The following is a 57,431-nucleotide window of genomic DNA, read 5'->3' as shown; positions in this document are numbered from 1 at the left end:
AGTTTTAACCTTTGCATTTGTTTCACGCAGCAGTGCAGCATCTATTCCACTAGCTATTTCCGCACAAGAAAAATTTGGCGTGCAAAACACCATTGCCAATATTGCGGCTTCATTCGGCTCCAGCATGGGTCAAAATGGCTGTGCCGGGATCTATCCGGCTATTATGGTGGCGATGATTGCTCCAACAATTGGGATTGATCCGCTATCAGTACATTTTTTGCTCGCCATGCTACCTGCGATTGCGCTGGGTTCTATTGGGGTGGCGGGTGTAGGCGGTGGCGGAACATTTGCTGCGCTGATCGTCCTTTCAACACTGAACTTCCCGGTCGCGCTGGTGGGGATTTTCATTGCTATCGAGCCTGTCGTCGATATGGCCAGAACGGCATTAAACGTGAACGGTTCGATGATGTCTGGCGTGCTGGCTAACAGGCTCCTGAAAAAGAGTGCTGAAAAACCACAACCCGTGAACGCGAATTAGTCAGTCCTAAAAAGATCAAAGCCTTCCTGTTGCTGGAAGGCTTTCTTTTGTGTCAACTAAACGTCAGCCCGTCGTATTTTTTCCAACGGTAATTTACGGCAGAGATAATCCAGCAGCCGATAAAGACGCCAATAATCGCAAAACCGACATTCCCCATATGGTCACTTAAATTGCTGACGGTATCCCACAAACCACCCTGGAGCGAAAACGCGTCAGAGAGAAGCCCCAGCGCCTCCAGTCCGCCAATAAATAGCGCTACAATCACGGAAGTCCCGGTAATGGTCATATTGTAATAGAGCTTGCGTTGCGGCTTATTGAACGCCCATCCGTAGGCCTCAACCATCAGAATACTGTCGAGACAATCAATTAACGCCATACCGCAGGTAAACAGCGCCGGGAACACGAGAATTGACCAAACCGACATGCCACTGGACGCGCTTGAAGCAGAAATTCCCAGCAAAGAAATTTCAGTGGCGGTATCAAAACCCAGACCAAAAAGAAAACCGACAAAATACATATGCCAGTCTTTGCCTACCAACCGAAACGCTGAGCGGAAAAGCCAGTTCAGAGGACCTGAAACTGTAATATCTTCCGTGGTGCCATCGTAAGTACCGGTGCGTTTAAGATGGCGGAATGCCTTCCAGACCTGGCAGAAAATAATGAGATTAATGGTAGCCAGTATCAGCAAAAACGCGGCAGAAACCGAAGTTCCTATCAGACCGCCGACATTCTGAAACCATGCCATATGTTGCTTAAACACGCTGGTGGTCAGTGCAATGCCTATGCTTGCCAGTACCACAATGGTGGAGTGTCCCAATGAAAACCAGGCTCCCGTCGTCAGGGCGCGTTTTTTCTGCTGCATGAGTTTACGTGTAGCGCTGTCTATCGCGGCGATATGATCGGCATCGACAGCATGGCGCAAACCGTAGCACCACGCAATCAGACTCAGTGCAAGCAATGACGTGTTGTTGCTAAACGCGGTGAAAGCCCACAGCCACGCCACGATGTTTGCCCCAATGAGTAAGACCATCAACAAAAGAATATTCGGGCGTTTTTTAAATAATGAAAACAATGCGTTCATTGTTTCCCACCAATTAAATTTGAGCTAAACAACACACCACCACTCACTGATTAATTAATATAACGTTGATCAGGCTAATGATAACTCTTAAGAATTACTAACCCAGTGTCGTAGATCAAAGTTGATTATCACCTGAAGCAAGTTCCGCCATCGCTAGCTCCGCGATACGCAGAGGTACCGTTGCGCTGTCCCCCTCTTGCAGAAACCAGACGGACGACAACCCACACCAGGCAACAATCCACATCAGCAAACGTTGCCGTTCAATTCTTGCGATTTCAGACACAATGTTGACTCGTTGTGTGAATGTTTCCGGCTCAATGGCAACAGGTCTGGTGGGTTCGGCAAGATCAGGGTTAGTAAAAATATTGGCGTAATCAAAGCCACGCTCGCCTAGCAGCCCTTTGGGATCGATAGCCAGCCATCCTCTCGTTCCGAAATCAAGAATATTGCCGTGGTGTAGGTCGCCGTGTAATACGACTTCATCTTGGGGTGAAGATAGCAGTACATTTGCCACCGCTGCACAACGCGTCAGGATACCGCCATGCTTTTTCGCAGCAGGAGCCAGGTCGCTAAACCAATGGTGCAGAGGTGTTAACGCTGGCGTAGACGCATTCCGGGAGAAATGGAGTCTACTGGCAGCATGGCAAATAATGCGACAAGCCTGCGCATCGTTACCAGTCCAGGACATGTCCGCTAAAGACCCTGTCCCTGTCGCACGTTCCAGCAGAATCGCCCCTGCTGCATGAGCAAGTACTTTCGCTGCGCCATTTCCGTTCCACCAGACCATGAGTTCACAGCCGATCCGTTCACTGTCATCGTCGGTGATTTTAAGTATGGCTTTCTGACCGTCCCTGATGACCACTACAGGCAAAAGCTGTGATGTGTGTGTTTCAACCGGTTCACCATCTGGAGTGAGTCCCCAACGGTTGAGCCAGGTGTTGAACAGGCGATTTTCCAAACAATATCCTCATTTTTCTCTGGAAGATGGTAACCAAAAGGATCCGTGTCGGCATTATTCCTGTTTTCTTTTGGTTGAGCTACAACCTCCCACAGCCGTCATCACTGACTTAACGGGTTGAGCACTAACAGGCACATCCTTGTGTATCTGTGTGCCATGCTGACTGTGTTCGGTAAATAAGGAGGACACGATGATCACGTTATGCAAAACCTGTGGAACATCCTATGAGGTAACTGGTGCCCATCCGGAACAGTGCGATATCTGCCAGGATGAACGCCAGTATGTCCCTGCGAGCGGACAGGAATGGGTCGATTTTACCGCCCTGTGTGCATCGCATACAAATAAGTGGAAGCAACACGACAGTACTCTCCTCAGCATCCGCACCGTTCCTGATTTTGCAATTGATCAGCGCGCGTTTATTCTGCGTACCTCTGAAGGCAATATTTTATGGGACTGCATTGCCTCGCTCGACGATGCCACAAAAACGCTAATAACGTCCCTTGGCGGGCTTAAGGCTATCGCGATATCGCATCCTCATTACTACACCACCATGCAGGACTGGGCTGCAGAATTTAACGCACCGATTTACCTTCATGCCAGCGACAGAAGGTGGGTAATGCGCGACAGCCCGTGGATTAGATTCTGGGATGGCGACACCATTGAGTTAACCCGTGACGTCACGGTGATACGTCTCGGCGGACACTTTGCTGGCGGCTGCGTCCTGCACTGGGCGCGTGGCGAAGGCGTGGTGCTTTCCGGCGACATCGTCCAGGTTACGCCAGGTGCGCATGCCGTCTCCTTTATGTGGAGCTACCCTAATATGCTACCGTTGCCAGCTGCAACGGTCAGCAACATTACCCAGAGACTGAGTACAGTGAAATTTAAGCAACTTTACGGCGCATTTGCAGGAAAAGATATTACGCAAAATGCCGATGAAATTGTGCGACGTTCAGGTGAAAAGTATATTTCCTGCCTCAGATAAACCGGCAGTTTATTCACCAACCATACTCAAGAAGGTAAAAATGGATAGAACTGATAAACCACGCCCATCACAGAAATACTCACTATCACACTGATAATGAAGTAGGTTTTGAAAGGCTGCTTTTGTGTTTTATGGCGAAAGATTTGTTGACCCGCTATCGCGCCACCCCATCCGCCCACAACGCCAAACACCAGCAATGTGGATTCCGGCACTCTACGCCAGTCCTTGCGTGCCGCCATTTTGTCCACGCCGTATAACAGCAACGTCAGTATGTTGGCGAGTAGAAACCATATAACAAGAGGGTGAGCGGTGAAAATGCAGCCGATCGCTGCAAAAATGAGTAGCGAATAATAACAGCGATTGAGATTCATATTTTCAGTCACAGCAGTTTTCAGGAAGTTTCGTGACCCATTATACGCAAGGTCAGTCATACCTGCCATGGGTGAGAATACCCCTTTTGTTTTTATGCCTATACCCCCAGAAATAGCGGAAATTCTCTGGTCTGCGGCGTACCTAACAATTCAAACAAGAGAACCGTTTTCATTATTCAGAACAAATGGTAATTTATTAAATCCAAATGGAGAAATTGTTCTGGAGTCGCAGGGATGAGAAAATACTCATATCCATATTTGTTTTTTGTCACCGTCTTATCTCTCGGCGCAATTTTTCTTTTTTACTGGTGGAAGGTAACGATATACAGAGCGACTTTTCTCTACCCGCTCACATCCAAATACCTCATACTTATTTCTCTGGCAGTGTCATTTTTAATTACCTTATTTCTGGTAGGTAATGGGATAATGAAAAAAAGTCCCTTCCAAACTTATATGAAATTATTTGGTAGCATCAGCATTGTCATGGTGCTGTTTTCAGTGATCACAGTTATGGCGATAACCTGGTTCATTCCAGGTGTCCCCTCGTCCTATACCGCTCCATACACCTACTCTACAGGAAGTTCTAAAAGCTGTTCGGGGGCTGATGTTGACGATCCGGATCTCGGGACTAACATCAGAATTTGCTATCCCGAAGGTAACTACGAATATAACAACACAATCTACGTTGAGAAACGAAGTAACCTTTTAGGTGCGGTCGTAACATACGCCAGAACAACCCCATCCCGATTTTGAATAACTTGCCGCGTACAAAGCAATGCGTTATCAAGCGAAAGGTCATTTCGCCCCCGTAGGGGCCATAAGAATGCAGAAAAGAGTTATACAGTGTACTCTGCCTGGATAAACACGCCAGATGGTGATCAGATAACCTTTCTGCTCCCACGCATCGGCGGATATTGCTGTGCCCCTTTTCCCCTGAGGGACACGAGAACTCGCTAACTTATTGAGCGTTCGGTGATTTTTATGAAGAAACTGTTTGTGCAGTTTTACCTCCTGCTGTTTGTCTGCTTTTTGGTGATGACCCTGTTGGTCGGCCTGGTATACAAATTCACCGCAGAACGCGCAGGCAGACAGTCGCTCGACGATTTGATGAAAAGCTCGTTGTACCTGATGCGCAGTGAACTACGCGAAATCCCGCCACGCGATTGGGGTAAGACGCTGAAGGAAATGGACTTAAACCTCTCATTTGACCTGCGTGTTGAACCGCTGAATAAGTACACACTGGATGCCCCAACCATGCAGCGTTTGCGCGAAGGCGATATTGTGGCTCTTGACGATCAATACACCTTTATTCAACGCATTCCTCGCAGCCATTATGTGCTGGCAGTCGGCCCGGTTCCTTACCTCTATTTTCTTCATCAAATGCGCCTGCTGGACATCGCGCTGATGGCTTTTATTGCTATCTCACTGGCCTTCCCGGTACTGATCTGGATGCGTCCACACTGGCAAGAAATGCTAAGACTCGAATCCGCCGCACAACGTTTTGGTGAAGGACATCTGAGTGAACGCCTTCATTTTGACAACGGTTCCAGCTTTGAGCGCCTGGGCGTAGCGTTTAACCAAATGGCCGACAATATCAATGCGCTGATAGCCAGTAAAAAACAGCTCATCGATGGTATTGCCCATGAGCTTCGTACTCCGCTGGTACGTTTACGTTACCGGCTGGAAATGAGTGATAACCTCACCGGGCAGGAATCTCAGGCGCTTAATCGTGATATCGGCCAACTGGAAGCGTTGATCGAAGAGTTACTGACCTACGCCCGCCTGGATCGCCCGCAAAATGAACTGAAGCTCAGTGTACCTGACCTGCCTGTTTGGTTGACAACCCATCTGGAGGATGTGCAAAGCGTGAATCCTGGCCGTACGGTGCACTTACGTCATCTCGAAACTGGCGACTACGGCGCGTTGGATATGCGCCTGATGGAGCGGGTCCTGGATAATTTGCTGAACAATGCCCTGCGCTATTGCCAATCTACAGTGCAAGCCAGTCTGCTGCTGAACGGCAATCAAGCCACGCTGGTAGTGGAAGACGACGGTCCCGGTATTGCACCAGACGCTCGCGAACAGGTTTTTGAACCGTTTGTACGCCTTGACCCCAGCCGTGACCGGGCAACCGGGGGTTGTGGGCTTGGGTTAGCCATCGTCCACTCAATTGCTTTGGCTATGGGGGGGACGGTCGTCTGTGATGAAAGTGAACTTGGCGGCGCCCGGTTTACTTTCCGTTGGCCCGTCTGGCATAACATTCCCGAAATCTCAGCTGCCTGACCTATTCTGCTCGGTGGTCAGGCGGCGGAGGTTGTGCTATAAAAAAGTATGTTGTAACTAAAATGGTAAACCTATGGCCCGTTACGATCTTGTTGACCGCCTGAACGGCACCTTTCGCCAGATGGAACAAGAACTGGCACTTTTGAACGAAAACCTGTTGCAGCAGACGCTGCTGATTGCGCGCGTATTCTCGTTACCGGAAGTGGTTAAAGAGGCAGAGCATGCCCCTCTGCAGAGCATTAATGTTAAGCAGCATTTAGGCAAAGAGGCTGAAGCGCTGGCACTGCTCCATTACCGTCACCTGTTTATTCAGCAGCAGTCCGAAAACCGCAGCAGCAAAGCAGCCGTCCGCCTACCGGGTGTATTGTGCTATCAGGTTGATAACGCGACGCAATGTACTCTGGAAGAACAAATCCAGCGTATAAACCAGTTGAAAACCACCTTCGAGCGCATTGTTACAGTGGAATCAGGGCTGGCGCCGGCAGCACGTTTCGAATGGGTGCATCGTCATCTGCCAGGGCTGATTACTCTGAATGCCTATCGCACGCTAACCGTAGTCCGCGATCCGGCCACCCTACGATTTGGCTGGGCTAATAAGCACATCATTAAAAACCTGAAACGCGATGAAGTACTGCAGCAACTGGAAAAAAGCCTGACGTCACCGCGCAGCGTACATCCATGGACACGTGAAGAATGGCAGGCGAAGCTTGAACGCGAATATCAGGATATCGCTGCCTTACCACAGCAGGCCCGCCTGAAGATCAAAAGACCGGTAAAAGTGCAGCCTATTGCCCGCGTCTGGTACAAAGGAGAGCAAAAACAGGTGCAATATGCCTGCCCGACGCCGCTGATTGCTTTGCTTAATAACGACAACGGTATGACCGTACCGGATATCGGTGAGTTACTGAATTACGATGCCGAAAACGTTCAGCATCGTTTTAAACCTCAGGCGCAGCCGTTGAGATTGATTATTCCCCGGCTGCACCTGTACGTTGCGGATTAACTGCCTGGCCGCATGCTGCCAACCATCAGCTCCGGGCGTACCCAGCTGTCGAACTCCGCTTCGGTTAGATATCCCAGCGCCAGAGCGGAGGCTTTTAAGGTCAACCCTTCTTTATGGGCTTTTTTGGCAATTTCAGCCGCTTTATCGTAACCGATATGGGTATTGAGCGCGGTCACCAGCATTAGCGACTCGTTGAGCAGTTGATCGATTCGTTCACGATTAGGCTCAATCCCCGTTGCGCAGTGTTCGTTAAAGCTTTCCATACCGTCCGCCAGCAGGCGTACCGACTGCAGGAAGTTGTGGATGACCATCGGTCGATAGACGTTGAGCTCAAAGTTACCTGACGCCCCGCCCATGTTGATGGCGACATCGTTGCCCATCACCTGGCAGCAAAGCATAGTCAGCGCTTCACACTGGGTTGGATTGACCTTGCCCGGCATGATCGAGCTGCCCGGTTCGTTTTCCGGAATTGAAATTTCGCCAATACCACACCGGGGACCGGATGCCAGCCAGCGTACATCGTTGGCGATTTTCATCAGCGACGCTGCCAGTCCTTTTAGCGCGCCGTGAGCATGAACCAGGGCATCGCAGGTGGCGAGCGCTTCAAATTTATTCGGTGCGGTAACGAACGGCGCACAGGTGATGACCCGCAGTTCATCCGCAACCCGGCGGGCGTATTCGGGATGAGTGTTCAGTCCGGTACCTACCGCAGTTCCCCCCAACGCCAGCTCCGCCACGTGCGGTAAGCTGTTTTCAATGTGTCTGAGGTTATGTTCTAGCATTGCAACCCAGCCGGAAATCTCCTGGCCAAGCGTAAGTGGAGTTGCATCTTGCAGATGTGTACGACCAATTTTAACGATATCGGCGAAAGCGTGGGACTTATCACTGAGCGTTTTGGTCAATACATTTAATTGAGGGATCAGTGATTTACGCAGCGCCAGCAGTGCGGCAACGTGCATTGCAGTCGGGAAGACATCGTTCGAGCTTTGGCTTTTATTGACATCATCGTTGGGATGTACTTTTCGCTCCATCCCCCGCACGCCGCCCAGCAACTCGCTGGCCCGGTTTGCCAACACCTCGTTCATGTTCATATTGCTTTGCGTGCCGGACCCAGTTTGCCAGATGGCTAGCGGGAACTCATCGCGGTGTTTATCTGCCAACACCTCATCTGCAGCCTGCATAATAGCCCTGGCTTTATCCTCCGCCAGCAGCCCAAGATCCTGGTTAACCTTTGCCGCGGCGCGTTTAGTCAGCGCCAGCGCATGGATCAACGAGACCGGCATTTTCTCCGTAGAGATACGAAAATGCTCCAGTGAACGTTGGGTTTGCGCGCCCCAAAGCTTATCGGCAGGAACATCAATCGCCCCCATTGAATCATTCTCGCGGCGTACCGTTACCATTACCTGCTCCTTACATTAACAGTTGATTAGGTTATGTTTCGACATTGCCCACTTGCGTTGGTCTTATGAGTATTAACGAGGATAAAACTGTCGTTTGGTGGTTCGTGCGGTAAAAAAAAACCGCCCCGAAGGGCGGTTGACGTTACTTAACGCAGCGTGCGCACTGCGACGTCTGAATTTGCTGGAAGAAATCATTGCCTTTGTCATCCACCAGGATAAACGCCGGGAAATCTTCCACTTCAATTTTCCAGATGGCTTCCATCCCGAGTTCCGGGTATTCCACGCACTCCAGACTCTTGATACTGCCCTGGGCCAGCACCGCGGCAGGGCCGCCAATACTGCCTAAATAGAAGCCGCCATGTTTATGGCAAGCATCGGTCACCTGCTGGCTACGGTTGCCTTTCGCCAGCATAATCATGCTCCCACCAGCGGCCTGAAGCTGGTCAACATACGAGTCCATACGCCCGGCCGTGGTTGGGCCAAGCGAACCAGAGGCGTAGCCTTCCGGCGTTTTTGCCGGACCGGCGTAATAGATCGGGTGATCTTTAACATACTGCGGCAAACTTTCACCGTTATCCAGACGTTCTTTCAGTTTCGCATGCGCAATATCACGGCCAACAATAATTGTACCGTTGAGTGACAAACGCGTAGAGACCGGATACTGCGACAGCTGGGCCAGGATCTCTTTCATCGGACGATTGAGATCAACGCGCACCGCTTCGCCCTCTCCCGCCTGACGCAACTCTTCTGGAATATACTTACCTGGATTATGTTCCAGTTTTTCGATCCAGATACCTTCACGGTTGATTTTGGCTTTGATATTACGGTCAGCAGAACAAGAGACGCCCATACCAACCGGACACGACGCGCCGTGACGCGGCAGGCGGATCACGCGGATATCATGCGCGAAGTACTTCCCGCCAAACTGCGCGCCCAGCCCCAAATTCTGCGCTTCAATCAGCAGCTCTTTTTCCAGCTCCACATCACGGAATGCCTGCCCATGTTCGTTACCTTCGGTCGGCAGCTCATCGTAGTATTTAGCCGAAGCCAGTTTCACCGTTTTCAGCGTAGCTTCCGCTGACGTTCCGCCGATCACAAACGCAATGTGATACGGCGGACAAGCCGCAGTACCCAGCGTACGCATCTTTTCAACCAGGTAATTTTTTAATTTGCCCGGCGTGAGCAGCGCTTTGGTTTCCTGGTACAGATAGGTTTTGTTCGCCGAACCGCCACCTTTGGCAATACACAGGAATTTGTATTCATCGCCGTCGACGGTATACAAATCAATCTGTGCTGGCAGGTTGGTGCCGGTGTTCACCTCTTTATACATATCCAGCGCTGCGTTTTGTGAATAGCGCAGGTTGTCTTCGATGTAGGTGTTATAGACGCCTCGAGCCAGCGCCTCCTCATCGCCACCACCGGTCCAGACACGCTGACCTTTTTTACCCACGATAATCGCGGTTCCGGTGTCCTGACAGGTCGGCAAAATGCCTTTTGCCGCGATGTCAGAGTTACGCAGAAATTGCAGGGCCACATACTTGTCGTTTTCGCTGGCCTCTGGGTCGCGCAGAATATCGGCTACCTGCTGTTGATGTGCGGGACGAAGCATAAACGACGCATCATGAAAGGCCTGACGAGCCAGCAGGGTTAAAGCTTGTGGCGCGACTTTAACAATCTCCTGCCCTTCAAATTCGGCAACAGAGACATAGTCGCTGGTCAGCAGATAGTATTCGGTATCATCCTTTTTGAGGGGGAAAGGATGCTGATAATGAAAGGGTTTGTTTGACATTGTGCTCTCACTTACTGCTCGGTCTGGTTATTCTCTGGGCAGATGTTCCGTTGCCCTGCTTCCCTGCCGCAGATCCGGTTGTAGAAGGAAGGGCTGTCTGCAACCGGAATCTCTCAGGGTATTAAAAGCGAGTCTCCATATCCTACACATTTTTTTAACAAAAACTGAGACAAGTACGACTTTTTACATGTGCAGGTTACTTCCCTCAGGGTTTCTTGGTTTAATAGCCGTAGAAAATTCCACATTGAAACAGGGCTTGATAATGCAAAAACTCATCAACTCAGTGCAAAACTACGCCTGGGGAAGTAAAACGGCGTTAACGGAACTCTATGGCATTGCCAACCCCACTCAGCAACCGATGGCTGAGTTGTGGATGGGTGCGCATCCGAAAAGCAGTTCGCAGGTTCTGGGCGCTGACGGCCAGACGGTTGCTCTGCGCGACGTTATCGAGCACGATAAATCCGCACTGCTGGGCGATGCCGTTGCGCAGCGTTTTGGTGAGCTGCCCTTCCTGTTTAAAGTGCTCTGCGCTGCACAACCGCTTTCGATTCAGGTTCATCCTAACAAGCACAACTCTGAAATTGGATTTGCCAAAGAAAACGCCGCAGGGATCCCGATGGATGCGGCTGAGCGCAACTACAAAGATCCTAACCACAAACCGGAACTGGTTTTTGCTTTGACGCCTTTCCTGGCGATGAACGCATTCCGCGAGTTCTCTGACATTGTTGCATTGTTACAACCCGTCTCCGCCGCACATCCGGCTATTGCGCATTTCCTGGAAGAGCCGAGTGCAGAACGTCTGAGCTATCTTTTCGCCAGCTTGCTGAATATGCAGGCTGAGGAGAAATCCCATGCGTTGGCGATCCTGAAATCAGCGCTGAACAGCCAGCAGGGTGAACCCTGGCAAACCATCCGTCTGATCGCCGACGTCTACCCGAACGACAGTGGGCTCTTCTCCCCGCTGCTGCTCAATGTGGTGAAACTCAATCCAGGCGAAGCTATGTTCTTATTTGCCGAAACCCCGCATGCTTACCTGCAAGGTGTGGCGCTTGAGGTAATGGCTAACTCGGACAACGTGCTGCGTGCCGGACTGACGCCAAAATATATTGATATCCCGGAACTGGTCGCCAACGTACAGTTTGTCGCCAAGCCAGCAAACCAGTTACTGACCACGCCGCTTAAGTCTGATGGCGAACTGGACTTCCCGATCCCGGTTGACGATTTTGCGTTCTCCCTGCATGAGCTTACTACCAGTGGCGCAGATATCAGCCAGCAAAGTGCGGCCATTTTGTTCTGCATAGAAGGTGAAGCTGTACTGAGCAAAGGCGAGCAACGTCTGGTTCTGCGACCGGGTGAATCGGCCTTTATTGGCGCGAATGAATCGCCGGTTAACATCAGTGGCGCAGGTCGTTTAGCCCGGGTTTATAACAAGCTTTAGCAAGATACTGATATTTTTAACAACTCTTGCTAAGCTGTAGTGAGTTAAAGACATGTCACTCCTCCAGGCGTCTTAAAACGCCTGGTTTTATTTTATGGATATCGAAATGAAAAAATCGCTGGTAGCTGCGGGTGTGGTGGTTGCGCTGGGTATCGTCTGGACGGGCGGCGCCTGGTACACAGGTAAGAAACTTGAAACGCATCTCGCCGAGATGGTGACGCAGGCAAACGATCAGTTAAAACGTTTCTCCCCTGAGGCGGGTATTGAACTGAGTTATCAAAACTACCAGCGCGGGGTGTTCAATAGCCAACTGCAATTGGTGGTGAAACCAATAGCCGGGCAGGCAGATTCCTGGCTGAAACCGGGGCAAAGTATTGTCCTGGATGAAACGGTGGATCACGGTCCCTTCCCACTGGCCCAACTGAAGTCACTGAATCTGGTTCCGGCTATGGCCTCCGTGAAAACGACGCTGGTGAATAACGACGTTACCAAACCGCTGTTTGATATTGCCAAGGGTGAGTCGCCATTTGTCATTAACTCCCGTATCAGCTACAGCGGCGATACCCGTTCCGATCTTTCCCTTAAACCACTGAACTACGAGAAAGGCGACGAAAAAGTAGCCTTCAGCGGCGGGGAATTCCAGTTTACAGCAGACAAAGAAGGTAACGCTGTCTCGCTGACAGGCAATGCGCAAAGCGGCGTGGTCAATGCGGTCAACGAGTATGACCAGAAAGTACAAATGACTTTCAATAATCTGAAGACTGAGGGTTCCAGCAGTATTGCCAGCTTTGGTGAGCGCATCGGCGACCAGAAATTGTCACTCGAAAAACTGTCGATCTCGGTCGAGGGTAAAGAGTTGGCGGTTCTGGAGGGCATGGGTATCGATGGCAAATCCGATCTGGTTAACGACGGTAAAACTGTCAACAGTCAGCTGGATTACACGCTGAACAGCCTTAAATTGCAGGGCCAGGATATGGGTAGCGGTAAGCTGACGCTGAAAGTTGCCCAGATTGACGGTGAAGCCCTGCATCAGTTCAGTCAGCAGTATAGCGCCCAAACCAAGGCGCTGATGGCGCAGATCGATGTGGTACAAAATCCTGAGCTTTATCAGCAAAAAGTCACCGAAGCTTTCTTCAATGCGCTGCCGATACTGATGAAAGGCGAGCCGGTTATCACCATTGCCCCGCTGAGCTGGAAAAATGCGAAAGGTGAAACTGCATTTAATCTGTCACTGCTGCTAAAAGATCCGACAGCAAATACTGAGGAACCACAAACGCTGGCTCAGGAAGTGGATCGTTCGGTCAAATCACTGGATGCCAAGCTGACGATTCCGGTCGATATGGCGACTGAGTTCATGACGCAGATCGCCAAAATTGAAGGCTATCAGCAGGAGCAAGCGGCCGATCTTGCGAAGCAACAAGTGAATGGCTTGGCGGCAATGGGTCAGATGTTCCGTATTACAACGATGCAGGACAACGTCATCGGCTCCAGCCTGCAATACGCAAACGGACAGGTTACGTTAAACGGACAAAAAATGCCGCTGGATGAGTTTGTTGGCATGTTCGGTATGCCTTCTCTCGGCGAACCGGATGCCCCGGCTATCCCGCAACAGTAAATACGCGTGACAACAGGCCCGATAACCGTGTGTTTATCGGGCCTTTTTTATTTGGCCACCACCAGACGGGCGGAAAGCGTCAGGTTACGCGAATGACCATCATCGTGCCCAATGCGCTGCAGCATGCGCTCAGCAAGGGTATATCCCATTTCACGCGCAGGCGTGCAGGCCCAAATAATGGGGATATCGTCCAGTGCATTTTCCGCTACATCGGCAAATCCCGCTAAGGAGATCTGCTGTTCGAAATAGCGATCTACGCCAATTTCACCACTCTGACGCCCCGCTCTCATCAGGCCAAACCAGGCGCCAACGGCAATGGTTTCGTTGTAGCACACCACTGCGCTGATCGTTGGGTTACGACGTAACAGCGCGGTTACCTCCTCTGCGGCCTGCTTCTGGCTGGATGAACACTCCAGCACCCAGTCGCTATGAAACGGTAAACCATACTTTAGCAACGTCGTACAATAGCCGCCGACACGCTCTGCGCGAGTCAATGAGGAACTCTGCCCCCCCAACCACGCTATTCGCTGATGTCCGTGGCGGATAAGATGTTCAACCAGCAATTGCGAAGCCTGCATGTTGTCAGGTCTGACGGTGTCGGCATCATCCAGGTAGCTTGCCCGAGAAGCAAACACCACCGGTATCCCCTTATCGGCGGCCAGTTGTTGTAGGTCGTCGCTACTGCCGGCAGCCCCGGCGATCACCACACCATCAACCCCTTGATTTAGCAACATAGCGAAACGCTGCGCGAGCTGTTCGCCATCTTTGCCACCATGTAATAAAAAGACCATGCGCCCCTGCGTTTCTAATGCTTCCGTCAGACCCGCCGTCAACTCGGCGTAAAACGGCGTAGAAAGATCGCGCACAATCAAACCAATTACCCCGCTCTGCCCGCCACGCAGCGCCGATGCCTGGCGATTACGCACAAACCCGAGTTGCTCAATAGCGGCATTCACGCGTTCGCCTGTCGCGGATGAAATACGACCTTTTCCACTAAGCACCAATGAGACAGTACTGACCGAAACGCCCGCGGCCAGCGCAACATCATGGATGGTTATTTTTTTGGCTATAGCCATAAAAACGGAAAACTCCCTGATAACGTGACGGATAAAACGTTTTATCAATCACTTATATTTATACGCCCTATTATCGTTCGATAATGTGATTTATACCGCACTAAAATTAGGTAAAACGTTTTATCTTCTCGCCATCATTAGTCAGCTAGCTTTTACGAGGAGTCGTTTGATGACGACGAGAACCACACCAAAAATAACGTTATGGGAATTTTTCCAGCAGTTGGGCAAAACCTTTATGCTCCCCGTAGCGCTGCTCTCATTTTGCGGGATCATGTTAGGAATCGGCAGCTCGTTAAGCAGCCATGATGTCCTGACGTTGATCCCGGCATTGGGGAATCCGGTACTGCAGGCCATCTTTACCTGGATGAGCAAAGTAGGCTCATTTGCGTTTAGTTTCTTACCGGTGATGTTCTGTATTGCCATACCTCTCGGCCTTGCTCGCGAGAACAAAGGTGTAGCGGCATTTGCCGGTTTTGTTGGTTATGCGGTCATGAACCTTGCCGTCAACTTCTGGTTAACCGCGAAAGGTATCTTACCTACCACGGATGCCGCGATCCTGAAGGCCAACAACGTGCAGAATATCCTGGGGATCCAGTCGATCGATACTGGGATCCTCGGTGCTGTTATTGCCGGGATCATCGTCTGGATGCTGCATGAACGTTTCCACAACATTCGTCTGCCGGATGCGCTGGCTTTCTTCGGCGGCACCCGCTTTGTGCCTATCATCTCCTCGGTGGTGATGGGGCTGGTCGGGCTGGTTATTCCCCTGATCTGGCCGGTTTTCGCCATGGGCATTACCGGGCTCGGCCACATCATCAACAGCGCGGGAGAATTTGGCCCAATGCTGTTTGGTACCGGTGAACGTCTGCTGCTGCCGTTTGGTCTGCATCATATTCTGGTGGCGCTCATTCGCTTCACCGAGGCTGGCGGCACGCAAGAAGTCTGCGGTCACAGCGTGAGCGGCGCACTGACTATTTTCCAGGCCCAACTGAGCTGCCCGACAACACAAGGTTTCTCTGAAAGCGCAACCCGCTTCCTGTCGCAGGGCAAAATGCCTGCGTTCCTCGGTGGTTTACCGGGGGCAGCGCTCGCTATGTACCACTGTGCTCGCCCTGAAAATCGTCATAAAATTAAAGGGTTATTAATTTCCGGTCTTATTGCCTGTGTGATCGGCGGTACCACCGAGCCCCTTGAGTTCTTATTCCTGTTCGTTGCCCCAGTTCTGTATGTGATCCACGCCCTGCTGACCGGTCTTGGCTTCACTGTGATGGCAGTGCTTGGCGTCACCATCGGTAACACCGACGGTAACCTGATTGACTTCGTGGTGTTCGGCATCCTGCATGGACTCTCTACCAAGTGGTATCTGGTCCCTGTTGTGGCGGCGATCTGGTTCGCGGTGTACTACGTCATCTTCCGTTTCGCCATCACACGCTTCAATTTGAAGACACCAGGTCGAGACGTCGAAATTGCCAGCAATATCGAAAAAGTAATGGCTGGAGCGCCGGGTAAATCCGGTTACAACGTCCCTGCCATTCTGTCGGCGCTTGGCGGTGCGGAAAACATCGTTAGCCTGGATAACTGTATTACCCGTCTGCGTTTGTCAGTGAAGGATATGTCTCTTGTGAATGTACAGGCACTGAAGGACAATCGCGCCATTGGCGTAGTGCAACTCAATCAGCATAATCTTCAGGTCGTTATTGGCCCACAGGTCCAGTCAGTGAAAGACGAGATCGCAGTTCTGATGAACACCGTACAAGCTTAAGGACAATGACATGTTTGATTTTTCAAAGGTTGTGGACAGGCATGGTACCTGGTGTACTCAGTGGGATTACGTTGCCGACCGTTTTGGTTCAGCCGACCTGCTGCCATTCACCATCTCCGATATGGATTTTGCCACCGCACCCTGTATTCTGGAGGCGCTGACTCAGCGCCTGTCACATGGCGTGTTGGGTTACAGTCGCTGGAAAAATGATGAATTTCTTGCGGCGATTAGTCACTGGTTTCTATCGCGTCATGATACCCAAATCGATCCTCAGTCGCTGGTTTATGGCCCCTCGGTCATCTATATGGTATCGGAGCTGATCCGCCAGTGGTCTTCTGCGGGTGATGCGGTGGTGATTCATACGCCGGCGTACGACGCGTTTTACAAAGCAATTGAAGGTAATCAACGCGTGGTGCGCGCTGTCGAACTGGAAAAACGCACTGACGGTTGGTACTGCGACATGGCCGCGCTCGAGAATGCCCTGTCTCGTCCAGAGAGCAAAATTCTTCTGCTCTGTAGCCCACAAAATCCGACGGGCAAAGTGTGGACGCGTGATGAGCTGGAAACCATGGCAGAACTGTGTCAGCGCCATGGTGTAAAAGTTATTTCCGATGAGATCCATATGGATATGGTATGGGGGGATCACCCACATATCCCCTGGAGTAATGTCGCGCGCGACAGCTGGGCGCTGCTCACTTCCGGTTCAAAAAGTTTTAATATTCCGGCACTGACCGGGGCTTACGGAATTATTGAAGACGCTCAAAGCCGTAACGATTATCTCTGCGCATTAAAAGGTCGCGATGGTCTTTCCTCACCAGCAGTGCTCGCGCTGAGCGCACATATTGCCGCCTATCATCAGGGAGCAAGCTGGCTTGATGCGCTGCGGGATTACCTTACCAGCAATTTGCATTACGTCGCCCGCGAGCTTAATGCCGCATTCCCCGAACTGAACTGGCAGGTTCCGCAATCCACCTATCTGGCATGGATTGACCTGCGTCCGCTCAACATTGATGACCACGCATTGCAGGAAGCGCTCATCCACCAGCAGAAAGTCGCCATCATGCCCGGATACACATACGGCGAAGAAGGACGCGGTTTTGTGCGCCTGAATGCCGGATGTCCACGATCCAAACTTGAAAAAGGCGTTCAGGGGTTGATTAACGGCATACGTTCTGTACGCTAATAAAGTTTGCGCAATGAAATTATTCATTGCGCAACATAGATTTTTATCCCGATTTTTTCTTATAATACGACGCACTTTACCTAAATACACGAGTGCGACCATGATTGATACTTCCCTCCCCTTGACCGACGTCCATCGCCACCTTGATGGTAACATCCGTGCCCAAACGATTCTGGATCTGGGTCGTCAGTTCAATTTAACGCTCCCGGCACAAACGTTGGAAACGCTGATCCCTCATGTGCAAGTGACATCCACTGAGCCAGATTTAGTGAGTTTTCTATCCAAGCTCGACTGGGGCGTGAAGGTACTGGCCTCGCTGGATGCCTGTCGCCGCGTGGCATTTGAAAATATTGAGGATGCAGCACGTAACGGTCTGCACTATGTAGAATTACGTTTTTCACCAGGCTATATGGCGATGGCGCATCAACTCCCGGTGGCAGGTGTGGTTGAAGCCGTCATCGCAGGCGTGCGCGAGGGCTGCAAGACCTTTGGCGTCGAAGCACGCTTAATTGGCATTATGAGCCGTACTTTTGGCGAAGCCGCCTGTCTGCAGGAACTGGATGCGCTGTTAGCCCACCGAGATCATATTACGGCACTGGATCTAGCCGGTGACGAACTGGGATTCCCTGGCAGTCTGTTCCTGTCCCATTTCAACCAGGCACGCGACGCCGGCTGGCATATTACCGTGCATGCGGGCGAAGCCGCGGGACCAGAAAGCATCTGGCAGGCCATTAAAGAGCTGGGCGCTGAGCGTATTGGTCACGGCGTTAAAGCCGTTGAAGATCGTGCGTTGATGGATTACCTCGCCGAGCATCGTATCGGCATCGAATCCTGCCTGACATCAAACATTCAGACCAGCACCGTTGCCTCACTAGCGAACCATCCGCTGAAAACGTTCCTTGAGCATGGCGTTATTGCCAGTTTGAATACGGACGACCCGGCTGTTCAGGGTGTGGATATTATTCACGAGTACACCATTGCCGCACCAGCTGCAGGCCTAACGCGCGAACAGATCCGCCAGGCGCAAATCAACGGTCTGGAAATGGCATTCCTGAGTAACGAAGAAAAACGAGCCTTGCGCGAGAAAGTCGGCGCAGCGTAACGGGTAAAGTGCTGAATGGCGCTAACGCTTATCCGGCCTACGTTGGTTTTCATTGTAGGCCGGATAAAATGCCTGAGCATCTCCATCCGGCATTAGTCCAATCAAGCAAGGCACAGCGTCGAACGATGTTTCGCAGATTCGATACCCAGCTCAATCAGCTCCATAATTTGGATAGCCTGTCTCGCCGGTACCGGGTTTTCACCGTTACCGTTTAACGCATCACGAATGCCAGCATAGTACGCCGGATAGTTGCCTGGTACAGTAAGCCAGGTTTCTTCAACCTGCTCTTCGCCTTCTACTCGCGTCAAAACGCCATCGCGCATATCATAACCCCAGTCTTCCTGTGGTAGTCGCTCGCCATTTTTAAGACGCTCTTCCTGCGGGTCAAGACCATACTTCACATAGCTGCCACGCGATCCGTGCACAATATAACGGGCCGATTCTGCGGCAGCGAGCATGGTGCCATGCAGGATCACACGACGCTGCGGATACGTCAGGATGGCATGGAAGTAATCCGTCGCCTGCGCGCCTGGACGCAACTGGGCCAGGTCTACCGTCAGGCTGACGGGCAAACCAAACAGATTAATCGCCTGATCCAAAAGATGCGGTGCTAAATCGTACCAGATACCGCTTCCCGGACCGCCCTGTTCACGCCAACGGTCACGAACCTGCGGGCGGAAACGATCGAAATGGGATTCGAAATACGCCACCTCTCCCAAAACACCATCCGCCAGCAGAGCTTTCAGCGTCAGAAAATCACTGTCCCAGCGACGGTTATGGAACACAGACAGCACGCGCCCGAGGCTGCGCGCCAGCGTATCCAGCTCACGAGCTTGTGACAGTGTCACAGTAAAAGGCTTATCAACAACCACATGTTTGCCCGCTTCCAGCGCAGCTTTCGCTAATGGAAAGTGTGTGTCATTAGGCGTGGGGATCACAATCAGGTCGATATTTGGATCGTTAAAAAGATGCTTAGGCTCAGCAACAACCGCCACCGTAGGCCAGTCTGCCTTCACTTTTGCTTCATCACTACTGGAAACTGCAGCCAGTTCCAGGCCCGGCGTGCCCACAATCAGGGGGGCATGGAAGGTTTTACTGGCATAACCATAGCCAATTAGCCCAACGCGGATGTTGTCACTCATGTTATTGCCTCTCAATTCAGGACTGACCTATTTCACACCATACCTTGCAACGTCTCAATAGTTTAATAACCTTCGCGCTACAAAGGTTGTTTTTAACTTAAGTCAAACATATGCCACTTATGCTTAACTTGCAGCGAAAAAGAGGGAGAAATCGTTCCCAACCATCTTGCTGTATTAATGAGAGATTAGTAACATTTGCAGCCTGTGTTTATGGATAAATCAAAGCAAATGTCATCAGTAATGAATCGTCTTATTGAATTAACAGGTTGGATTGTTCTCGCCGTCTCCGTGATCCTGCTGGGTGTTGCCAATCATATTGACAATTACCAGCCACCAGAGCCCGTTGCGGCAGTGCAGAAGAAATAAGCATCCGCAACCTTTTATTGCCCGGCAATTAACATTGGTAGTTGCAGGGTTTGCCGGTAAAAGATCGCTTTCTGTCAAAAAAAGCGAATTATGCCGCATCCCGCTCCGCTGCATATTGCCAGCGATCGCTAAGCGCGTTACCCTTGCCGAAGACGCGCATAGCGCCTGCTTTTTCACAGGTATGAACACTCTTCTTACATTTGCACGTAAATCCGCTTTTACCTGTGCACGTTGTTTATTTTTATATTTTCTACTCCGTTGGTATTATTTTATTAATATGGATCTGCATTTATGACTGTTCAGGATTACTTATTAAAATTCCGCAAAATCAGTTCACTCGAAAGTCTGGAAAAACTTTTCGACCATTTAAACTACACGCTCACCGACGATAGCGACATGATCAATATGTACCGTGCCGCAGACCATCGCCGTGCGGAGCTTATATCCGGAGGCCGTCTGTTTGATGTTGGTCAGGTACCTAAATCAGTCTGGCATTACGTGCAATAGAGAAGAAAGTAGCGCTCAACGTTAAAAGCTTTATAATAATCGCCCCAAAATGAATGGCATGATTGATTGCGCGCGTAAAACTGGAGAAGAGATGACTACCACACCGGCACAACGTATCGGAGGCTGGCTACTTGGGCCACTGGCCTGGCTGTTAGTCGCGTTGTTGAGCGCTTCGCTGGCGTTATTACTTTATGTCACTGCGCTGGCAACACCGCAAACCTTCAAAACGCTGGGTGAGCAAAGTACAGCAAATTTGCTGTTATGGGGCGTCTCCTTTGTTACCGCGATCGCCATGTGGTATTACACACTGTGGCTGACAATTGCGTTTTTCAAACGCAGAGCCTGTGTGCCCAAGCATTACATTCTGTGGCTGCTGATCTCCGTGTTGCTGGCGATTAAAGCGTTTGCGTTTTCACCCGTCCCAGACGCTTTTGCGGTGCGCCAACTGCTGTTCCCATTATTGGCCGCAGCACTGTTGGTGCCCTACTTCAAGCGATCGCAGCGCGTTAAATCGACGTTTGTGAACCCGTAATAACCCTACAGTTAACCTGTTGTCGCCTGTTGTAGATTGTCAGATAATAGGCGGCTTTTTTATTTCAGGCCGAAAAATGACTGATTACCTGCTGCTGTTTGTCGGAACTGTACTGGTCAATAACTTTGTACTGGTCAAGTTTCTGGGCCTCTGCCCGTTTATGGGCGTTTCCAAAAAACTGGAAACCGCAATGGGTATGGGCCTTGCCACGACGTTTGTCATGACACTGGCATCCATCTGCGCATGGCTGATTGATACCTGGATCCTAATCCCGCTCAATCTCATCTATCTGCGCACGCTGGCTTTTATTCTGGTTATCGCCGTCGTCGTGCAGTTTACCGAAATGGTTGTGCGCAAAACCAGCCCTGCGCTGTACCGCCTGCTGGGGATCTTCCTACCGCTGATCACGACTAACTGCGCAGTGTTAGGTGTGGCGCTGCTGAACATCAACCTCGGCCATAACTTTTTACAGTCGGCGCTATACGGTTTTTCCGCCGCCGTCGGCTTCTCGCTGGTGATGGTACTGTTCGCCGCGATCCGCGAACGCCTCGCCGTGGCGGACGTCCCGGCGCCGTTTCGCGGGAATGCGATTGCGCTGATTACCGCTGGTTTAATGTCATTGGCCTTTATGGGCTTTAGTGGTTTGGTGAAGTTGTAATGAATGCTATCTGGATTGCCGTTGCCGCAGTGAGTGTACTGGGTCTGGCGTTCGGCGCTATTTTGGGGTACGCCTCACGACGTTTTGCCGTTGAAGATGATCCGGTCGTGGAGAAAATTGATGAAATTCTCCCGCAAAGCCAGTGTGGGCAGTGCGGCTATCCGGGCTGTCATCCTTACGCTGAAGCGATCGGCTCTCAGGGTGAAAAAATTAACCGTTGCGCCCCCGGTGGCGAAGCGGTGATGTTAAAAATTGCCGCCCTGCTAAACGTCGATCCGCAGCCTATTGATGGTGATGAACAAGACGTTACGCCGGTGCGTATGCTGGCGGTCATTGATGAAAATAACTGTATCGGGTGCACTAAGTGTATTCAGGCCTGCCCGGTCGATGCGATCGTGGGCGCGACCCGCGCCATGCACACGGTAATGAGCGATCTCTGCACTGGGTGCAACCTGTGTGTTGACCCGTGCCCGACGCAATGCATTGAATTACGCCCGGTAGCCGAGACACCCGATAGCTGGAAATGGGATTTAAACACCATCCCTGTGCGCATCATTCCCGTGGAACAACATGTTTAAGTTATTCTCTGCATTCAGAAAAAATAAAATCTGGGACTTTGATGGTGGCATTCATCCACCAGAAATGAAAACCCAGTCAAACGGAACACCGTTGCGACAGGTTCCGCTGGCACCGCGTTTTGTTATTCCGCTGAAACAACATATTGGTGCGGAGGGTGAACTGTGCGTAAACGTGGGTGACACCGTGCTGCGTGGTCAGGCATTAACCCGCGGGCGTGGCAAAATGCTTCCAGTCCATGCGCCAACATCAGGTACCGTGGTTGCCATTGCCCCGCACTCCACCGCACATCCTTCGGCACTGGCTGAGTTGAGCGTTATCATAGACGCCGATGGCGAAGACCGCTGGATTGAGCGAGACGGCTGGACCGATTACCGCTCCCACAGCCGGGAAGAGCTGATTGCGCGTATTCATCAGTTCGGCGTAGCCGGGCTGGGTGGCGCAGGTTTTCCCACCGGCGTTAAACTGCAGGGCGGCGGAGATAAAATTGAAACGCTGATCATTAACGCCGCTGAATGCGAGCCGTACATTACAGCAGATGACCGCCTGATGCAGGACTGTGCGGCGCAGGTCGTTGAAGGGATCCGCATCCTGGCGCACATTCTTCAGCCACGCGAGATCCTCCTCGGCATAGAAGATAACAAGCCGCAGGCAATATCTATGCTGCGCGCGGTGCTGGCTGATTCACACGACATCAGTTTGCGCGTGATCCCCACCAAGTACCCTTCCGGCGGGGCTAAACAGTTAACACAAATCCTGACTGGCAAGCAGGTTCCCCACGGTGGACGCTCCTCAGATATCGGCGTATTGATGCAAAACGTCGGAACCGCCTATGCAATTAAACGTGCAGTAATTGACGGTGAGCCGATCACCGAACGTGTCGTGACGCTTACCGGTGAAGCCGTCAGCCGCCCGGGCAACGTCTGGGCGCGTTTGGGCACGCCGGTTCGTCATCTGCTCAACGACGCGGGCTTTTGCCCTTCCGCCGACCAGATGGTGATTATGGGCGGACCGCTGATGGGGTTTACGCTGCCATGGCTGGATGTCCCGGTGGTGAAGATTACCAACTGTCTTCTGGCCCCCTCTGCCAGTGAAATGGGTGAAACGCCGGAAGAGAAAGGCTGCATTCGCTGTAGCGCATGCGCCGATGCCTGTCCGGCGGATCTCCTGCCACAACAGCTTTATTGGTTCAGTAAAGGGCAACAGCACGACAAAGCAACGGCCCACAATATCGCCGACTGCATTGAATGCGGTGCCTGCGCCTGGGTATGCCCAAGCAATATTCCGTTGGTGCAGTATTTCCGCCAGGAAAAAGCCGAGATTTACGCCATTAGCCAGGAAGAAAAACGAGCCGCTGAAGCGAAAGCACGGTTTGAAGCCCGACAGGCGCGCCTTGAACGTGAAAAAGCAGCGCGTCTTGAACGCCATAAGAGCGCCGCTGCTCAACCGGCGGCCAAAGACCATGATGCCATTGCCGCCGCGCTGGCTCGCGTAAAAGAAAAACAGGCTCAGGCGCTGCAGCCGGTAGTAATTCAGGCAGGTGAAAAACCTGACAATAGCGCAGTGATTGCCGCACGCGAGGCGCGTAAGGCGCAAGCTCGTGCTTCCCGTAAGGAAAATTCGCCGCAAAGTGAAGGCAGCAGCACGGGTACAGATCCGCGTAAAGCTGCCGTCGAAGCGGCAATTGCTCGCGCCAAAGCCCGCAAGCTCGAACAGCAGGCTGTACCGGAAACAGCCGAGCCGGTTGATCCACGCAAAGCCGCCGTGGAAGCGGCCATCACCCGCGCCAAAGCCCGCAAGCTCGAGCAGCAGGCGGTACCGGAAACAGCCGAATCGGTTGATCCGCGTAAAGCCGCCGTGGAAGCGGCCATTGCCCGCGCCAAGGCCCGCAAGCTCGAGCAGCAAGTGGTAACGGAAACAGCCGAGCCGGTTGATCCACGTAAAGCCGCCGTCGCGGCCGCTATCGCACGCGCTCAGGCAAAGAAAGCCGCACAGCAGCAGGTTGTTAACGAGGAATAAATGGTATTCAGAATAGCAAGCTCCCCTTATACCCATAACCAGCGCCAGACATCACGTATCATGATGTTGGTGTTACTTGCGGCATTGCCGGGGATCGCCGCACAGCTGTGGTTCTTCGGCTGGGGTACGTTGTTCCAGATAGTTCTGGCCGCCATCAGCGCTATCGCCGCCGAAGCGGGCGTGCTTAAACTGCGTAAACAACCCATTGTGCCGATTTTAAAAGACAACTCTGCGTTACTCACCGGGTTGCTGCTGGCCGTGAGTATTCCCCCGCTCGCCCCCTGGTGGATGGTGGTATTGGGCACGGTATTCGCGGTTATCATTGCGAAACAGCTGTATGGCGGTCTCGGTCAGAACCCGTTTAACCCTGCCATGATTGGTTACGTCGTGCTGCTAATCTCATTTCCAGTACAGATGACCAGTTGGCTGCCGCCGCACGAAATTGCGGCTACAGTGCCTGGGTTCTTTGACGCGCTGAACGTTATCCTTAGCGGCCATACCGTCAGCGGTGGGGATATGAATACACTGCGTATGGGCATTGATGGTATCAGCCAGGCAACGCCTCTCGATACCTTTAAGACATCACTGCATGCCGGGCATACCGTTGAACAGGTGATGCAATACCCGATTTACAGCGGTGTGCTGGCAGGCGCGGGCTGGCAGTGGGTTAATCTTGCCTGGCTGGCGGGTGGTATCGTTCTGTTATGGCAGGGGGCGATTCGCTGGCATATCCCGGTTAGCTTCCTGCTGTCGCTCGCCGTTTGCGCCACTCTGGGATGGTTGTTCTCACCTGAGTCACTCGCGTCTCCTCAGTTACACCTGCTTTCCGGCGCAACCATGCTGGGTGCATTTTTTATTCTTACCGACCCCGTTACGGCCTCGACAACTAACCGCGGCCGCCTGATTTTTGGCGCACTTGCGGGGTTGTTAGTATGGTTGATTCGCAGTTTTGGCGGTTATCCTGACGGTGTAGCCTTTGCTGTATTACTGGCAAATATCACGGTTCCCCTGATTGATTATTATACCCGCCCTCGCGTGTACGGACATCGCTAAGGACTCCCAATGCTGAAAACGATTCGTAAACACGGTATTACGCTGGCACTGTTTGCTGCTGGTTCAACGGGATTAACCGCGGCAATCAATCAATTAACCAAGTCCACCATTGATGAACAGGCCGCGCTGCAGCAAAAAGCACTGTTCGATCAGGTGCTACCTGGCGATCGCTACAATAATAACTTGTCTGAGAGCTGTTATCTGGTCAATGCGCAGGCATTGGGCAAAGGTACTCACCGCGTGTATATTGCCCGCCAGGACGACCGTCCCGTTGCAGCAATTCTTGAAGCTACGGCGCCAGATGGGTATTCCGGGGCGATTCAACTGCTGGTCGGTGTCGATTTTACGGGTACCGTGTTGGGTACGCGGGTAACCGAGCATCATGAAACCCCGGGACTGGGCGATAAAATCGAACTGCGACTGTCCGACTGGATCACCCACTTTAGCGGCAAAACGATCGCTACGGGTAACGATGCCCACTGGGCTGTGAAAAAAGACGGCGGCGACTTTGACCAGTTTACTGGCGCAACCATTACGCCGCGGGCGGTAGTGAACGCAGTAAAACGCGCCGGTTTGTATGCGCAGACGCTACCCGCGCAGCTTCCTCAACTTAGCGCCTGTGGAGAATAAACCATGAGCGAAATTAAAGACGTTATTGTCCAGGGGTTATGGAAAAATAACTCCGCGCTTGTGCAGCTACTCGGGATGTGTCCGCTGTTGGCCGTTACCTCTACCGCCACTAACGCGCTGGGGCTGGGGCTCGCGACGACGCTCGTTCTGACGCTGACCAACCTGACGATTTCGGCCCTTCGTCGCTGGACTCCACCTGAAATCCGTATTCCAATTTATGTCATGATCATCGCCTCCGTGGTGAGTGCGGTGCAGATGCTGATCAATGCCTATGCCTTTGGCCTGTATCAGTCTCTGGGCATCTTTATCCCGCTGATTGTGACCAACTGTATTGTTGTTGGCCGCGCAGAGGCCTTCGCCGCCAAAAAAGGCCCTGCATTATCCGCACTCGATGGTTTTTCCATCGGTATGGGGGCGACCGGCGCCATGTTTGTTCTGGGCTCGCTGCGCGAAATAATTGGTAACGGTACACTGTTTGATGGCGCAGACGGTTTATTGGGTAGCTGGGCCAAAGTATTGCGCGTTGAGATCTTCCATACTGATACGCCGTTTCTGCTGGCCATGCTGCCACCAGGCGCGTTTATTGGTCTGGGCTTGATGCTGGCAGTTAAGTACCTGATTGATGAGAGAATGAAGAAACGTCGTGCCGAAGCGGCTGTCGCGGACAGTCCAACTGGTGAAACAGGGAATGTCTCATGAACAAAGCAAAACGTCTGGAAATACTGACTCGCCTGCGGGATAACAACCCGCATCCGACAACCGAGCTTAATTTTACATCGCCGTTTGAACTGCTGATTTCGGTCTTGCTTTCCGCTCAGGCCACCGATGTCAGCGTCAATAAAGCGACGGCTAAACTATACCCCGTCGCCAATACGCCTGCTGCGATGCTGGAGCTCGGAGTTGAAGGTGTTAAGTCCTACATCAAGACAATCGGTTTGTTTAACAGCAAAGCGGAAAACGTAATTAAAACCTGCCGCATTCTGCTGGAACAACATAATGGTGAAGTGCCTGAAGACCGTGCTGCGTTAGAAGCTCTCCCCGGCGTTGGGCGCAAGACGGCTAATGTGGTGTTAAATACCGCCTTTGGCTGGCCCACTATTGCCGTAGATACCCACATTTTCCGGGTATGTAACCGGACACAATTCGCCCCAGGTAAAAACGTCGAGCAGGTAGAAGAAAAGCTACTGAAAGTTGTACCCAGTGAATTTAAAGTCGATTGCCACCACTGGTTAATTCTTCATGGCCGCTACACCTGTATAGCCAGAAAGCCACGTTGTGGTGCCTGTATCATCGAAGATCTCTGCGAATTCAAAGAGAAAGTCGATATCTAATGCTGCCGGGGCATCCTCTTTGCCCCATACATACATAACGTTTAGTTATGCACTCCCTAAAGTTTCTTTTCCCGACAATGATGCCATTCAATTGCTCAAATCTAATGCAATATTCTTGTTAATTAACACCTGAACAGGTTAATCGTTTTTTTAGCAAAAGAAATTTCTATCTATACGTGATCCAGATCATCCAGCTAACACAATGTTAATAATTTTTTATTTTTTAGTTAAGGTGACAATTGGATGACCTAACTGCACAGTTTATAAACAAAACATTACACTGCCTATTTTTCAGATAATGGCCTATATCACTGGATTCAACCTTAAATAGCAGAACATATCGCCACGTTGCGGTTTTAGCGGTGATTAAACAGTGTAAAAATCTGCCATTTTACAAATGAAGAAATTTAACGCTAGATAACATTTCTCAGCCCCGACGATTTCACCAGCCATGATATATGTAACAGATTATTACAAACCACTTGTCTGAATGGTCAAGATAGTGAACATTACTTGCCGTTTCCCCTCCCACTATAACAATCGGACGGATGAACTTGACTCATCACGTACCTGAACACCCCCGTTGATATGGGATGTAAAAAAAGAGGTAAAAGTGTCTACTGCAAACAATAAACCAACAGAAAGCGTAAGTTTAAACGCCTTCAAACAACCAAAAGCGTTCTATCTCATTTTCTCTATTGAGCTGTGGGAACGTTTTGGTTATTACGGCCTGCAAGGGATCATGGCCGTCTACCTGGTTAAACAACTGGGCATGTCAGAAGCGGATTCCATCACCCTTTTCTCCTCCTTTAGCGCCCTGGTATATGGCCTGGTTGCGATTGGCGGCTGGTTAGGTGATAAAGTTCTGGGTACAAAACGCGTCATTATGCTGGGTGCCGTTGTCCTGGCCATTGGTTATGCGCTGGTAGCATGGTCCGGTCACGATGCGGGTATCGTTTATATGGGCATGGCGGCTATCGCGGTCGGTAACGGCCTGTTTAAAGCAAACCCATCCTCCCTGCTCTCTACCTGCTATGCCAAAGATGACCCGCGTCTTGATGGTGCATTTACCATGTACTACATGTCCGTCAACATCGGTTCATTCTTCTCTATGCTGGCAACGCCATGGTTAGCTGCGCGTTACGGCTGGAGCACCGCGTTTGCGCTGAGCGTCGTGGGTATGCTGATTACCGTTGTTAACTTCGCATTCTGTCAGCGCTGGGTTAAACAATACGGTTCTAAACCTGACTTTGAACCAATCAACTTCCGTAACCTGCTGCTGACTATCGTTGGCGTTGTGGTTCTGATCGCGATTGCGACCTGGCTGCTGCACAACCAGCAGATCGCACGTATGGTTCTGGGTGTAATTGCTATCGGTATCGTGTTTATCTTCGGTAAAGAAGCCTTCACCATGAAAGGCGCTGCACGTCGTAAAATGATCGTCGCCTTCATTCTGATGCTGGAAGCGATTATCTTCTTCGTGCTGTACAGCCAGATGCCGACCTCACTGAACTTCTTTGCGATTCGTAACGTTGAGCACTCTATTCTTGGCATTGCTTTCGAACCTGAACAGTACCAGGCGCTGAACCCCTTCTGGATCATCATTGGTAGCCCAATCCTCGCCGCTATCTATAACAAGATGGGCGATACCCTGCCGATGCCGACCAAGTTTGCGATTGGTATGGTGCTGTGTTCCGGTGCATTCCTGATCCTGCCGCTGGGCGCGAAATTCGCTACCGATGCGGGCATCGTTTCCGTTAACTGGCTGATTATCTGCTATGGCCTGCAAAGTATCGGTGAGCTGATGATCTCCGGTCTGGGTCTGGCAATGGTGGCACAGCTGGTTCCGCAACGCCTGATGGGCTTCATCATGGGTAGCTGGTTCCTGACCACTGCCGGTGCAAACATCATCGGTGGCTACGTCGCTAACATGATGGCTGTACCAGAGAACGTGACTGACCCGCTGATGTCCCTTGAAGTCTACGGTCGTGTGTTCCTGCAGATTGGTGTTGCGACGGCTGTTATCGCTGTTCTGATGCTGCTGACGGCTCCGAAACTGAACCGTATGACTCAGGATGACGAAGCCGATGAGAAAGCCGCTAAGGCCGCGACAGCGTAATTCTCAGGGAAACTCATTTTCAGGCCGCTAACTGTTGTTAGCGGCTTTTTTTTTGCATGAGGTAGCACTACCATACGATATACCTCAGCCAAAAGGAGTTACCGATGAAACTGTTCTACAAACCGGGCGCTTGTTCTCTCGCTTCCCACATCACACTTCGTGAGAGCGGTAAAGATTTCACGCTGGATGGTGTTGATCTGATGAAGAAACGTCTGGAAAATGGCGATGATTTTTTCGCGGTAAACCCAAAAGGGCAAGTTCCCGCACTGCTGCTGGATGACGGTACGCTACTTACCGAAGGTGTCGCCATCATGCAATACCTGGCGGACAGCGTGCCAGACCGTCAGCTCCTTGCCCCTACCAGCAGCCTCTCCCGTTACAAAACCATCGAATGGCTTAACTACATTGCGACAGAACTGCATAAAGGCTTTACGCCACTGTTCCGTCCCGATACGCCGGAAGACTTCAAGCCAACCGTTCGCGCGCTGCTGGAGAAAAAAATGCAGTATGTGAACGACTCGCTAAAAGATAACCAATGGATCTGCGGCCCGCGCTTCAGCATCGCCGATGCCTACCTGTTTACCGTACTGCGTTGGGCCTATGCTGTTAAGCTGAATATGGCAGGATTAAGCCATATCGACGCGTATATGGCGCGTATGGCTGAACGCCCGGCGGTTGCCGCGGCGCTTAAAGCAGAAGGGTTAAATTAATTGTTGTTGCCGGGTGGTGCTTGCGCTTGCCCGGCCTACAGCTAAAAATATGCCCGATAAGCGCGAACGCCATCGGGCATTGATTACAGCTGCGTTGCGCTGAAGTAGTGTTCAGGCTTGGCAATGCGATCCTGCGCGGCCACCACCTGCAACTCATACTCGTGCATCTCTTTGGTGGCGATCATCACTTCGTACACTGCCGCAGTCACATGCTCAAGCGCCTGCTGTAAAGACGCGCCCTGTAACAGTTTCACCAGCAACAAGCCACTGGTAACATCACCCACACCAACCGGTTGACGTGCGCCAAAATCGACCAGCGGGCGACTGATATGCCACGCCTGTTCAGCGGTGACCAGCAGCATCTCGAAACGGTCGGTGCTAATACCTGCGCGTGCCAGATGCTTCACCAGTACAATTTCAGGTCCCTGAGCGATCAGTTCACGCGCCGCCGCAACAGCCTCATCAACATTGTTCACCGCATGCTCGCACAGAATTTCGAGCTCAACCAAATTCGGGGCAATAATGTCACTAGCCGGAAGCGCATGACGTACATGAAATTCCGCCACACCCGGAGCTACGATACACCCCTTTTCAGGGTGTCCCATCACCGGATCGCAAAAGTATTTTGCCTGCGGGTTGGCCGCTTTTACTTTACGTACAATACCCAGAATATGCTCGCCCTGTTCAGCGGAGCCAAGATAGCCGCTCAGTACTGCGTCACAGGTCTGGAGTTTATCAATATCAGCAATGCCCTGGACAATTTCAGTCAGGTGGCTCGGCGGCATAACGCAACCGGTCCATTTGCCATACTGCGTGTGGTTTGAAAACTGGACGGTATTCAACGGCCAGACGTTTGCGCCAAGACGACGCATCGGAAATTCTGCTGCACTGTTGCCCGCATGGCCAAAAACAACGTGGGACTGGATGGCGAGGATATTCTTCATTTTACTTACCACAACCCTGAAAAAATAAAGGGGCGTAGTTTCCCACGCCCCTGCTAACTCAATCTTACTTCCAGCAAATCAGACAATAGTTCTTCTTGCCACGGCGCAGTAAGGTATAGCGCCCAAACAGGATATCACTCTCCTGGAAGAAATATTCCGGATCGGACTGCTTCTCACCGTTGATGGTCACTGCGTTAGACGCAATGGTCTTACGGGCCTGACCGCGAGAAGGTTGCAGTTCGGAGTCCACCAGCGCCTGCATCAAATCGGCACCTTTGTCCATCTCGATCATCGGCACGCCATCCTGCGCCAGCTGTTCGAAATCTGCTTCACTCAAATCGCTGAGATTGCCGTTGAACAAGCTTTCGGTAATGCGTTTTGCCGCGACCAGACCTTCTTCACCGTGAACCAGACGCGTAACCTGTTCGGCCAGAACATACTGGGCACGCGGCGCTTTACCGCTGTTTTTATCTTCTTCTTCCAGCGCATTGATCTCTTCAATGTCCATGAAAGTGAAGAATTTCAGGAAGCGATAAACGTCCGCATCTGCGGTGTTAATCCAGAACTGGTAGAATTTATACGGACTGGTTTTCTTCGGATCCAGCCACACTGCGCCGCCTTCCGTCTTACCGAACTTGGTGCCATCAGCTTTAGTAATCAGCGGAACGGTCAGACCAAACACCTGATTCTGATGCAGACGACGGGTCAAATCGATACCCGAAGTAATGTTACCCCACTGGTCAGAACCACCAATCTGCAGCGCCACGCCGTGTAGTTTATTCAGGCAGGCAAAGTCATAACCCTGCAGCAGGTTGTAAGAAAACTCAGTAAAGGAGATCCCCTGATCGTCACGGTTCAGACGCTGCTTAACCGCTTCTTTGTTGATCATCTGGTTGACGGAGAAGTGTTTGCCGATATCACGCAGGAAAGTCAGTACGTTCATACTGCCAAACCAGTCGTAGTTGTTCGCAGCAATCGCCGAGTTGTCGCCACAGTCGAAATCGAGGAACGGTGCAACCTGTTTGCGGATTTTATCCACCCACTCCTGCACAGTGTCTTCGGTATTCAGTTTACGCTCGGCGGCTTTAAAGCTCGGGTCACCAATCAGACCGGTTGCGCCACCTACCAGTGCGACAGGCTTATGGCCTGCCTGCTGGAAGCGTTTCAGGCATAACAATGGAACCAGATGCCCCAAATGCAAGCTGTCAGCGGTAGGATCGAAGCCGCAATAGAGCGCGATCGGGCCTTGCGCCAGTCGCTCTGCTAACGCTTCCTCGTCCGTCACCTGGGCCACCAGCCCCCGCTCTTGCAATTGTTTAATCAAGTTACTGCTTGCCATCAAAATCTCCATGTATAAAACGACTGCACCTTTGCCGGTACACGACTTTTCGCCTGATGCGAAAGAAACATAGAATAAAGCGCCGGATTGATCAGCACCAGCGCTTAAAACAAGAAATTTGCATCTTTAGGGGGCCAGGCGATCAATTTTCCACGCGTTATCTTCGCGTTGGTATAAAAAACGATCGTGTAAGCGGTTTTCACCACCTTGCCAGAACTCCATTTGCTCAATACTCACGCGAAAGCCGCCCCAGAAACTGGGCAGTGGAACTTCTCCTTGTTGAAACTTCTGCTTCAGTTCGAGAAATTTACTTTCGAGAATACCACGAGCTGAGATCCTGCTGGATTGCTTAGAGACCCAGGCGCCAATCTGGCTGTCACGTGGGCGACTGTGGAAGTATTTCACTACTTCTAACGTGGAGAGACGCTCAGCCTTGCCGATCACCATCACCTGCCGTTCCAGCGTATGCCAGGGAAATAAAAGGCTGATGCGTGGATTTTTCTCGATCTGATGCGCCTTTCGGCTGCCAAGGTTGGTATAGAACACCAGCCCTTTGTCATCATAATGTTTGAGTAACACGATACGCTGATACGGCTGGCCATTTTCATCGACGGTCGCAACGACCATCGCGGTGGGATCGGCCAGTTTGGCGTCACAGGCTTGCCCCAGCCAGCGCTCAAACAGCGCAAGGGGTTCGGCGGGAAGATCGCGGCGGCGAAGACCGCCTTTCGTGTATTCACGGCGCAGATGCGCGATTTGCTGCAATTCGTCGTTATCAGACATGATGTTGGGCTACGGATTGTCAGTGGGTGACGCTATTGTGCGCCGCCCAGGTGAAAATCTCAACGCTTCGGGTTCTGTAACTGACAGTTATTTAGCACAATTCTGTCTCGTTTATAGACCGTTGCCTCGTCGCCTTTAGACCAGAAAACGTAGATCCCATCGGTATAGCGCGCACCTGATGCCGACACGCCCTGTTTGAGGTTCAATAGCTGATTATCATAAACAAAGCTTGCCGTCTGGCGGGTATTGTTCAGCTTGACGGTAAGCGGTTTTTCGTCGCAGCGGTATTCGAGCGTATCCGTTTGCATACGCTCAACAAATTGGTTGTATACGCTACACCCGCTAAGCAGTACCGGCAGACACACTAACAATAGTTTTTTCATAGCCATATCCTGAAGACTTTCCTGGTCCCGGAGGGTAATGGAACCCTCCCTAATATCCCTAGTTTACCGGCATACGGTGCTGAATAATTTCAGTTAACTCTGAGTTCGTGGGTTAGCAGGATAAATCGCCCCTAAAACGCTCGGCTCTGATGCGCCAGTCACAGAAGGCAGATTTCCAGGTAATCCGGCCAGTGTCCGCCACGCCAGCCAGGCAAAGGCTAACGCTTCCATATCATCGCCGCTGATCCCGGCTTCATCAGTTGAGGTGACCTCTGTTCCCGGCAATAGTGCCGCCAGACGCATCATCAGCAGCGGATTACGGCTTCCTCCACCGCAGACCATGAGCCGTTCACAACCGCCGCTTAGCAAGACCTGCTCTGAAATGGTCACCGCGGTCAGTTCGGCAAGCGTCGCCTGCACATCCCGCGGACTAATCCCCGGGAACTGCACCAGATGACGTTCTATCCAGCCATAATTGAAATACTCACGACCAGTGCTTTTCGGCGCAGGCGCGGAGAAATAAGGGTCGTTAAGCATATTTTGCAGTAACGGCAGGATAACCATTCCCGAAATGGCCCACTGCGCATCTTTGTCGTAAGGTTGACCGCATTGCCGCCAGATCCAGGCATCCATCAGCATATTGCCCGGCCCGGTGTCGTATCCGCGAACGGGTTGTTGCGGAATAAGCAGAGACAGATTGGCAATCCCGCCGATGTTTAACACCATCCGCCGTTCCGTTGGATGTGCCAGCAGTGCCTGATGAAACGCGGGAACGAGCGGTGCACCCTGCCCGCCAAGGGCGATATCACGTCGACGAAAATCGCCGACTACGGTTATCCCTGTACGCGCAACAATCTGGTTGTTATCGCCAATTTGCAGCGTGTGTGGCGCAGCACCGTTCGGTTCATGCCACACGGTTTGCCCGTGGCAACCAATCGCAACGATATCCTGCGGTTTCAATTTTTCTTGCGCCAATAACGCATTCACTGCCTCAGCAAATAAATAACCGAGCTGTGCGTCCAACTGACCAAACTGAGAAAGTGTAAGCTGCTGCCCCTGGCAGATATCCAGAATCGCTTGTTTAACATGAATGGGGATGGGCCAGGTCAGACTCGCCTGCTGCGCAACCATCGTTTCATCTATTGTCGCCAGCACAACATCGACGCCATCAAGGCTGGTTCCAGACATTACACCGATAAAACGGCCCGATTTCATAGGTCATCCTTTTAAGCAAATTAGCCTTGACACTCAACCATAAAGTGTCGACTAATGCCATGCTTCCTTAATGATTTTTGGTGGCTAATCATTACAATGATCGTTTAATTACATCAATTACATGAATGATTCGTTTATACTCGGTTGATCCGATTTCGGTTAAGATTTTCATATTGTTCCAGTAGAACATGTGATCTTAGGCTCACAAATGCCATATAATTTAACCATGAAGGGTGCTTTATTAGCGTTTCGTGGTGACAAAGGAGATTTGTAAATGATTAAACGTGTGCTGATTGTTTCATTAATGGGCGTATCTTTAGCGGGTTGCGTTAACAATGATAGCCTTTCAGGTGACGTGTATACCGCATCCGAAGCGAAACAAGTTCAGAACGTTACCTACGGTACGATTGTTCATGTTCGTCCGGTGCAAATCCAGGGTGGCGATGACGCAAACGTGATTGGTGCTATTGGTGGTGCGGTACTCGGCGGGTTCCTCGGTAACACCGTCGGCGGCGGTACGGGTCGTTCATTAGCGACGGCTGCAGGCGCAGTTGCCGGTGGCGTAGCGGGTCAAGGCGTACAAGGTGCGATGAATAAAACCCAGGGTGTGGAACTGGAAATCCGTAAGGATGATGGTAATACCATCATGGTGGTTCAGAAACAGGGTGCGACCAAGTTTTCAGCCGGCCAGCGCGTTGTTATGGCTAACAACGGCAGCCAGGTTACCGTGTCTCCACGCTAATCTAATTCACGTGTGGTCAGACCCTGGCCACACGTCATTTTTTTGCTTCAGCCCTGTGACTGCAGCTCAATAATATTGTGTTCCAGCCTGGCGACCAGTTTAATCAGCAGATCAATTTCCTCAGCTGAAATCCCTTCCAAAATTTCTCCACGCGTCTTGTTGATAACCGCTTCCATATCAGCGATCAGCGGCTCTGCTTTTTCTGTCAGTTTAATTCTCTTTGCCCGGCGATCGCTGGCGCAAGTCTGTCGTGAAATGAGTCCCTTTTCCTCTAACTGGTCAAGCGTACGTACCAACGAAGGCTGCTCGATGCCAATCGCTTTAGCCAACTGAATCTGCGATTGATCCGGCGGCAACTGATGAATGTTGTGCAGCGTAACCCAATGCGTCTGCGTCAACTCCAGAGGTTTCAGGCGATGGTCAATCAGAGCACGCCAAATGCGCACCAACCGTGCCAGATCAGAACCTAATGGCGATTCCAATTTCATCTCCTTATAATTAGCTTGCTAAGTTATTGTGCTGATTTTAGAATAGTGTGCAGCATTTGTATTCCCAAAACAAATGTATTGCCAAATTTGCTTACCGGCTGACATTTTTTCAGACATCATGCGTTACGGAGACTCATTGTCTCTTTTTTGCTAAACCTATAGCAATGCTCTCTTCCGCCAAGGATTTTGCCCGTGAAGTTTATGTTTAATGCAACAGGATTGCCCCTACAAGATTTAATGATCGGCGCATCTGTCTACTTCCCTCCTGTTTTCAAGGCGATTGTAGCAGGCTTTATTCTCTGGTTGGTTGTTCATCGCCTACTGCGCGACTGGATTTACTCTGGCGAAATCTGGCATCCCTTGTTAATGGATCTGTCACTCTTTACGCTTTGCGTATGTCTGGCCTTTGTTATGCTGATAGCGTGGTGATTATGTCGCTTAAAACCGTTAAATACTTCTCCACTATTATAGTCGCTGCAATCGCAGTTTTCGCCGGATGGTGGATGTGGAATTACTATATGCAATCGCCCTGGACACGTGATGGCAAAGTGCGAGCTGAGCAGGTCAGCATTACGCCACAGGTGTCAGGTAGCATTAGCGAACTCTATATAAAAGATAACCAGTTTGTGAATAAAGGCGATGTCCTTTTTATTATCGACAAGACACCATTTCACATTGCTGAACTGAATGCGCAAGCGCAACTTGCAAAAGCGCAGTCTGACCTGGCGAAAGCCAATAACGAAGCCAACCGCCGCCGTCATTTATCGCAAAATTACATCTCAGCCGAGGATCTGGATACCGCAAATCTCAACGTGAAAGCCATGCAGGCGAGTGTTGAAGCAGCAGAGGCCAGTCTGCGTCAGGCACAATGGCAATTGACGCAAACGGTGGTCAAAGCCCCCGTAGCGGGCTGGGTCACCAATCTTTCAACCCGTCCCGGAGACTACGCTTCAACCGGGAAACCTCTGTTTGCTCTCGTCGACAGTCACTCTTTTTATGTAATGGGGTATTTTGAAGAAACTAAGTTGCGCCACATTCGCGAAGGTGCACCTGCCCTCATCACGCTCTACAGCGGTGATATAAAGTTACAGGGTCACGTTTCCAGTATTGGTCGTGCTATCTACGATCAAAGTGTGGAAAGTGATTCCGGCCTGATTCCAGATATCAAGCCCAACGTGCCGTGGGTGCGTCTGGCGCAGCGTATCCCGGTACGCATCGAATTCGACGCCCTGCCGCGGGATGTCACGCTGGTATCAGGTACAACCTGCAGCGTATCCATCGGCCAGCGTAAATGAAACTACCCCGCCTGACACCTGGCAATTTGCCGTGGTTTAAAGCCACGGCGGCACAGTGGCGTTATGCGCTGCGTAACACCATTGCGATGTGTCTGGCGTTAACTTTTGCTTATTATCTGAATCTGGACGAACCCTATTGGGCGATGACCTCAGCGGCGGTGGTCAGTTTTCCCACCGTTGGCGGGGTTATCAGCAAAAGTCTGGGGCGCGTGGCGGGGAGCTTACTGGGTGCCACCGCCGCATTGATTATTGCCGGTCATACCCTTAATGAGCCGTGGTTGTTCTTGCTGAGCATGTCGGTGTGGATCGGTTTTTGTACCTGGGCCTGTGCGCATTTCACCAATAACGTTGCCTACGCCTTTCAACTGGCAGGTTATACGGCGGCAATCATTGCGTTTCCCATGGTCAATACCGTGGAAATTACGCAGTTATGGGATATCGCGCAGGCACGCGTGTGCGAAGTCATCGTCGGTATCTTGTGTGGCGGTGTGATGATGATGATCCTGCCCAGCACCTCCGATGGCATCACGTTACTGACTGCATTGAAAAACATGCATTCACGTTTACTGGAACATGCCAGCCTACTCTGGCAACCAGAAACCACGGACGCCATTCGCACAGCCCATGAAGGTGTTATCGGTCAGATTCTTACCATGAACCTGCTGCGTATTCAGGCGTTCTGGAGCCACTACCGTTTTCGCCGACAAAATGCTTTGCTCAATTCGCTGTTGCATCAACAGTTAAGGATGACCAGCGTGATTTCCAGTCTGCGCAGGATGCTGCTGAACTGGCCTAATCCCCCGTCCAATACCCGGGAAATTATCGAGCAGTTGCTCAGCGAACTGATAAAATCAAATGCTAATAGCTACACCGTTGCACGTATTATTGCCCCACTGCGACCCGTCGATGCACGCGACTATCGACACGTCGCCTTCTGGCAACGACTGCGTTATTTTTGTCGGCTCTACCTGCGCAGCAGTCATTATCTGCATTTACTGGAAAATGGCGTTACCGCCGAGCGTATTAATATCGTCCGCACGCCGGGGCTTGCCCGTCATACCGATAATGCGGAAGCTATCTGGAGCGGGTTACGTACGTTCTGTACTTTGATGCTTATCGGCGCATGGAGCATTGGCGCACAATGGGAATCAGGCTCTGGCGCCCTCACGCTCGCCGCCATCAGCAGTGTGCTGTATTCCGCCGTTGCCACGCCGTTCAAGTCGCTTTCTTTGCTGATGCGCACACTGGTTCTGCTGTCGCTGTTTAGCTTTGTGGTTAAGTTTGGCCTGATGGTGCAAATTTCCGACCTCTGGCAATTCATTCTTTTTCTCTTCCCGCTACTCGCCACCATGCAACTGTTGAAGCTGCAAATGCCAGCCCTGGCAGGTCTTTGGGGGCAACTGATTGTATTTATGGGTTCGTTTATCGCGGTGACCAATCCGCCGGTATATGATTTTGCTGATTTCCTGAATGACAATATGGCGAAAATCGCTGGCGTGGCGCTGTCATGGCTGGCCTTCGCCATTCTGCGGCCCGGTTCGGATGCACGGAAAAGTCGCCGCCATATTCGCGCCCTGCGCCGGGATTTTGTCGATCAGCTCAGCCGACACCCATCACTCAGTGAAAACGAATTTGAATCGCTGACCTATCATCACGTCAGCCAGCTCAGCAGCAGTCAGGATGCGCTGGCGCGACGCTGGTTATTACGTTGGGGGGTCGTATTGCTGAACTGCTCGCACGTGGTGTGGCAACTGCGCACCTGGGAGGCGCGTTCGGATCCGCTGGCTCGCGTCAGGGACGTGTGTATCTCTCTGCTGCGCGATGTAATGAGCGAGCGTGGCGTCCAGCAACGACCACTGAATGCCACGCTGAGTGAGCTACAACGCATCTGCGATACGCTTGCCCACCATCATCAACCTGCTGCACAGGAGTTATCGGCATTGGTCTGGCGGCTACACTGCTCGCTTTCACAACTCGAACAGGCGCCACCGCCGGGCACTCTCAGTAGTTGATTATTTGATAACACCACAGGCGTAGCGCGCTCCGCCACCGCCAAGCGGTTTCGGTTGATCGGACATATTATCGCCGCCCACATGGATCATCAGCGCTTTGCCTTTAACCTCATCGAGGGTTTTGAGGCGCGGCGCAATGACCGGTGTTATGGCGTTTCCGTCGTTATTCACCACCAGCAGCGGCAGGTCACCCATATGACCTGCGCCTTCCGGGCCTTCGTGTTTGCCGGTTTGGTGCGGATCATAATGGCCTCCAGCCGATTCCGCGGCTGAGGCTTTCCCTTCTTTAATCGCCGGTTGGCAGCTGCCGTTCATATGCACGTGGAAGCCATGTTCTCCCGGCGGCAACGCTTTCAGATCGGGCGAAAACTCCAGCCCCTTTGCGGTTTCAGCAATAGTGACCGTACCAATCGCCTGGCCAACGCCTTGCGACGTGACCAGATTCATCGTCACTTTTTCTTCAATGGCAGCCTGCGCACCTGCACAGGCGAGTAGAGTGATGATGGCCAAACTCAAACGCTTCATAAGACCTCCGTCCAAAAGGTGTCTGATTGTTAAGTGTAAACCAGTGACGCAATTTTGAACGGAGATGCACCAAAAACACGATTAAGGTACGTCGTAACCCAGTGCAGCTTTACGAATGCGGAACCATTGCTGGCGAGACATGTTCAGCGTCTCAGACTCAATGGCGGCGCGTACGCGCTCTATTTTTCCTGAGCCAATAATCGGCAGCGGCTGAGACGGCAAACGTAAAATCCAGGCGTACACCACCTGCTCAATAGACTGCGCGTTTAACTCTTCTGCGATCGCGGCAAGTTCATTTCGTAATGGCTGGAACGCATCGTCATTAAACAAGCGACCGCCGCCGAGGCAGGACCAGGCCATTGGACGAATACGCAACTGTTGCAGTTGATCTAAAGTGCCATCCAGCAGGAGCGGCTGATGTACCGGAGAGATTTCAACCTGGTTGGTCGCCAGCGTAAACGGCAGACGCGATTGCAACAATGAGAACTGTGCCGGGGTGAAATTAGAGACACCAAAGTGACGCACTTTGCCACTGTGGTGCAATTTTTTGAAAGCGTCGGCGACGTCGTCAGCATCCATAAGCGGATCGGGGCGGTGGATCAGCAACAGATCAATATGATCGGTCGCCAGCAGCTTCAGCGATTCTTCCGCACTGGCAATAATATGCGCGCTGTCGGTAATGTAATGGCCCAGCGCATTTTCCGCGCGCGCCGTCGTCGCGATCCCGCATTTGGTCACAATCTGCATTTTTTCACGCAAATGGGGAGCCAGTTTCATAGCCTCACCAAACGCCGCTTCACACTGGTATCCACCGTAGATATCGGCGTGATCGACGGTGGTCACGCCCAGATCCAGATGCTCTTCAATAAAGCTGACTAGCTGGCGCGCGGACATATTCCAGTCCATCAGGCGCCAGTACCCCATCACAAAGCGAGAAAATTCCGGGCCTTGCGGCGCAATAGTAATACGCTGAACCATAGCAGCTTCCTTTTAAGTGAATGTGCCTCGAGTATACGCAATTACGCTTTTAAAAGAGTGAAGGTTGTTGCGGTTCTTCCGAAGGGTTGGCTTTGTTCGCTCGTAATTTACGCATCAGGCGCTGACGACAAAGCCGTAGCACTTCCTGCTTTTGGGCATCGCTCATCTTTTGCCAGTTAAAACGCTCATCCCGACTGCGAAAACAGCCACGGCAAAATCCGCGTTCGTCAGACTGACATATTCCACGGCATGGGCTCTGGACGGGGAAAAACTCCAGCTGTTCGGCCACATCCCCTCCTTTAGTAAGATTGATATACTTATTGAAGACGTTAACTGAATTTCTCGCAAGCGCTATTGCATTAGACCGACTGGTCTATTACACTCCTTTTCATGAACAAAATCACTGAACACGATACACGCGAACATCTGCTGGCGACTGGCGAACTGCTGTGTATGCAGCGCGGCTTCACCGGCATGGGTTTAAGCGAACTACTGAAAACCGCTGAAGTACCCAAAGGTTCGTTTTATCATTACTTTCGCTCTAAAGAAGCGTTCGGTGTCGCGATGCTGGAACGCCACTACGCGGCCTATCATCAGCGACTGGCTACACACTTTGATACGGGTGCGGGAAACTACCGCGACCGCATTCTGGCCTACTATCAGGAAACCCTGAACCAGTTTAGCCAGCACGGCATTATTAGCGGCTGTTTAACTGTAAAACTGTCTGCCGAAGTGTGCGATCTGTCAGAAGATATGCGCACAGCGATGGATAAAGGCGCGCGGCACATTATTGTGCTGTTAGCGCAGGCGCTGGAGAAAGGTCAGGCCAACCATTGCCTGTCTTTTGTTGGCGAGCCGTTACAGCAGGCGCAGGTACTGTATGCGCTGTGGCTTGGCGCCAACCTGCAGGCCAAGATTTCTCGTAGCGCCACTCCGCTGGAAAATGCGCTGGCGCACGTTAAAAACATCATCACAACGCCTGCCGTTTAACAGGCGTTTTTATTTTCCTTATTACTAGACGACCGGTCTATTCAGGAGTGCCACATGTCATCTGAAAAACTGTTTTCCCCACTGAAAGTGGGTGCCATTACGGCAGCAAACCGCGTATTCATGGCGCCACTGACGCGTCTGCGCAGTATTGAGCCTGGCGACATCCCTACTCCGCTGATGGCCGAGTATTACCGTCAACGCGCCAGCGCGGGTCTTATTATCAGCGAAGCGACGCAGATTTCCGCACAGGCGAAAGGTTATGCCGGAGCACCCGGCTTACACAGCGAAGCGCAAATTGCCGCATGGAAGAAAATCACCGCTGCCGTACACGCTGAGCAAGGTCATATTGCTGTCCAGTTGTGGCACACCGGACGCATCTCTCACGCCAGTCTGCAGCCAAATGGTCAAGCTCCAGTTGCACCTTCCGCGATCAGTGCTGGAACCCGCACCTCGCTGCGCGATGAAAACGGCCTGGCAACGCGTGCCGATACCTCAATGCCACGTGCGCTGGAAACCGAAGAGATTCCGGGCATCGTTAATGACTTCCGTCAGGCGATAGCCAACGCGCGCGAAGCGGGTTTCGACATGGTTGAACTGCACTCTGCCCACGGCTACCTGCTGCACCAGTTCCTGTCGCCAACCTCTAATCAGCGAACCGATCAATACGGCGGTAGCGTCGAAAATCGTGCGCGTCTTGTGCTGGAAGTGGTTGATGCCGGTATTAAAGAATGGGGTGCCGATCGTATTGGTATTCGCGTCTCCCCGATTGGCTCATTCCAGAACGTTGACAACGGTCCGAACGAAGAAGCCGATGCGCTGTATCTGATTGAACAATTGGGCAAGCGTGGAATCGCTTACCTGCACATGTCTGAGCCGGACTGGGCCGGTGGCGAGCCGTATTCCGATGCGTTCCGCGAAAAAGTTCGCGCGCGCTTCCACGGTCCTATCATTGGTGCTGGTGCCTACACCCCTGAAAAGGCAGAAGCGCTGATCGAGAAAGGTCTGATCGACGCCGTTGCTTTTGGTCGTGCCTATATTGCTAACCCGGATCTGGTGGCGCGTCTGCAACGCAAAGCGGAGCTGAATCCACAACGTGCTGAGAGCTTCTACGGCGGCGGCGCGGAAGGTTACACCGACTATCCTACCCTCTAACGTCACAATCTCCGTTCTGCCATTGATAGCGGCGTAACAACGCCGCTATACTAAAACAACATTTTGAATGTATTAGCCATTTTCGAAGGGGAAAAAGATGCGTTTACTCCATACCATGCTGCGCGTGGGTGACCTGCAGCGTTCCATCGAGTTTTATACCAACGTGCTGGGCATGAAGCTGCTGCGTACCAGCGAAAACCCTGAATACAAGTACTCTCTGGCTTTTGTCGGCTACGGTCCTGAAACCAGTGAAGCCGTAATCGAACTGACCTATAACTGGGGTGTCGACAAGTATGAGCTGGGTACTGCCTATGGCCATATCGCCCTGAGCGTAGACAACGCGGCTGAAGCCTGTGAACGTATTCGCCAGAATGGCGGTAACGTAACGCGTGAAGCGGGTCCGGTAAAAGGCGGCACCACAGTGATTGCGTTCGTTGAAGATCCGGACGGCTATAAAATTGAGCTGATCGAAGAGAAAGACGCCGGGCGCGGCCTGGGCGACTAACCTCCCCTCGGGCGCAGATCGTCTGTGCCCGTAGTTTTATACTCATCATTTTGCCATAATACGCGCTGCAATTTTCCCGTATTAAGAGACCCAGATGTCCGATAACGCTCAACTTTCCGGTCTGTGTGACCGTTTTCGTGGTTTTTATCCTGTCGTCATTGATGTCGAAACCGCAGGGTTCAATGCCAAAACCGATGCGCTGCTTGAGATTGCAGCCATCACACTGAAAATGGATGAACAAGGCTGGCTGATGCCGGACACGACGTTACATTTCCACGTAGAGCCGTTTGAAGGCGCGAATCTGCAGCCGGAGGCCCTCGCCTTTAACGGTATTGACCCGAACAATCCGCTACGCGGCGCGGTCAGCGAATATGACGCTCTGCATGCCATCTTCAAAATGGTGCGTAAAGGCATTAAAGACAGCGGCTGCAATCGGGCAATCATGGTGGCGCATAACGCTACGTTCGACCACAGTTTCATGATGGCAGCGGCAGAACGCGCCTCGCTGAAACGGAATCCGTTTCATCCGTTTGTCACCTTTGATACGGCGGCATTAAGCGGTCTGTCATTGGGGCAAACGGTGTTGTCAAAAGCGTGCCTGGCGGCGGGAATGGAGTTTGACGGGAATCAGGCACACTCGGCACTGTATGACACCGAACGTACGGCCGTGCTGTTTTGCGAAATCGTTAACCGCTGGAAACGTCTCGGTGGTTGGCCTCTTCCCGTGCCTGAAGAAGCATAACGGCGACATAAAAAAAGCGACCATTTCAGGTCGCTTTTTTACTTCTGCTGATATTACTCAGCGTCCGGCTCTTCGGTTTTGTATTTCGCAGCTGTTTCTTTAATCAGCTGCTGCAACTCACCGCGCTGGTACATTTCGATCAAAATGTCACAACCGCCAACCAGCTCACCATCAACCCACAGTTGTGGGAAAGTTGGCCAGTTTGCGTATTTCGGCAGTTCGGCGCGAATATCCGGGTTCTGCAGAATATCAACGTAAGCAAAGCGTTCACCACAGGCTGACAGCGCCTGCACAGCCTGAGCGGAGAAACCGCAGCTTGGCAGTTTAGGAGAACCTTTCATGTACAGGAGAATCGGGTTTTCAGCGATCTGGCGCTGGATTTTTTCGATAGTGGTGCTCATTATCTTGCTTCCTTAAACTTCTTTTACGGCAGTAGTCTGACATTGTAACGGGTCAGACAGGCAACGGAAAATAACATTTTCATTACGCGTTATTATTTTATCCCCTGACGCTAAAAGTTGCATTCATAATCTCACTTATCCCCTTCAAACATGTGGTTTTGATTATCTGTTCACCAACTCCAACGTTAATTGATGTTTTTTTTTGCGGTCGGTTACGAAACATAGTTTTAAACAAAAAAAGCTATTAACTTTCCCTCTTTCTATAGATTAGAATCGTCAAGTTTTGAAAATCACACGCAGGCACGATAGACCTGCCTTACCAGAGGACTGCTCAGTGGCGCGGATAAACCGAATCTCGATCACGCTCTGTGCTTTACTTTTTACTACACTGCCCTTTACGCCTATGGCTCATGCTTCCAAGCAAGCCAGGGCGACACCTACCAATTCTCACACCATCAAAACGGTAGATAAAAAGAAAAGCGCAACAACCAGCCAAAAAACAACAAAGACCAGCAAGAAAACGGCGACAAAAACCACCAGTAAAACCAGCACCAAAACCGCTTCCTCTTCTAAAAAACGCACTGCCACTCCGGCAAAGTCGACTAAAACTGCAAATCGTCGTGGTAAAACTGCCGTAGCACAAACCGCAGCCGTTACCTGGACTGAAAAATGCACACCGCGCAAAGGTCATAAACCACGCTGCGTGAAGGTGAAAACCACTGCACCAACTACGCTTGCTGACGCCCATAAAGTGAAAGTGCAGAAAGCGACTAAAACCGCTATGTCCACCTTGATGAACCAAATCGGTAAACCTTATCGTTGGGGCGGCACCTCGCCAAGAACCGGGTTTGACTGCAGCGGTCTGGTTTATTACGCCTATAAAGATCTGGTGAAGTTCCGCATTCCGCGTACCGCGAACGAAATGTATCATCTGCGTGATGCCGCACCGATTGAACGTGGCGAACTGAAAAATGGCGATCTGGTCTTCTTTCGTACCCAAGGTCGCGGAACAGCCGATCACGTCGGCGTCTACGTCGGAAACGGTAAGTTTATTCAGTCACCGCGTAGCGGGCAGGAAATTCAAATCACCTCTCTGAGCGAAGATTACTGGCAGCGCCACTATGTGGGCGCTCGTCGGGTAATGACGCCAAAAACAATTCGCTAAAAACTTACCCTACAGAACATGCTGTAGGGTAAGTTCTTCTTTTGCATAACCTTTCAATTTGCTACCCTATCCTTACTCACAATGAGGCTATTGTGTGTACTCAATATAAATAATAAGGAGAGAAGCAATGTCGTTTGAATTACCTGCATTACCGTATGCCAAAGATGCTCTGGCACCGCACATTTCTGCCGAAACGCTGGAATATCACTATGGCAAACACCATCAAACCTACGTGACCAATCTGAACAATCTGATTAAAGGCACGGCGTTTGAAGGCAAATCACTGGAAGAGATCGTTCGTAGCTCTGAAGGCGGTGTATTCAATAACGCAGCACAAGTATGGAACCACACGTTCTACTGGAACTGCCTGGCACCGAACGCAGGTGGCGAACCAACCGGTAAACTGGCCGATGCAATTGCCGCCTCCTTTGGCAGCTTTGCAGATTTCAAAGCGCAGTTCACCGATGCCGCTATCAAAAACTTCGGTTCTGGCTGGACCTGGCTGGTTAAAGGAACTGATGGCAAACTGGCTATCGTCTCCACCTCCAACGCAGGTACTCCGCTGACCACCGACGCGACGCCGCTGATGACCGTTGACGTATGGGAACACGCCTACTACATCGACTATCGCAATGCCCGTCCTGGCTACCTGGAACATTTCTGGGCGCTGGTGAACTGGGAATTTGTTGCGAAGAACTTCGCAGCATAAAAAAGATAACGCAGAAGGGCTTCCTTCTGCGTTTTTGCATTAATTCGTGGTCGTGAAAGCCTCTTCTGGCTGTCTTCTTGCGGAAATAAACACCAGCAGCAGCGCAAGACCCGCCACAATCGCCCCCATCACTGGCACAAAACTGTAGCCCAGGCCGCCTGATATCACCGCCCCACCGGCCGCTGCACCCAGAGCGTTCCCCAGATTAAACGCGCCAATATTGACTGACGATGATAATCCAGGTGCTTCACTGGCAACGCGCATCACACGCATCTGCAACGGTGGAACGACCGCGAACGTCGCCGCGCCCCAGACCACCATACTGATCGCCGCCCCCAGCTCATTACTCGCAAGGAAAGGAATGGCCAGCATAATAACCATCAGCAGCAGTAAAAAGCCTTTCAACGTACCGTTGACTGAACGGTCAGCAAACTTGCCACCAAAGTAGTTACCGATCGAGAAACCAATGCCTATCAACACCAGCATCCCGGTAACAAATGCCGGAGTGGCATGAGTGATAGTATGCAGAACCGGCGAGATGTAGGTATAAAGCGTGAACATCGCCCCAGCACCCAGTACGGTAGTCAGTAACGCCGACAACACCTGTGGGCGCATAAGTACCGCCAGTTCGCTGCGAACATCCGGGCGCTCTCCGGCTCCACCCTTGGGTAAGGAGAAGAACAGGCTGACCATAGCAATGACGCCCAGACCCGCAGTGGCCATAAATGACATGCGCCAACCGATGGTTTCACCAAGCCATGTCGCCGCCGGAACGCCACCAATATTGGCGATGGTTAACCCCATAAACATCGTTGCTACGGCGCTGGCCTGCTTATGTTTGGGTACAACACTGGCAGCAACCACTGAACCGAGACCAAAAAAGGCCCCATGGTTAAGACTGGTCAAGATACGCGATAGCATTAGCGTGGTGTAATCCGGCGAGATAGCCGAAAGCACATTACCCAGCGTGAAAATCGCCATCAGGAATATCAAAGCATTACGTCGCGCGCGATGAGACAGCAGCAATGTCATCAGCGGTGCACCTACCATCACACCTACCGCATAGGCGCTGATCAGCATGCCGGCCGCCGGAATCGAGACATCCACACCTTTGGCTATGACGGGCAATAATCCCATTGGCGAAAATTCGGTGGTGCCTATGCCAAACGCTCCGATCGCCAGCGCCAGTAAAGGATAATTGAGTTTCATATTGCGACTCCGTAACGTCGAGCCGTGGCGCGACATAAAATAAGAGTCAAAAGCATGACATTGATCGCAAAATTAATAAAGTTAACAAAATTGCAAAAGACTTTTGCTTATTCGCAAACAATAGAAGAGATAGACGAGCGGAAAGAGTGAGGGAGAGCTAACTCCCTCGGGGAAATCAATGCAGCGCTGCGGTCAGGCCACCCGCGACGATCAAACCCAGAACAATAATGGTAGTCACTAACGAAAATTTCAGATCGGTGCTCATCAAGTTTTCTCCTTTTTATTCCCACACAAAAAGTGATATTGCGCATTTTTACACACTTGAAAGCAAAAATCTCTCACGATTTATATTGATAACTGCTTTTAACTCTTCCCCTTTTCGTTAAGATCAGACAAAATTCCACGCTTACTTGATTAGCGTACCGGCCATTGACCCCTTCCTGACGTTCCGTGTCGTTTTCCCGGCGTGCCGCAACCCTTACGTTGCGCTAAGGGTGTGTAAAGGCAAACGTTTACCTGGAGTATTCTCAGGAGCTTAGGATATGGTCTGGAGTGAGATGTAATGGCAACAATTAAAGATGTAGCGAAGCGAGCAAACGTTTCCACTACAACCGTATCACACGTAATTAACAAGACGCGCTTTGTCGCGGAAGAAACGCGTAATGCTGTCTGGGCAGCGATCAAAGAACTGCACTATTCTCCGAGCGCAGTTGCCCGCAGCCTGAAGGTGAATCACACCAAGTCTATTGGCTTGCTGGCGACCAGCAGCGAAGCGGCCTATTTCGCAGAAATTATCGAAGCCGTGGAGAAAAACTGTTTCCAGAAAGGCTATACGCTGATTCTGGGTAACGCATGGAACAGTCTCGAAAAGCAGCAGGCCTATCTGTCGATGATGGCGCAAAAGCGCGTTGATGGTCTGCTGGTGATGTGTTCTGAGTATCCGGAGTCGCTGCTTTCGATGCTCGAAGAGTATCGCCATATTCCGATGGTCGTCATGGACTGGGGCGAAGCTAAAGCCGACTTTACCGATACGGTCATTGATAACGCCTTCGAAGGCGGTTACATGGCGGGTCGGTATCTGGTAGAACGCGGTCATCGTGAAATTGGCGTGATCCCAGGTCCAATGGAACGTAATACCGGGGCCGGGCGTCTGGCGGGCTTTATGAAAGCGATGGAAGAAGCGCTGATTAAAGTGCCTGATAACTGGATTGTCCAGGGCGATTTCGAGCCTGAGTCCGGCTATCGCGCCATGCAGCAAATTCTGTCGCAATCGCATCGTCCGACCGCTGTCTTCTGCGGTGGCGATATTATGGCGATGGGTGCGCTGTGCGCCGCTGACGAAATGGGTCTGCGCGTACCACAGGATGTCTCACTCATCGGCTACGACAACGTGCGCAACGCCCGCTTCTTCACGCCGGCCTTAACGACCATTCACCAGCCGAAGGATTCACTAGGTGAAACGGCCTTCAACATGCTGTTAGACCGTATCGTGAATAAACGTGAAGAGTCACAGTCTATCGAGGTGCATCCACGTCTGGTTGAGCGTCGCTCCGTTGCCGACGGTCCGTTCCGCGATTATCGCCGTTAAGCCTGTTGTGCGGGAGTCTCATCTGGCTCCCGCAGCCATTCCTTGTTCAACGTTTCACTATCCCCTAAATAGTCCAGCAGCCAACTCAATGCCGGTGACGTATCGTTCTGCTGCCATGTCAGACAGCATGCGGCATCAGGAAAGGGGTTCTCCAGTTGCAGCGCAACCCACTTGCCGCTATCGATCCACGGCTTGGCAAAATGCGTCGGTACCATGCCAACACACAGCCCTGCTGATAAGCAGGTAGCGGATGATTCCCAGTCAGGCACCACGACGCGCTTTTGGTTATCCAGCAGCCAGGTAATACGCTTTGGCAACGTACGGGAGGTATCTTCGCGCACCAGTGACGGCCAGTTGCGCAACGTATCATCACTTAGCGGTCCGGGCATTGATGCCAGTGGATGATGGCTGGCTACCACGCAACTCCAGCTCAGCATTCCCATATCGCGGAAGGTATAGCGTCCCCCTACCGGAATCGCCTGTGTGGCGCCGATGGCCAGCTCCACGCGTCCATCGGACAGCGCGTCCCATACGCCGTTAAACACTTCCTGAAAAACTAACAACTCCACATCATCAAAGTGACGGTAGAAATCCACGATCATCTGTCGGGTACGATCCGGGCGGACAATGTTATCGACTGCGATCGCCAGCTGCCCGCGCCAGCCGTTGGCAATTTGCTGGCATTGCTGGCGCGTGATCTGCATTTTTTTGATAACAGAGCGACCTTCTTTTAAAAACCATGCCCCGGCAGGCGTTAATTCCACATCACGATGGCGTCGCTCAAAAAGTGGTACCGCCAGCCACTCTTCCAGTTGGCGCACAGTGTAGCTTACCGCCGAAGGTACACGGTGTAGCTCCTGTGCGGCTGAACTAAAGCTACCGTTACGCGCAACCGCATCAACCACTTCAAGTGAATATTCCGACCACATATTCTGCCTGCAAAAATTTTGAAATCAGTAAGCAAATATTAGCGTTTCACAGCGAGAATTACACTCACTACACTCAGCGGCATTGTTCTACTGCTAAAAAAAGAGAAATGATGATGCAACCTGGGAAAGGGTTTTTAGTCTGGCTGGCGGGCCTTAGCGTGCTCGGCTTTCTGGCAACAGATATGTATCTGCCCGCCTTCGCCGCAATTCAGTCCGATCTGCAAACGCCTGCATCTGCCGTCAGCGCTAGCCTGAGCTTGTTCTTAGCCGGTTTTGCCGTCGCACAACTGCTGTGGGGACCGCTCTCTGACCACTATGGTCGCAAGCCTATTTTGCTGCTGGGTTTATCTATCTTCGCACTGGGCAGTCTGGGCATGCTGTGGGTTGAAAACGCCACAGGCCTGCTGGTACTGCGATTTGTTCAGGCCGTTGGCGTCTGTGCAGCATCGGTTATCTGGCAAGCGCTGGTTACCGACTATTATCCTTCACAAAAAGTAAACCGCATCTTTGCCACCATTATGCCGCTGGTCGGGTTATCACCTGCCCTCGCCCCGTTATTAGGTAGTTGGATCCTGGTACATTTTTCCTGGCAGGCCATTTTTGCCACCCTGTTCGCCATTACTCTGATTCTGATGCTTCCGGCGCTGCGTTTAAAGCCTACAGCTAAAGCACGCGATGACAGCCAGGATAAACTGACTTTCACCACCTTGCTGCGCTCGAAAACTTACCGTGGAAACGTGCTGATTTATGCCGCCTGTTCCGCGAGCTTTTTTGCATGGCTGACGGGTTCCCCGTTCATCCTTAGCGAAATGGGTTATAGCCCAGCGGTAATTGGTCTGAGCTATGTTCCGCAAACTATCGCCTTTTTAATCGGTGGTTACGGCTGTCGTGCTGCGCTGCAAAAATGGCAGGGTCGTCAGCTGCTGCCCTGGTTACTCATTCTGTATGCCTTCAGCGTTGTGGGCACCTGGGCGACCGGCTTTATTCATCATGTCGCATTGGCTGAAATCCTGATCCCATTCTGCGTTATGGCGATTGCGAACGGCGCAATCTACCCTATCGTTGTCGCGCAGGCATTACGCCCTTTCCCACAGGCCACTGGACGCGCTGCCGCATTGCAGAATACGCTGCAACTGGGTTTATGCTTCCTGGCAAGCCTTGTCGTTTCCTGGTTGATTGCTACCCCGCTGCTCACCACTACCAGCGTTATGCTGACCACGGTATTGCTGGCTGCTGTGGGTTACAAAATGCAATCGCAGAAAACTGACGCCCCGCAAACAGATGACCGCGCGCAAATTGCCCACGGAGAGTCTCACTAATAATTGTCGCGGGCAATTAATTAGCCCGCTAAGAATTATCGGTTGAATCGTCAAAAATTCAGGCCTATACTGATTTCCGGATGTTAAAAAAACGATAATTTTTATGTGTTAACGGGAACAAGAATGTTCCCGTATTCCCACGGATGGTCTTTTCGGCAAGGGTTCCTCCCTTCCTCTGTTCTACGTCGGATTATAGATTCACGGATTAATTCCGTGAGATTTCTCACAAAGCCCAAAAAAGCGTCTACGCTGTTTTAAGGTTCTGATCACCGACCAGTGATGGAGAAGCTATGAGTTCATCGTGTATAGAAGACGTCAGAGTACCGGATGATGACTGGTACCGCATCACCAATGAATTATTGAGCCGTGCAGGCATTACCATTAATGGCCCGGCACCGGCGGATATTCGCGTAAAGAACCCCGATTTTTTCAAACGTGTATTGCAGGAAGGATCGTTAGGGTTGGGTGAAAGTTATATGGATGGCTGGTGGGAATGCGACCGGCTGGACATGTTTTTTAGTAAAGTCCTACGCGCCGGTCTTGAAAACCAACTCCCCCGCCACTTCAAAGATACGTTACGAATTGCCGCTGCTCGCTTGTTCAATTTGCAGACCAAAAAGCGTGCATGGGTTGTCGGCAAAGAACATTACGATTTAGGCAACGATCTCTTTACTCGCATGCTGGACCCCTATATGCAGTATTCCTGCGCCTACTGGAAAGATGCCGATACCCTGGAATCTGCCCAGCAGGCGAAGCTAAAAATGATTGCTGAAAAGCTGCAGTTGAAGCCAGGGATGCGGGTGCTCGATATAGGCTGCGGCTGGGGCGGCTTATCCCAGTTTATGGCATCAGAATATGGCGTAAGCGTGGTGGGTGTAACCATTTCGGCAGAACAGCAGAAAATGGCGCAGTCACGGTGTGCGGGGCTTGATGTCACAATTTTGCTGCAGGATTATCGTGACCTGAATGACAAATTCGATCGTATTGTTTCCGTCGGTATGTTTGAGCATGTAGGGCCGAAAAACTACGCCACCTATTTTGACGTGGTCGATCGCAATTTAAAACCGGATGGTCTCTTTCTACTGCATAGCATCGGCTCCAAAAAGACCGACAATAACGTTGATCCGTGGATCAATAAATATATCTTCCCGAACGGCTGTTTACCATCAGTTCGCCAGATTGCCAACGCCAGCGAGCCACATTTTGTAATGGAAGACTGGCATAATTTTGGCGCGGATTACGACACGACGCTGATGGCCTGGCACGAACGTTTCATTAACTCCTGGCCTGAAATCGCCGATAACTATACCGAACGTTTCAAGCGGATGTTCAGCTATTATCTGAACGCTTGTGCCGGAGCGTTTCGAGCTCGCGATATTCAGTTATGGCAGGTGGTATTTTCTCGCGGCGTTGAACACGGCCTGCGCGTTCCCCGTTAATCGTTATCGCCCCCGTATCAACGAGGGCTTAACTCTCAGGCTTAGGCTCCCGCTTCGCCCGTTATGTTGCTGATGGCGCTTTCACGCGCCGCCAGTACACGCTCAACAGTATCAACCACCGCCTGCGTTTGGGGATCGATTTCGATATTGACCCTTGCGCCCAGCTTTTTCTTGCCAAGCGTCGTACGCTCCAGCGTTTCCGGGATCAAGTGCACACAGAAACGCGTCGGCGTCACTTCACCGACCGTCAGACTGATACCGTCAATACCAATAAATCCTTTGTACAGGATATATTTCATCAGCGACGGGTCCTGGACTTTAAACCACACCTGACGGTTATTCTCCGAGGTCAGAATTTTCGACACTTCGGCAGTGGTCATAATATGGCCCGACATTAAATGTCCGCCAATCTCATCACTGAATTTTGCCGCACGCTCAACGTTAACCAAATCACCGACCTTCAGATCGCCCAGATTGGTGATACGCAGCGTTTCTTTCATCAGGTCAAAGCTTATCTGGTTACCGTTAATTTCGGTGACCGTCAGGCAGCACCCATTGTGGGCAACCGATGCGCCGGTCTCCAGCGCATCCAGCATATATTCAGGCAACTCCACAACATGCGTACGAAAATTTGGTTTTTCATCAATGGACACCAATTTTGCGGTGCCCTGCACAATACCCGTAAACATACTTCCTACTCCTGAACTCAATTAAGACATCTCTGCACAGCACAATAGCAGGTGGAAATTCAGGTTGCCAGCAATGCGCCACCAGCGCCTGTTTTTTCACTGGAGAATTACGTATTCCTCGCTACAATAGACTGAAATTTCCCCTGCTTTTTCTCCTTGCTGCCATATAAGGCGGCTTTTTTAGTCTCTCAAATAACAACAATATAGTGGTGTACACGTGCAAAAGTATGTAAGTGAAGCGCGTCAGTTATTAGCTCTGGCAATACCGGTGATTCTTGCGCAAATCGCTCAAACCGCAATGGGATTCGTTGATACCGTCATGGCGGGCGGATACAGCGCTACTGATATGGCGGCAGTCGCCATTGGTACCTCTATCTGGTTACCTGCCATTCTGTTTGGTCATGGACTACTGCTGGCTTTGACGCCGGTCATTGCGCAACTCAATGGTTCCGGACGCCGCGACCGTATCGCCCATCAAATACGTCAGGGATTCTGGCTGGCGGGCAGCGTCTCCGTGCTGATTATGGTTGTGCTATGGAACGCAGGGTACATTATTCGCTCCATGCATAACATTGACCCGGCGCTGGCGGATAAAGCCGTTGGCTACCTGCGTGCCTTGCTGTGGGGTGCACCGGGGTATTTGTTCTTCCAGGTAGCTCGTAACCAGTGCGAAGGATTAGCCAAAACTAAACCAGCGATGGTGATGGGCTTTCTCGGCCTGCTGGTGAACATTCCGGTTAACTACGTTTTCATTTATGGACATTTAGGCATGCCGGAACTGGGCGGCGTAGGCTGCGGCGTGGCTACGGCGGCTGTTTACTGGGTGATGTTTATCGCCATGCTCTCTTACATCAAACGAGCGCGCTCAATGCGCGATATCCGTAATGAGCGTGGTTTCCAGAAACCTGACACCGCAGTAATGAAGCGTCTGGTGCAACTGGGTTTACCTATCGCGCTGGCGTTATTTTTCGAGGTAACGCTGTTTGCGGTGGTCGCTCTGCTGGTATCCCCGCTGGGGATTATCGACGTGGCCGGACACCAGATAGCACTGAACTTCAGTTCGTTAATGTTCGTCCTGCCGATGTCTCTGGCTGCTGCCGTCACCATTCGTGTCGGTTATCGTCTGGGCCAGGGCTCCACGCTGGATGCACAAACTGCAGCCAGAACGGGCCTGGGTGTCGGTGTCTGCATGGCGGTCGTAACGGCGCTTTTCACCGTGACATTCCGCGAGCATATTGCCCTGCTCTACAACAATAATCCGGAAGTTGTCGCCCTGGCCGCGCAGCTCATGTTACTGGCCGCGGTGTATCAAATATCGGACTCTATCCAGGTTATTGGCAGCGGGATCCTGCGTGGTTATAAAGATACGCGTTCCATTTTCTTTATAACCTTTACAGCCTACTGGGTGCTGGGTCTGCCGAGTGGCTATATTCTGGCGCTGACCGATCTGGTGGTTGACCGCATGGGGCCAGCAGGATTCTGGATGGGCTTTATTATCGGCCTGACCTCTGCGGCGGTGCTGATGATGCTGCGGATGCGCTTTCTGCAACGCCAGCCGTCAGCGGTTATATTGCAACGAGCTGCACGATAATGCCTAAATAGCCGCCGTCTGGCGGCTTTTTTTACATCCTCAGAACGGACTGGCGTTTTGGGCGTTCATCCACGCTTCACTAATGGGATGCCTGAAATGCAGTTCACTGGCATGCAGCATCAGTCGCGGCACCCTTTCAGTGCCAGGCAGCAGACGCCCGCCATACAAATCACAGCCTAAAATCGGATGTCCCAACAGCTGACAGTGGATCCGCAGTTGGTGGGTCCGCCCGGTTTCAGGCATCAGTTGTACCCGCGTCAAGGGGAGCAACGCCCCCTTTTCCTGACGATGATAAAAGCGCTCGACAACCTGATAGCGCGAACGTGCGGGTTTGCCGTTGAGAGCACAAATTGACATTAATGGAAACAGCGACGGGTCTTTGGCAATCGCTGCATCGATAACTCCTTCGTCGTTTTCCAGATGCCCGCATAACAGTGCGCTGTACACCTTAGTGACCGTACGCTGGCTGAACTGCTGGCAAAGCGCAGCGTTGATAGCCTTGTTACGGGCGACCACCATCAGTCCAGAAGTGCCGAAATCAAGCCGATGTACCAGCGTGCAGCCAGGGTAAATCTGTACCAGCCGATGATGTACCGAATCGAGATTCTGCGGATTTTTGCCCGACAAGCTAAGTAACCCGCTGGGTTTATTGATTAGCACCAGATGCTCGTCCCGATAGAGGATCTCTATCTCGTCATGACAAGGCGGGGCAATAAAGGTATCGAGGATCGTAGACATCAGGCGGCCAGAATGAGGTGTGGGGACGGATGATAACGAATTTTCACCGCAGTGGCGAATCGGAGCGCTGACCCAATGGCTGGCATGGTAGAGTGTGATTTATCCTGAGTGCGATGAGAGGGTTATTCTGTGCAACAAATCGATTTTTACATGGTGGATGCTTTTACCACCACGACGTTTGGCGGTAATGCCGCAGCAGTCTGTCCGCTCACGGACTGGTTGCCCGATGAAACATTATTAAAGATGGCGCAGCAGCATAACCAGTCAGAAACCGCTTTTTTTGTCGCCAATGAGAATGGTTTTGAGCTGCGTTGGTTTACCACTCAGGGTGAAATCAATCTGTGTGGGCATGCCACGCTCGCCGCCGCGCATGTCATCTTTGAACATCTGGATTACCCGGATACAAAAATCCATTTTGCTACCCGCTTTGTGGGACCGCTGACGGTCACGCGCAGCGGTGAATGGCTGACGCTCGATTTTCCAGCCTGGCAAAGCGAATCTGCCATGCCGCCCACTTTACTGCTGGAAACATTAGGCATCACCGAATACAAGGAGATGCGCGTGGCACGCGATTACATGGTGGTGTTGGAAAATCAACAGCAGGTTGAGGCTGTTCGCCCAAACATCCACGCCATGCTTCCGCTGGGGAAAATGGTGTGCATCACCGCGCCGGGTGACGGGGAATACGATTTTGTCAGCCGTTTCTTCTGCCCGGGTGAAGCCGTCGCTGAAGACCCGGTCACAGGCTCGGCACATAGCATGCTGATCCCTTACTGGGCTGCAAAACTGAATAAAACACAGATGCTGGCGCGCCAGGTCTCTGAGCGCGGCGGGGATTTACGCTGTCAGTTAGCAGGAACGCGTGTTTATATCAGTGGACAGGCAATAACTTATCTGACCGGTAAAGTGCTGCTGCGCTAGCAGCCTTACCCGAAATAACCAATCCATGGAGGATTTATGTCGAACAAACTCGTGCAGATACACTTTGATTTTCATGGTCCGTTTGGGGCTGAGATGTCGAGTCAGCTCGTTGAACTGGCCGAATCAATCAACCAGGAGCCGGGGTTCATCTGGAAAATCTGGACCGAGAACGAAGCAAATCACGAAGCGGGTGGCATCTACCTGTTCCGGGACGAAGACACCGCTCAGGCCTATATCAAAAAGCATACCGCCCGTCTGAAGCATCTGGGTGTGGAAGACGTGACGTTCAAAATCTTCGATATCAATGAACCGTTAACTAAAATTAACCACGGTCACATCGGCTAGTATTTTGCCTTAGACGCCCCGCCCGGGGCGTTTCTTCACTCTCCTGCCTTCCCCTCTTCGTTCCTACCCAGGTTAGCGATTTACGTTAGCCACATTTGCAATAGTTCACAAAATCATCACCCGCGAAAATT

59 protein-coding genes and 1 pseudogene (1 of these 60 running past the window's edge) are annotated in these 57,431 nt (G+C 51.6%); 38 read left to right on the top strand and 22 right to left on the bottom strand.

The features are described 5' to 3' along the window. Positions 1-478, top strand: the end of a protein-coding gene (locus SK34_RS18045) for an L-cystine transporter (protein WP_003836391.1). It extends 863 nt beyond the left edge of the window; only the last 478 of its 1,341 coding nucleotides appear in the window; the start codon falls outside the window, past its left edge; its stop codon occupies positions 476-478. A 52-nt stretch (positions 479-530) separates the two neighbouring features. Here the strand turns inward: SK34_RS18045 and SK34_RS18040 are convergent, their stop codons facing one another. Next, positions 531-1,559, bottom strand: coding sequence for a HoxN/HupN/NixA family nickel/cobalt transporter (locus tag SK34_RS18040; protein ID WP_032935803.1), 1,029 nt, complete (start codon positions 1,557-1,559; stop codon positions 531-533). Between the two features lie 115 nt (positions 1,560-1,674). After that, a complete protein-coding gene (locus SK34_RS18035; protein ID WP_016150204.1) occupies positions 1,675-2,517 on the bottom strand; it encodes an aminoglycoside phosphotransferase family protein in 843 nt (280 codons plus the stop codon). A 190-nt stretch (positions 2,518-2,707) separates the two neighbouring features. Between SK34_RS18035 and SK34_RS18030 the strand changes: the two genes are divergently transcribed. Beyond that, a complete protein-coding gene (locus SK34_RS18030; protein WP_048233693.1) occupies positions 2,708-3,499 on the top strand; it encodes an MBL fold hydrolase in 792 nt (263 codons plus the stop codon). A gap of 26 nt (positions 3,500-3,525) precedes the next feature. Here the strand turns inward: SK34_RS18030 and SK34_RS18025 are convergent, their stop codons facing one another. After that, a complete protein-coding gene (locus tag SK34_RS18025) occupies positions 3,526-3,870 on the bottom strand; it encodes a DUF1294 domain-containing protein (RefSeq protein WP_048233853.1) in 345 nt (114 codons plus the stop codon). 234 nt (positions 3,871-4,104) lie between these two features. On the opposite strand from SK34_RS18025, the gene SK34_RS25130 reads away from it, so the two are divergent. The 3 genes from SK34_RS25130 to tus all read left to right on the top strand — a co-directional run bounded on the left by SK34_RS25130 (position 4,105) and on the right by tus (position 7,156). Continuing rightward, positions 4,105-4,623 carry a hypothetical protein gene (locus SK34_RS25130; RefSeq protein WP_048233691.1) on the top strand — a complete coding sequence of 173 codons (519 nt, stop codon included), beginning with the start codon at positions 4,105-4,107 and terminating at the stop codon, positions 4,621-4,623. Positions 4,624-4,851: 228 nt separating this feature from the next. Then, positions 4,852-6,153: a two-component system sensor histidine kinase RstB gene (gene rstB / locus SK34_RS18015; RefSeq protein WP_003028962.1), complete on the top strand. Its 1,302-nt coding sequence runs from the start codon at positions 4,852-4,854 to the stop codon at positions 6,151-6,153. 73 nt (positions 6,154-6,226) lie between these two features. After that, complete coding sequence (gene tus / locus SK34_RS18010) at positions 6,227-7,156, top strand: DNA replication terminus site-binding protein (protein WP_048233689.1); 930 nt, start codon at positions 6,227-6,229, stop codon at positions 7,154-7,156. On the opposite strand, the gene fumC is transcribed toward tus, so the two are convergent. Together fumC and fumB are read right to left on the bottom strand one after the other, a co-directional pair. Further along, a complete protein-coding gene (fumC, locus tag SK34_RS18005) occupies positions 7,153-8,556 on the bottom strand; it encodes a class II fumarate hydratase (RefSeq protein ID WP_003028966.1) in 1,404 nt (467 codons plus the stop codon). The two genes, tus and fumC, sit on opposite strands and share 4 nt — an antisense overlap. 142 nt (positions 8,557-8,698) lie before the next feature. Next, positions 8,699-10,345 carry a class I fumarate hydratase gene (fumB, locus tag SK34_RS18000; RefSeq protein WP_003028969.1) on the bottom strand — a complete coding sequence of 549 codons (1,647 nt, stop codon included), beginning with the start codon at positions 10,343-10,345 and terminating at the stop codon, positions 8,699-8,701. A 262-nt stretch (positions 10,346-10,607) separates the two neighbouring features. Here fumB and manA point away from each other — a divergent pair, with 262 nt between their 5' ends. Both manA and SK34_RS17990 read left to right on the top strand, forming a co-directional pair. After that, positions 10,608-11,783, top strand: a complete 1,176-nt coding sequence (manA, locus tag SK34_RS17995) for a mannose-6-phosphate isomerase (RefSeq protein WP_048233687.1) — start codon at positions 10,608-10,610, stop codon at positions 11,781-11,783. Between the two features lie 106 nt (positions 11,784-11,889). Further along, complete coding sequence (locus SK34_RS17990; RefSeq protein ID WP_003028973.1) at positions 11,890-13,398, top strand: YdgA family protein; 1,509 nt, start codon at positions 11,890-11,892, stop codon at positions 13,396-13,398. 47 nt (positions 13,399-13,445) lie between these two features. On the opposite strand, the gene SK34_RS17985 is transcribed toward SK34_RS17990, so the two are convergent. Continuing rightward, a complete protein-coding gene (locus tag SK34_RS17985; RefSeq protein WP_048233685.1) occupies positions 13,446-14,474 on the bottom strand; it encodes a Mal regulon transcriptional regulator MalI in 1,029 nt (342 codons plus the stop codon). Between the two features lie 169 nt (positions 14,475-14,643). On the opposite strand from SK34_RS17985, the gene malX reads away from it, so the two are divergent. The 3 genes from malX (at position 14,644) to add (ending at position 18,521) form a co-directional block, all read left to right on the top strand. Beyond that, positions 14,644-16,236 carry a maltose/glucose-specific PTS transporter subunit IIBC gene (gene malX, locus SK34_RS17980; RefSeq protein WP_003836411.1) on the top strand — a complete coding sequence of 531 codons (1,593 nt, stop codon included), beginning with the start codon at positions 14,644-14,646 and terminating at the stop codon, positions 16,234-16,236. 10 nt (positions 16,237-16,246) lie between these two features. Continuing rightward, positions 16,247-17,419, top strand: coding sequence for a MalY/PatB family protein (locus SK34_RS17975; RefSeq protein WP_048233683.1), 1,173 nt, complete (start codon positions 16,247-16,249; stop codon positions 17,417-17,419). Positions 17,420-17,519: 100 nt separating this feature from the next. Next, complete coding sequence (gene add, locus SK34_RS17970; RefSeq protein WP_003843551.1) at positions 17,520-18,521, top strand: adenosine deaminase; 1,002 nt, start codon at positions 17,520-17,522, stop codon at positions 18,519-18,521. 101 nt (positions 18,522-18,622) lie between these two features. Here add and SK34_RS17965 read toward each other — a convergent pair whose 3' ends face one another. Further along, a complete protein-coding gene (locus SK34_RS17965) occupies positions 18,623-19,663 on the bottom strand; it encodes an oxidoreductase (protein ID WP_003836419.1) in 1,041 nt (346 codons plus the stop codon). Between the two features lie 240 nt (positions 19,664-19,903). On the opposite strand from SK34_RS17965, the gene blr reads away from it, so the two are divergent. From blr to gstA, 12 genes are all read left to right on the top strand, one after another. Beyond that, positions 19,904-20,029, top strand: coding sequence for a division septum protein Blr (gene blr / locus SK34_RS17960; protein ID WP_003029134.1), 126 nt, complete (start codon positions 19,904-19,906; stop codon positions 20,027-20,029). A 291-nt stretch (positions 20,030-20,320) separates the two neighbouring features. Next, on the top strand, positions 20,321-20,536 hold the full coding sequence (ydgT, locus tag SK34_RS17955) for a transcription modulator YdgT (protein ID WP_003029138.1): 216 nt from the start codon (positions 20,321-20,323) through the stop codon (positions 20,534-20,536). A gap of 91 nt (positions 20,537-20,627) precedes the next feature. After that, on the top strand, positions 20,628-21,068 hold the full coding sequence (locus SK34_RS17950; RefSeq protein WP_003832803.1) for a DUF2569 domain-containing protein: 441 nt from the start codon (positions 20,628-20,630) through the stop codon (positions 21,066-21,068). A gap of 76 nt (positions 21,069-21,144) precedes the next feature. Beyond that, complete coding sequence (gene rsxA, locus SK34_RS17945; RefSeq protein WP_003029144.1) at positions 21,145-21,726, top strand: electron transport complex subunit RsxA; 582 nt, start codon at positions 21,145-21,147, stop codon at positions 21,724-21,726. After that, positions 21,726-22,304, top strand: a complete 579-nt coding sequence (gene rsxB, locus SK34_RS17940) for an electron transport complex subunit RsxB (RefSeq protein WP_003029148.1) — start codon at positions 21,726-21,728, stop codon at positions 22,302-22,304. The genes rsxA and rsxB overlap by 1 nt, the downstream gene beginning before the upstream one ends. Next, positions 22,297-24,321, top strand: a complete 2,025-nt coding sequence (rsxC, locus tag SK34_RS17935) for an electron transport complex subunit RsxC (RefSeq protein WP_048233681.1) — start codon at positions 22,297-22,299, stop codon at positions 24,319-24,321. The genes rsxB and rsxC overlap by 8 nt, the downstream gene beginning before the upstream one ends. After that, the gene (rsxD, locus tag SK34_RS17930; protein WP_016150195.1) at positions 24,322-25,374 is read left to right on the top strand and encodes an electron transport complex subunit RsxD; all 1,053 of its coding nucleotides are present in this window, start codon (positions 24,322-24,324) and stop codon (positions 25,372-25,374) included. Between the two features lie 9 nt (positions 25,375-25,383). Next, complete coding sequence (gene rsxG, locus SK34_RS17925; protein ID WP_003029155.1) at positions 25,384-26,004, top strand: electron transport complex subunit RsxG; 621 nt, start codon at positions 25,384-25,386, stop codon at positions 26,002-26,004. A gap of 3 nt (positions 26,005-26,007) precedes the next feature. Further along, positions 26,008-26,703, top strand: coding sequence for an electron transport complex subunit E (locus tag SK34_RS17920; protein WP_003843545.1), 696 nt, complete (start codon positions 26,008-26,010; stop codon positions 26,701-26,703). After that, complete coding sequence (gene nth / locus SK34_RS17915) at positions 26,700-27,335, top strand: endonuclease III (protein ID WP_048233679.1); 636 nt, start codon at positions 26,700-26,702, stop codon at positions 27,333-27,335. Before SK34_RS17920 ends, nth begins: the two co-directional genes overlap by 4 nt. Before the next feature lie 613 nt (positions 27,336-27,948). After that, the gene (dtpA, locus tag SK34_RS17910) at positions 27,949-29,454 is read left to right on the top strand and encodes a dipeptide/tripeptide permease DtpA (protein ID WP_003029162.1); all 1,506 of its coding nucleotides are present in this window, start codon (positions 27,949-27,951) and stop codon (positions 29,452-29,454) included. Between the two features lie 104 nt (positions 29,455-29,558). After that, the gene (gstA, locus tag SK34_RS17905; protein ID WP_003029164.1) at positions 29,559-30,164 is read left to right on the top strand and encodes a glutathione transferase GstA; all 606 of its coding nucleotides are present in this window, start codon (positions 29,559-29,561) and stop codon (positions 30,162-30,164) included. Between the two features lie 83 nt (positions 30,165-30,247). Here the strand turns inward: gstA and pdxY are convergent, their stop codons facing one another. From pdxY to anmK, 5 genes are all read right to left on the bottom strand, one after another. Further along, on the bottom strand, positions 30,248-31,108 hold the full coding sequence (gene pdxY / locus SK34_RS17900) for a pyridoxal kinase PdxY (protein WP_003843540.1): 861 nt from the start codon (positions 31,106-31,108) through the stop codon (positions 30,248-30,250). A 64-nt stretch (positions 31,109-31,172) separates the two neighbouring features. Next, positions 31,173-32,447, bottom strand: coding sequence for a tyrosine--tRNA ligase (tyrS, locus tag SK34_RS17895; RefSeq protein ID WP_003836431.1), 1,275 nt, complete (start codon positions 32,445-32,447; stop codon positions 31,173-31,175). Between the two features lie 126 nt (positions 32,448-32,573). Next, the gene (gene pdxH / locus SK34_RS17890; RefSeq protein ID WP_003029169.1) at positions 32,574-33,230 is read right to left on the bottom strand and encodes a pyridoxamine 5'-phosphate oxidase; all 657 of its coding nucleotides are present in this window, start codon (positions 33,228-33,230) and stop codon (positions 32,574-32,576) included. Positions 33,231-33,289: 59 nt separating this feature from the next. Further along, a complete protein-coding gene (gene mliC, locus SK34_RS17885; RefSeq protein ID WP_003029170.1) occupies positions 33,290-33,619 on the bottom strand; it encodes a C-type lysozyme inhibitor in 330 nt (109 codons plus the stop codon). Between the two features lie 87 nt (positions 33,620-33,706). Continuing rightward, complete coding sequence (gene anmK, locus SK34_RS17880) at positions 33,707-34,828, bottom strand: anhydro-N-acetylmuramic acid kinase (protein ID WP_003029171.1); 1,122 nt, start codon at positions 34,826-34,828, stop codon at positions 33,707-33,709. Positions 34,829-35,102: 274 nt separating this feature from the next. Here anmK and slyB point away from each other — a divergent pair, with 274 nt between their 5' ends. Beyond that, a complete protein-coding gene (slyB, locus tag SK34_RS17875) occupies positions 35,103-35,570 on the top strand; it encodes an outer membrane lipoprotein SlyB (RefSeq protein WP_003029175.1) in 468 nt (155 codons plus the stop codon). Between the two features lie 47 nt (positions 35,571-35,617). On the opposite strand, the gene slyA is transcribed toward slyB, so the two are convergent. Then, positions 35,618-36,058, bottom strand: a complete 441-nt coding sequence (gene slyA / locus SK34_RS17870; RefSeq protein ID WP_019076732.1) for a transcriptional regulator SlyA — start codon at positions 36,056-36,058, stop codon at positions 35,618-35,620. Between the two features lie 192 nt (positions 36,059-36,250). Between slyA and SK34_RS17865 the strand changes: the two genes are divergently transcribed. The 3 genes and pseudogenes from SK34_RS17865 to SK34_RS17855 all read left to right on the top strand — a co-directional run bounded on the left by SK34_RS17865 (position 36,251) and on the right by SK34_RS17855 (position 39,390). Next, positions 36,251-36,487, top strand: coding sequence for a DUF1656 domain-containing protein (locus SK34_RS17865; RefSeq protein WP_003029180.1), 237 nt, complete (start codon positions 36,251-36,253; stop codon positions 36,485-36,487). Between the two features lie 2 nt (positions 36,488-36,489). Further along, a complete protein-coding gene (locus SK34_RS17860; protein ID WP_003836440.1) occupies positions 36,490-37,353 on the top strand; it encodes an efflux RND transporter periplasmic adaptor subunit in 864 nt (287 codons plus the stop codon). Beyond that, positions 37,350-39,390 (top strand): annotated as a pseudogene (locus SK34_RS17855) (FUSC family protein). The gene SK34_RS17860 and the pseudogene SK34_RS17855 overlap by 4 nt, the downstream one beginning before the upstream one ends. On the opposite strand, the gene sodC reads toward SK34_RS17855, so the two are convergent. The 3 genes from sodC to SK34_RS17840 form a co-directional block, all read right to left on the bottom strand. Next, on the bottom strand, positions 39,366-39,890 hold the full coding sequence (gene sodC, locus SK34_RS17850; RefSeq protein WP_048233676.1) for a superoxide dismutase [Cu-Zn] SodC: 525 nt from the start codon (positions 39,888-39,890) through the stop codon (positions 39,366-39,368). The pseudogene SK34_RS17855 and the gene sodC sit on opposite strands and share 25 nt — an antisense overlap. A gap of 81 nt (positions 39,891-39,971) precedes the next feature. After that, complete coding sequence (locus SK34_RS17845) at positions 39,972-40,868, bottom strand: aldo/keto reductase (RefSeq protein ID WP_003029189.1); 897 nt, start codon at positions 40,866-40,868, stop codon at positions 39,972-39,974. Positions 40,869-40,917: 49 nt separating this feature from the next. Further along, positions 40,918-41,157 (bottom strand): DUF1289 domain-containing protein, encoded by a 240-nt coding sequence (locus SK34_RS17840; protein ID WP_003029191.1) that lies wholly within the window; start codon positions 41,155-41,157, stop codon positions 40,918-40,920. Between the two features lie 101 nt (positions 41,158-41,258). Here SK34_RS17840 and SK34_RS17835 point away from each other — a divergent pair, with 101 nt between their 5' ends. The 4 genes from SK34_RS17835 to rnt all read left to right on the top strand — a co-directional run bounded on the left by SK34_RS17835 (position 41,259) and on the right by rnt (position 44,257). Then, a complete protein-coding gene (locus tag SK34_RS17835; protein ID WP_016150191.1) occupies positions 41,259-41,858 on the top strand; it encodes a TetR/AcrR family transcriptional regulator in 600 nt (199 codons plus the stop codon). Between the two features lie 54 nt (positions 41,859-41,912). Further along, entirely contained in the window at positions 41,913-43,010 is a 1,098-nt protein-coding gene (locus tag SK34_RS17830) for an alkene reductase (protein WP_003029197.1), read from the top strand. A gap of 97 nt (positions 43,011-43,107) precedes the next feature. Continuing rightward, positions 43,108-43,515 carry a lactoylglutathione lyase gene (gloA, locus tag SK34_RS17825; protein WP_003029198.1) on the top strand — a complete coding sequence of 136 codons (408 nt, stop codon included), beginning with the start codon at positions 43,108-43,110 and terminating at the stop codon, positions 43,513-43,515. 94 nt (positions 43,516-43,609) lie between these two features. After that, positions 43,610-44,257, top strand: coding sequence for a ribonuclease T (gene rnt, locus SK34_RS17820; protein WP_003029200.1), 648 nt, complete (start codon positions 43,610-43,612; stop codon positions 44,255-44,257). A gap of 53 nt (positions 44,258-44,310) precedes the next feature. Here rnt and grxD read toward each other — a convergent pair whose 3' ends face one another. Continuing rightward, positions 44,311-44,658, bottom strand: coding sequence for a monothiol glutaredoxin 4 (gene grxD / locus SK34_RS17815; RefSeq protein ID WP_003832760.1), 348 nt, complete (start codon positions 44,656-44,658; stop codon positions 44,311-44,313). Between the two features lie 334 nt (positions 44,659-44,992). Between grxD and SK34_RS17810 the strand changes: the two genes are divergently transcribed. Both SK34_RS17810 and sodB read left to right on the top strand, forming a co-directional pair. Beyond that, positions 44,993-45,823: a C40 family peptidase gene (locus tag SK34_RS17810; protein WP_046670631.1), complete on the top strand. Its 831-nt coding sequence runs from the start codon at positions 44,993-44,995 to the stop codon at positions 45,821-45,823. A gap of 127 nt (positions 45,824-45,950) precedes the next feature. Further along, positions 45,951-46,532 (top strand): superoxide dismutase [Fe], encoded by a 582-nt coding sequence (gene sodB, locus SK34_RS17805; RefSeq protein WP_003029205.1) that lies wholly within the window; start codon positions 45,951-45,953, stop codon positions 46,530-46,532. Between the two features lie 39 nt (positions 46,533-46,571). Here sodB and SK34_RS17800 read toward each other — a convergent pair whose 3' ends face one another. Both SK34_RS17800 and cydH read right to left on the bottom strand, forming a co-directional pair. Next, positions 46,572-47,741: an MFS transporter gene (locus tag SK34_RS17800; RefSeq protein ID WP_016150189.1), complete on the bottom strand. Its 1,170-nt coding sequence runs from the start codon at positions 47,739-47,741 to the stop codon at positions 46,572-46,574. Between the two features lie 175 nt (positions 47,742-47,916). Beyond that, positions 47,917-48,006, bottom strand: a complete 90-nt coding sequence (gene cydH, locus SK34_RS24725) for a cytochrome bd-I accessory subunit CydH (RefSeq protein WP_003029209.1) — start codon at positions 48,004-48,006, stop codon at positions 47,917-47,919. A gap of 297 nt (positions 48,007-48,303) precedes the next feature. Here cydH and purR point away from each other — a divergent pair, with 297 nt between their 5' ends. Next, on the top strand, positions 48,304-49,329 hold the full coding sequence (gene purR / locus SK34_RS17795) for an HTH-type transcriptional repressor PurR (RefSeq protein ID WP_003029211.1): 1,026 nt from the start codon (positions 48,304-48,306) through the stop codon (positions 49,327-49,329). On the opposite strand, the gene punR is transcribed toward purR, so the two are convergent. Then, positions 49,326-50,258, bottom strand: coding sequence for a DNA-binding transcriptional activator PunR (gene punR / locus SK34_RS17790; protein ID WP_003029215.1), 933 nt, complete (start codon positions 50,256-50,258; stop codon positions 49,326-49,328). The two genes, purR and punR, sit on opposite strands and share 4 nt — an antisense overlap. Before the next feature lie 113 nt (positions 50,259-50,371). On the opposite strand from punR, the gene punC reads away from it, so the two are divergent. Together punC and cfa are read left to right on the top strand one after the other, a co-directional pair. Further along, entirely contained in the window at positions 50,372-51,577 is a 1,206-nt protein-coding gene (punC, locus tag SK34_RS17785; RefSeq protein WP_003836456.1) for a purine nucleoside transporter PunC, read from the top strand. A gap of 290 nt (positions 51,578-51,867) precedes the next feature. Beyond that, positions 51,868-53,016: a cyclopropane fatty acyl phospholipid synthase gene (cfa, locus tag SK34_RS17780; protein ID WP_003836458.1), complete on the top strand. Its 1,149-nt coding sequence runs from the start codon at positions 51,868-51,870 to the stop codon at positions 53,014-53,016. A gap of 41 nt (positions 53,017-53,057) precedes the next feature. Here the strand turns inward: cfa and SK34_RS17775 are convergent, their stop codons facing one another. Beyond that, positions 53,058-53,705 (bottom strand): riboflavin synthase, encoded by a 648-nt coding sequence (locus SK34_RS17775; protein ID WP_003832752.1) that lies wholly within the window; start codon positions 53,703-53,705, stop codon positions 53,058-53,060. Positions 53,706-53,922: 217 nt separating this feature from the next. Here SK34_RS17775 and mdtK point away from each other — a divergent pair, with 217 nt between their 5' ends. Beyond that, positions 53,923-55,296: a multidrug efflux MATE transporter MdtK gene (gene mdtK, locus SK34_RS17770; protein WP_044699913.1), complete on the top strand. Its 1,374-nt coding sequence runs from the start codon at positions 53,923-53,925 to the stop codon at positions 55,294-55,296. Positions 55,297-55,335: 39 nt separating this feature from the next. On the opposite strand, the gene SK34_RS17765 is transcribed toward mdtK, so the two are convergent. Next, a complete protein-coding gene (locus SK34_RS17765) occupies positions 55,336-56,034 on the bottom strand; it encodes an RluA family pseudouridine synthase (protein ID WP_003836466.1) in 699 nt (232 codons plus the stop codon). Positions 56,035-56,163: 129 nt separating this feature from the next. Here SK34_RS17765 and SK34_RS17760 point away from each other — a divergent pair, with 129 nt between their 5' ends. Both SK34_RS17760 and SK34_RS17755 read left to right on the top strand, forming a co-directional pair. Then, positions 56,164-56,955, top strand: a complete 792-nt coding sequence (locus SK34_RS17760; protein ID WP_016150185.1) for a PhzF family phenazine biosynthesis protein — start codon at positions 56,164-56,166, stop codon at positions 56,953-56,955. Between the two features lie 36 nt (positions 56,956-56,991). Next, positions 56,992-57,300 carry a monooxygenase gene (locus tag SK34_RS17755; RefSeq protein WP_003836470.1) on the top strand — a complete coding sequence of 103 codons (309 nt, stop codon included), beginning with the start codon at positions 56,992-56,994 and terminating at the stop codon, positions 57,298-57,300. The last annotated feature ends 131 nt before the right edge of the window (positions 57,301-57,431 follow it).

The organism is Citrobacter sp. MGH104, assembly GCF_001034485.1.
In the GTDB taxonomy this organism is placed as follows: Bacteria; Pseudomonadota; Gammaproteobacteria; order Enterobacterales; family Enterobacteriaceae; genus Citrobacter; species Citrobacter freundii.
The sequence above is the reverse complement of the archived record's forward strand: the minus strand, read 5'-3'. Positions and strand labels throughout refer to the sequence as shown.

Coding starts and splice junctions, on each gene's coding strand:
- SK34_RS18040 (WP_032935803.1), bottom strand. CDS start 1,559: ATGAACGCATTGTTTTCATTATTTAAAAAACGCCCGAATATTCTTTTG.
- SK34_RS18030 (WP_048233693.1), top strand. CDS start 2,708: ATGATCACGTTATGCAAAACCTGTGGAACATCCTATGAGGTAACTGGT.
- SK34_RS18025 (WP_048233853.1), bottom strand. CDS start 3,870: ATGAATCTCAATCGCTGTTATTATTCGCTACTCATTTTTGCAGCGATC.
- SK34_RS25130 (WP_048233691.1), top strand. CDS start 4,105: ATGAGAAAATACTCATATCCATATTTGTTTTTTGTCACCGTCTTATCT.
- rstB (WP_003028962.1), top strand. CDS start 4,852: ATGAAGAAACTGTTTGTGCAGTTTTACCTCCTGCTGTTTGTCTGCTTT.
- tus (WP_048233689.1), top strand. CDS start 6,227: ATGGCCCGTTACGATCTTGTTGACCGCCTGAACGGCACCTTTCGCCAG.
- fumC (WP_003028966.1), bottom strand. CDS start 8,556: ATGGTAACGGTACGCCGCGAGAATGATTCAATGGGGGCGATTGATGTT.
- fumB (WP_003028969.1), bottom strand. CDS start 10,345: ATGTCAAACAAACCCTTTCATTATCAGCATCCTTTCCCCCTCAAAAAG.
- manA (WP_048233687.1), top strand. CDS start 10,608: ATGCAAAAACTCATCAACTCAGTGCAAAACTACGCCTGGGGAAGTAAA.
- SK34_RS17990 (WP_003028973.1), top strand. CDS start 11,890: ATGAAAAAATCGCTGGTAGCTGCGGGTGTGGTGGTTGCGCTGGGTATC.
- SK34_RS17985 (WP_048233685.1), bottom strand. CDS start 14,474: ATGGCTATAGCCAAAAAAATAACCATCCATGATGTTGCGCTGGCCGCG.
- malX (WP_003836411.1), top strand. CDS start 14,644: ATGACGACGAGAACCACACCAAAAATAACGTTATGGGAATTTTTCCAG.
- SK34_RS17975 (WP_048233683.1), top strand. CDS start 16,247: ATGTTTGATTTTTCAAAGGTTGTGGACAGGCATGGTACCTGGTGTACT.
- add (WP_003843551.1), top strand. CDS start 17,520: ATGATTGATACTTCCCTCCCCTTGACCGACGTCCATCGCCACCTTGAT.
- SK34_RS17965 (WP_003836419.1), bottom strand. CDS start 19,663: ATGAGTGACAACATCCGCGTTGGGCTAATTGGCTATGGTTATGCCAGT.
- blr (WP_003029134.1), top strand. CDS start 19,904: ATGAATCGTCTTATTGAATTAACAGGTTGGATTGTTCTCGCCGTCTCC.
- ydgT (WP_003029138.1), top strand. CDS start 20,321: ATGACTGTTCAGGATTACTTATTAAAATTCCGCAAAATCAGTTCACTC.
- SK34_RS17950 (WP_003832803.1), top strand. CDS start 20,628: ATGACTACCACACCGGCACAACGTATCGGAGGCTGGCTACTTGGGCCA.
- rsxA (WP_003029144.1), top strand. CDS start 21,145: ATGACTGATTACCTGCTGCTGTTTGTCGGAACTGTACTGGTCAATAAC.
- rsxB (WP_003029148.1), top strand. CDS start 21,726: ATGAATGCTATCTGGATTGCCGTTGCCGCAGTGAGTGTACTGGGTCTG.
- rsxC (WP_048233681.1), top strand. CDS start 22,297: ATGTTTAAGTTATTCTCTGCATTCAGAAAAAATAAAATCTGGGACTTT.
- rsxD (WP_016150195.1), top strand. CDS start 24,322: ATGGTATTCAGAATAGCAAGCTCCCCTTATACCCATAACCAGCGCCAG.
- rsxG (WP_003029155.1), top strand. CDS start 25,384: ATGCTGAAAACGATTCGTAAACACGGTATTACGCTGGCACTGTTTGCT.
- SK34_RS17920 (WP_003843545.1), top strand. CDS start 26,008: ATGAGCGAAATTAAAGACGTTATTGTCCAGGGGTTATGGAAAAATAAC.
- nth (WP_048233679.1), top strand. CDS start 26,700: ATGAACAAAGCAAAACGTCTGGAAATACTGACTCGCCTGCGGGATAAC.
- gstA (WP_003029164.1), top strand. CDS start 29,559: ATGAAACTGTTCTACAAACCGGGCGCTTGTTCTCTCGCTTCCCACATC.
- pdxY (WP_003843540.1), bottom strand. CDS start 31,108: ATGAAGAATATCCTCGCCATCCAGTCCCACGTTGTTTTTGGCCATGCG.
- tyrS (WP_003836431.1), bottom strand. CDS start 32,447: ATGGCAAGCAGTAACTTGATTAAACAATTGCAAGAGCGGGGGCTGGTG.
- pdxH (WP_003029169.1), bottom strand. CDS start 33,230: ATGTCTGATAACGACGAATTGCAGCAAATCGCGCATCTGCGCCGTGAA.
- mliC (WP_003029170.1), bottom strand. CDS start 33,619: ATGGCTATGAAAAAACTATTGTTAGTGTGTCTGCCGGTACTGCTTAGC.
- anmK (WP_003029171.1), bottom strand. CDS start 34,828: ATGAAATCGGGCCGTTTTATCGGTGTAATGTCTGGAACCAGCCTTGAT.
- slyB (WP_003029175.1), top strand. CDS start 35,103: ATGATTAAACGTGTGCTGATTGTTTCATTAATGGGCGTATCTTTAGCG.
- slyA (WP_019076732.1), bottom strand. CDS start 36,058: ATGAAATTGGAATCGCCATTAGGTTCTGATCTGGCACGGTTGGTGCGC.
- SK34_RS17860 (WP_003836440.1), top strand. CDS start 36,490: ATGTCGCTTAAAACCGTTAAATACTTCTCCACTATTATAGTCGCTGCA.
- sodC (WP_048233676.1), bottom strand. CDS start 39,890: ATGAAGCGTTTGAGTTTGGCCATCATCACTCTACTCGCCTGTGCAGGT.
- SK34_RS17845 (WP_003029189.1), bottom strand. CDS start 40,868: ATGGTTCAGCGTATTACTATTGCGCCGCAAGGCCCGGAATTTTCTCGC.
- SK34_RS17835 (WP_016150191.1), top strand. CDS start 41,259: ATGAACAAAATCACTGAACACGATACACGCGAACATCTGCTGGCGACT.
- SK34_RS17830 (WP_003029197.1), top strand. CDS start 41,913: ATGTCATCTGAAAAACTGTTTTCCCCACTGAAAGTGGGTGCCATTACG.
- gloA (WP_003029198.1), top strand. CDS start 43,108: ATGCGTTTACTCCATACCATGCTGCGCGTGGGTGACCTGCAGCGTTCC.
- rnt (WP_003029200.1), top strand. CDS start 43,610: ATGTCCGATAACGCTCAACTTTCCGGTCTGTGTGACCGTTTTCGTGGT.
- grxD (WP_003832760.1), bottom strand. CDS start 44,658: ATGAGCACCACTATCGAAAAAATCCAGCGCCAGATCGCTGAAAACCCG.
- sodB (WP_003029205.1), top strand. CDS start 45,951: ATGTCGTTTGAATTACCTGCATTACCGTATGCCAAAGATGCTCTGGCA.
- SK34_RS17800 (WP_016150189.1), bottom strand. CDS start 47,741: ATGAAACTCAATTATCCTTTACTGGCGCTGGCGATCGGAGCGTTTGGC.
- cydH (WP_003029209.1), bottom strand. CDS start 48,006: ATGAGCACCGATCTGAAATTTTCGTTAGTGACTACCATTATTGTTCTG.
- purR (WP_003029211.1), top strand. CDS start 48,304: ATGGCAACAATTAAAGATGTAGCGAAGCGAGCAAACGTTTCCACTACA.
- punR (WP_003029215.1), bottom strand. CDS start 50,258: ATGTGGTCGGAATATTCACTTGAAGTGGTTGATGCGGTTGCGCGTAAC.
- punC (WP_003836456.1), top strand. CDS start 50,372: ATGCAACCTGGGAAAGGGTTTTTAGTCTGGCTGGCGGGCCTTAGCGTG.
- cfa (WP_003836458.1), top strand. CDS start 51,868: ATGAGTTCATCGTGTATAGAAGACGTCAGAGTACCGGATGATGACTGG.
- SK34_RS17775 (WP_003832752.1), bottom strand. CDS start 53,705: ATGTTTACGGGTATTGTGCAGGGCACCGCAAAATTGGTGTCCATTGAT.
- SK34_RS17765 (WP_003836466.1), bottom strand. CDS start 56,034: ATGTCTACGATCCTCGATACCTTTATTGCCCCGCCTTGTCATGACGAG.
- SK34_RS17755 (WP_003836470.1), top strand. CDS start 56,992: ATGTCGAACAAACTCGTGCAGATACACTTTGATTTTCATGGTCCGTTT.